Source organism: Enterobacteriaceae endosymbiont of Donacia vulgaris (assembly GCF_012568445.1).
GTDB lineage: Bacteria > Pseudomonadota > Gammaproteobacteria > Enterobacterales > Enterobacteriaceae.
In genome coordinates, this window is record NZ_CP046190.1 from 232,979 (window position 1) to 290,649 (window position 57,671).

The 57,671-nt window shown below is 20.1% G+C and carries 69 protein-coding genes and 5 tRNA genes (2 of these 74 running past the window's edge); 14 read left to right on the forward strand and 60 right to left on the reverse strand.

Annotated elements, in window-relative coordinates; all coding sequences use genetic code 11:
* The 11 genes from tilS to rpsB form a co-directional block, all read right to left on the reverse strand.
* A protein-coding gene (tilS, locus tag GJU01_RS01080; protein WP_168868012.1) for a tRNA lysidine(34) synthetase TilS crosses the window boundary here: on the reverse strand, positions 1-889 show its 5' portion. The gene continues 443 nt to the left of window position 1, outside the view; the window shows 889 of its 1,332 coding nt (coding positions 1-889); the start codon lies at positions 887-889; its stop codon lies beyond the left edge, outside the window.
* 38 nt (positions 890-927) lie between these two features.
* Entirely contained in the window at positions 928-4,461 is a 3,534-nt protein-coding gene (gene dnaE / locus GJU01_RS01085; protein WP_168868013.1) for a DNA polymerase III subunit alpha, read from the reverse strand.
* 5 nt (positions 4,462-4,466) lie between these two features.
* Positions 4,467-4,907: a 3-hydroxyacyl-ACP dehydratase FabZ gene (gene fabZ / locus GJU01_RS01090; protein WP_168868014.1), complete on the reverse strand. Its 441-nt coding sequence runs from the start codon at positions 4,905-4,907 to the stop codon at positions 4,467-4,469.
* A 72-nt stretch (positions 4,908-4,979) separates the two neighbouring features.
* The gene (locus tag GJU01_RS01095) at positions 4,980-5,498 is read right to left on the reverse strand and encodes an OmpH family outer membrane protein (RefSeq protein WP_168868015.1); all 519 of its coding nucleotides are present in this window, start codon (positions 5,496-5,498) and stop codon (positions 4,980-4,982) included.
* A 39-nt stretch (positions 5,499-5,537) separates the two neighbouring features.
* On the reverse strand, positions 5,538-8,027 hold the full coding sequence (gene bamA, locus GJU01_RS01100; protein WP_168868016.1) for an outer membrane protein assembly factor BamA: 2,490 nt from the start codon (positions 8,025-8,027) through the stop codon (positions 5,538-5,540).
* The gene (gene rseP, locus GJU01_RS01105) at positions 8,008-9,369 is read right to left on the reverse strand and encodes an RIP metalloprotease RseP (RefSeq protein WP_168868017.1); all 1,362 of its coding nucleotides are present in this window, start codon (positions 9,367-9,369) and stop codon (positions 8,008-8,010) included. Before rseP ends, bamA begins: the two co-directional genes overlap by 20 nt.
* A 135-nt stretch (positions 9,370-9,504) precedes the next feature.
* Positions 9,505-10,242, reverse strand: coding sequence for a polyprenyl diphosphate synthase (gene uppS / locus GJU01_RS01110; RefSeq protein WP_168868018.1), 738 nt, complete (start codon positions 10,240-10,242; stop codon positions 9,505-9,507).
* Between the two features lie 79 nt (positions 10,243-10,321).
* Positions 10,322-10,876, reverse strand: coding sequence for a ribosome-recycling factor (locus GJU01_RS01115; protein WP_168868019.1), 555 nt, complete (start codon positions 10,874-10,876; stop codon positions 10,322-10,324).
* A 29-nt stretch (positions 10,877-10,905) separates the two neighbouring features.
* Positions 10,906-11,634 (reverse strand): UMP kinase, encoded by a 729-nt coding sequence (gene pyrH, locus GJU01_RS01120; RefSeq protein ID WP_168868020.1) that lies wholly within the window; start codon positions 11,632-11,634, stop codon positions 10,906-10,908.
* Between the two features lie 60 nt (positions 11,635-11,694).
* Positions 11,695-12,501 (reverse strand): translation elongation factor Ts, encoded by an 807-nt coding sequence (gene tsf / locus GJU01_RS01125; RefSeq protein WP_168868021.1) that lies wholly within the window; start codon positions 12,499-12,501, stop codon positions 11,695-11,697.
* Between the two features lie 13 nt (positions 12,502-12,514).
* Positions 12,515-13,222, reverse strand: a complete 708-nt coding sequence (gene rpsB / locus GJU01_RS01130; protein ID WP_425482416.1) for a 30S ribosomal protein S2 — start codon at positions 13,220-13,222, stop codon at positions 12,515-12,517.
* A gap of 166 nt (positions 13,223-13,388) precedes the next feature.
* Here rpsB and map point away from each other — a divergent pair, with 166 nt between their 5' ends.
* Entirely contained in the window at positions 13,389-14,168 is a 780-nt protein-coding gene (gene map, locus GJU01_RS01135; protein ID WP_168868022.1) for a type I methionyl aminopeptidase, read from the forward strand.
* A 71-nt stretch (positions 14,169-14,239) separates the two neighbouring features.
* On the opposite strand, the gene rpoD is transcribed toward map, so the two are convergent.
* The 3 genes from rpoD to rpsU all read right to left on the reverse strand — a co-directional run bounded on the left by rpoD (position 14,240) and on the right by rpsU (position 18,181).
* A complete protein-coding gene (gene rpoD / locus GJU01_RS01140) occupies positions 14,240-16,042 on the reverse strand; it encodes an RNA polymerase sigma factor RpoD (protein WP_168868023.1) in 1,803 nt (600 codons plus the stop codon).
* A 142-nt stretch (positions 16,043-16,184) separates the two neighbouring features.
* Positions 16,185-17,915: a DNA primase gene (dnaG, locus tag GJU01_RS01145; protein WP_168868024.1), complete on the reverse strand. Its 1,731-nt coding sequence runs from the start codon at positions 17,913-17,915 to the stop codon at positions 16,185-16,187.
* A 50-nt stretch (positions 17,916-17,965) separates the two neighbouring features.
* Entirely contained in the window at positions 17,966-18,181 is a 216-nt protein-coding gene (gene rpsU, locus GJU01_RS01150; protein WP_168868025.1) for a 30S ribosomal protein S21, read from the reverse strand.
* Between the two features lie 134 nt (positions 18,182-18,315).
* Here rpsU and tsaD point away from each other — a divergent pair, with 134 nt between their 5' ends.
* Both tsaD and GJU01_RS01160 read left to right on the forward strand, forming a co-directional pair.
* The gene (tsaD, locus tag GJU01_RS01155; RefSeq protein ID WP_168868026.1) at positions 18,316-19,332 is read left to right on the forward strand and encodes a tRNA (adenosine(37)-N6)-threonylcarbamoyltransferase complex transferase subunit TsaD; all 1,017 of its coding nucleotides are present in this window, start codon (positions 18,316-18,318) and stop codon (positions 19,330-19,332) included.
* Between the two features lie 61 nt (positions 19,333-19,393).
* Positions 19,394-20,197: an undecaprenyl-diphosphate phosphatase gene (locus GJU01_RS01160; RefSeq protein ID WP_168868027.1), complete on the forward strand. Its 804-nt coding sequence runs from the start codon at positions 19,394-19,396 to the stop codon at positions 20,195-20,197.
* 23 nt (positions 20,198-20,220) lie between these two features.
* Here the strand turns inward: GJU01_RS01160 and GJU01_RS01165 are convergent, their stop codons facing one another.
* Complete coding sequence (locus tag GJU01_RS01165) at positions 20,221-21,450, reverse strand: multifunctional CCA addition/repair protein (RefSeq protein WP_168868028.1); 1,230 nt, start codon at positions 21,448-21,450, stop codon at positions 20,221-20,223.
* A 193-nt stretch (positions 21,451-21,643) separates the two neighbouring features.
* Here GJU01_RS01165 and ribB point away from each other — a divergent pair, with 193 nt between their 5' ends.
* On the forward strand, positions 21,644-22,291 hold the full coding sequence (gene ribB, locus GJU01_RS01170) for a 3,4-dihydroxy-2-butanone-4-phosphate synthase (protein WP_168868029.1): 648 nt from the start codon (positions 21,644-21,646) through the stop codon (positions 22,289-22,291).
* A gap of 24 nt (positions 22,292-22,315) precedes the next feature.
* On the opposite strand, the gene GJU01_RS01175 is transcribed toward ribB, so the two are convergent.
* The 5 genes from GJU01_RS01175 to trxA all read right to left on the reverse strand — a co-directional run bounded on the left by GJU01_RS01175 (position 22,316) and on the right by trxA (position 24,459).
* A tRNA-Pro gene (locus GJU01_RS01175) sits at positions 22,316-22,389 on the reverse strand.
* 13 nt (positions 22,390-22,402) lie between these two features.
* Positions 22,403-22,475 (reverse strand) — tRNA-His (locus GJU01_RS01180).
* A 57-nt stretch (positions 22,476-22,532) separates the two neighbouring features.
* Positions 22,533-22,606, reverse strand: a tRNA-Arg gene (locus GJU01_RS01185).
* 144 nt (positions 22,607-22,750) lie between these two features.
* Positions 22,751-24,010 (reverse strand): transcription termination factor Rho, encoded by a 1,260-nt coding sequence (gene rho, locus GJU01_RS01190; RefSeq protein WP_168868030.1) that lies wholly within the window; start codon positions 24,008-24,010, stop codon positions 22,751-22,753.
* Positions 24,011-24,126: 116 nt separating this feature from the next.
* Positions 24,127-24,459, reverse strand: coding sequence for a thioredoxin (trxA, locus tag GJU01_RS01195; RefSeq protein WP_168868031.1), 333 nt, complete (start codon positions 24,457-24,459; stop codon positions 24,127-24,129).
* Positions 24,460-24,770: 311 nt separating this feature from the next.
* On the opposite strand from trxA, the gene dksA reads away from it, so the two are divergent.
* Positions 24,771-25,226: an RNA polymerase-binding protein DksA gene (gene dksA / locus GJU01_RS01200; protein WP_425482426.1), complete on the forward strand. Its 456-nt coding sequence runs from the start codon at positions 24,771-24,773 to the stop codon at positions 25,224-25,226.
* A gap of 73 nt (positions 25,227-25,299) precedes the next feature.
* On the opposite strand, the gene GJU01_RS01205 is transcribed toward dksA, so the two are convergent.
* The 5 genes from GJU01_RS01205 to tsaC form a co-directional block, all read right to left on the reverse strand.
* Positions 25,300-26,073, reverse strand: a complete 774-nt coding sequence (locus tag GJU01_RS01205; protein WP_246208927.1) for an ABC transporter permease — start codon at positions 26,071-26,073, stop codon at positions 25,300-25,302.
* Positions 26,074-26,099: 26 nt separating this feature from the next.
* Complete coding sequence (locus GJU01_RS01210; RefSeq protein ID WP_168868033.1) at positions 26,100-27,014, reverse strand: ABC transporter ATP-binding protein; 915 nt, start codon at positions 27,012-27,014, stop codon at positions 26,100-26,102.
* Between the two features lie 148 nt (positions 27,015-27,162).
* Positions 27,163-27,774: a superoxide dismutase gene (locus tag GJU01_RS01215; RefSeq protein ID WP_168868034.1), complete on the reverse strand. Its 612-nt coding sequence runs from the start codon at positions 27,772-27,774 to the stop codon at positions 27,163-27,165.
* A gap of 32 nt (positions 27,775-27,806) precedes the next feature.
* Entirely contained in the window at positions 27,807-28,634 is an 828-nt protein-coding gene (gene aroE / locus GJU01_RS01220; RefSeq protein ID WP_168868035.1) for a shikimate dehydrogenase, read from the reverse strand.
* A 2-nt stretch (positions 28,635-28,636) separates the two neighbouring features.
* Positions 28,637-29,197 (reverse strand): L-threonylcarbamoyladenylate synthase type 1 TsaC, encoded by a 561-nt coding sequence (tsaC, locus tag GJU01_RS01225; RefSeq protein WP_168868036.1) that lies wholly within the window; start codon positions 29,195-29,197, stop codon positions 28,637-28,639.
* 124 nt (positions 29,198-29,321) lie between these two features.
* Between tsaC and def the strand changes: the two genes are divergently transcribed.
* Positions 29,322-29,858: a peptide deformylase gene (gene def / locus GJU01_RS01230; protein WP_168868037.1), complete on the forward strand. Its 537-nt coding sequence runs from the start codon at positions 29,322-29,324 to the stop codon at positions 29,856-29,858.
* Positions 29,855-30,832: a methionyl-tRNA formyltransferase gene (gene fmt / locus GJU01_RS01235; protein ID WP_168868038.1), complete on the forward strand. Its 978-nt coding sequence runs from the start codon at positions 29,855-29,857 to the stop codon at positions 30,830-30,832. The genes def and fmt overlap by 4 nt, the downstream gene beginning before the upstream one ends.
* Here the strand turns inward: fmt and rplQ are convergent.
* From rplQ to rpsJ, 28 genes are all read right to left on the reverse strand, one after another.
* Positions 30,825-31,211, reverse strand: coding sequence for a 50S ribosomal protein L17 (gene rplQ, locus GJU01_RS01240; protein ID WP_168868039.1), 387 nt, complete (start codon positions 31,209-31,211; stop codon positions 30,825-30,827). The two genes, fmt and rplQ, sit on opposite strands and share 8 nt — an antisense overlap.
* A 29-nt stretch (positions 31,212-31,240) precedes the next feature.
* Complete coding sequence (locus GJU01_RS01245; RefSeq protein WP_168868040.1) at positions 31,241-32,254, reverse strand: DNA-directed RNA polymerase subunit alpha; 1,014 nt, start codon at positions 32,252-32,254, stop codon at positions 31,241-31,243.
* A 22-nt stretch (positions 32,255-32,276) separates the two neighbouring features.
* Positions 32,277-32,897, reverse strand: a complete 621-nt coding sequence (gene rpsD / locus GJU01_RS01250) for a 30S ribosomal protein S4 (protein ID WP_168868041.1) — start codon at positions 32,895-32,897, stop codon at positions 32,277-32,279.
* A 40-nt stretch (positions 32,898-32,937) separates the two neighbouring features.
* Positions 32,938-33,327 carry a 30S ribosomal protein S11 gene (gene rpsK, locus GJU01_RS01255; protein WP_168868042.1) on the reverse strand — a complete coding sequence of 130 codons (390 nt, stop codon included), beginning with the start codon at positions 33,325-33,327 and terminating at the stop codon, positions 32,938-32,940.
* A gap of 29 nt (positions 33,328-33,356) precedes the next feature.
* Positions 33,357-33,713 (reverse strand): 30S ribosomal protein S13, encoded by a 357-nt coding sequence (rpsM, locus tag GJU01_RS01260; RefSeq protein ID WP_168868043.1) that lies wholly within the window; start codon positions 33,711-33,713, stop codon positions 33,357-33,359.
* A gap of 51 nt (positions 33,714-33,764) precedes the next feature.
* Complete coding sequence (rpmJ, locus tag GJU01_RS01265) at positions 33,765-33,881, reverse strand: 50S ribosomal protein L36 (RefSeq protein ID WP_168868044.1); 117 nt, start codon at positions 33,879-33,881, stop codon at positions 33,765-33,767.
* Between the two features lie 33 nt (positions 33,882-33,914).
* Positions 33,915-35,243: a preprotein translocase subunit SecY gene (secY, locus tag GJU01_RS01270; RefSeq protein ID WP_168868045.1), complete on the reverse strand. Its 1,329-nt coding sequence runs from the start codon at positions 35,241-35,243 to the stop codon at positions 33,915-33,917.
* Positions 35,244-35,250: 7 nt separating this feature from the next.
* Entirely contained in the window at positions 35,251-35,679 is a 429-nt protein-coding gene (gene rplO / locus GJU01_RS01275) for a 50S ribosomal protein L15 (protein ID WP_168868046.1), read from the reverse strand.
* Position 35,680: 1 nt separating this feature from the next.
* On the reverse strand, positions 35,681-35,860 hold the full coding sequence (gene rpmD / locus GJU01_RS01280; RefSeq protein WP_168868047.1) for a 50S ribosomal protein L30: 180 nt from the start codon (positions 35,858-35,860) through the stop codon (positions 35,681-35,683).
* Positions 35,844-36,374 (reverse strand): 30S ribosomal protein S5, encoded by a 531-nt coding sequence (rpsE, locus tag GJU01_RS01285; protein WP_168868048.1) that lies wholly within the window; start codon positions 36,372-36,374, stop codon positions 35,844-35,846. The genes rpmD and rpsE overlap by 17 nt, the downstream gene beginning before the upstream one ends.
* Before the next feature lie 19 nt (positions 36,375-36,393).
* Positions 36,394-36,747 (reverse strand): 50S ribosomal protein L18, encoded by a 354-nt coding sequence (gene rplR / locus GJU01_RS01290; RefSeq protein WP_168868049.1) that lies wholly within the window; start codon positions 36,745-36,747, stop codon positions 36,394-36,396.
* Between the two features lie 29 nt (positions 36,748-36,776).
* Positions 36,777-37,310, reverse strand: coding sequence for a 50S ribosomal protein L6 (rplF, locus tag GJU01_RS01295; protein WP_168868050.1), 534 nt, complete (start codon positions 37,308-37,310; stop codon positions 36,777-36,779).
* 17 nt (positions 37,311-37,327) lie between these two features.
* Complete coding sequence (gene rpsH, locus GJU01_RS01300) at positions 37,328-37,720, reverse strand: 30S ribosomal protein S8 (RefSeq protein ID WP_168868051.1); 393 nt, start codon at positions 37,718-37,720, stop codon at positions 37,328-37,330.
* A gap of 32 nt (positions 37,721-37,752) precedes the next feature.
* Positions 37,753-38,058 (reverse strand): 30S ribosomal protein S14, encoded by a 306-nt coding sequence (rpsN, locus tag GJU01_RS01305; protein ID WP_168868052.1) that lies wholly within the window; start codon positions 38,056-38,058, stop codon positions 37,753-37,755.
* Between the two features lie 14 nt (positions 38,059-38,072).
* A complete protein-coding gene (gene rplE / locus GJU01_RS01310; RefSeq protein ID WP_168868053.1) occupies positions 38,073-38,612 on the reverse strand; it encodes a 50S ribosomal protein L5 in 540 nt (179 codons plus the stop codon).
* A 20-nt stretch (positions 38,613-38,632) separates the two neighbouring features.
* Positions 38,633-38,950, reverse strand: coding sequence for a 50S ribosomal protein L24 (gene rplX / locus GJU01_RS01315; RefSeq protein WP_168868054.1), 318 nt, complete (start codon positions 38,948-38,950; stop codon positions 38,633-38,635).
* A gap of 17 nt (positions 38,951-38,967) precedes the next feature.
* Positions 38,968-39,339 (reverse strand): 50S ribosomal protein L14, encoded by a 372-nt coding sequence (rplN, locus tag GJU01_RS01320; protein WP_168868055.1) that lies wholly within the window; start codon positions 39,337-39,339, stop codon positions 38,968-38,970.
* 83 nt (positions 39,340-39,422) lie between these two features.
* The gene (gene rpsQ, locus GJU01_RS01325) at positions 39,423-39,677 is read right to left on the reverse strand and encodes a 30S ribosomal protein S17 (protein WP_168868056.1); all 255 of its coding nucleotides are present in this window, start codon (positions 39,675-39,677) and stop codon (positions 39,423-39,425) included.
* Between the two features lie 4 nt (positions 39,678-39,681).
* Positions 39,682-39,876 (reverse strand): 50S ribosomal protein L29, encoded by a 195-nt coding sequence (gene rpmC, locus GJU01_RS01330; protein ID WP_168868057.1) that lies wholly within the window; start codon positions 39,874-39,876, stop codon positions 39,682-39,684.
* A 12-nt stretch (positions 39,877-39,888) separates the two neighbouring features.
* Positions 39,889-40,290: a 50S ribosomal protein L16 gene (gene rplP, locus GJU01_RS01335; protein ID WP_168868058.1), complete on the reverse strand. Its 402-nt coding sequence runs from the start codon at positions 40,288-40,290 to the stop codon at positions 39,889-39,891.
* A gap of 19 nt (positions 40,291-40,309) precedes the next feature.
* Positions 40,310-41,020, reverse strand: coding sequence for a 30S ribosomal protein S3 (rpsC, locus tag GJU01_RS01340; RefSeq protein WP_168868059.1), 711 nt, complete (start codon positions 41,018-41,020; stop codon positions 40,310-40,312).
* Complete coding sequence (gene rplV, locus GJU01_RS01345) at positions 41,020-41,370, reverse strand: 50S ribosomal protein L22 (protein ID WP_168868060.1); 351 nt, start codon at positions 41,368-41,370, stop codon at positions 41,020-41,022. Before rplV ends, rpsC begins: the two co-directional genes overlap by 1 nt.
* 41 nt (positions 41,371-41,411) lie before the next feature.
* The gene (gene rpsS, locus GJU01_RS01350; RefSeq protein WP_168868061.1) at positions 41,412-41,699 is read right to left on the reverse strand and encodes a 30S ribosomal protein S19; all 288 of its coding nucleotides are present in this window, start codon (positions 41,697-41,699) and stop codon (positions 41,412-41,414) included.
* A 27-nt stretch (positions 41,700-41,726) separates the two neighbouring features.
* Positions 41,727-42,548 carry a 50S ribosomal protein L2 gene (gene rplB, locus GJU01_RS01355; RefSeq protein WP_168868062.1) on the reverse strand — a complete coding sequence of 274 codons (822 nt, stop codon included), beginning with the start codon at positions 42,546-42,548 and terminating at the stop codon, positions 41,727-41,729.
* A gap of 18 nt (positions 42,549-42,566) precedes the next feature.
* Positions 42,567-42,872, reverse strand: a complete 306-nt coding sequence (gene rplW / locus GJU01_RS01360; RefSeq protein WP_168868063.1) for a 50S ribosomal protein L23 — start codon at positions 42,870-42,872, stop codon at positions 42,567-42,569.
* Positions 42,869-43,474 (reverse strand): 50S ribosomal protein L4, encoded by a 606-nt coding sequence (rplD, locus tag GJU01_RS01365; protein WP_168868064.1) that lies wholly within the window; start codon positions 43,472-43,474, stop codon positions 42,869-42,871. The genes rplW and rplD overlap by 4 nt, the downstream gene beginning before the upstream one ends.
* A 40-nt stretch (positions 43,475-43,514) precedes the next feature.
* On the reverse strand, positions 43,515-44,150 hold the full coding sequence (gene rplC / locus GJU01_RS01370; RefSeq protein WP_168868065.1) for a 50S ribosomal protein L3: 636 nt from the start codon (positions 44,148-44,150) through the stop codon (positions 43,515-43,517).
* Positions 44,151-44,199: 49 nt separating this feature from the next.
* Positions 44,200-44,511 (reverse strand): 30S ribosomal protein S10, encoded by a 312-nt coding sequence (rpsJ, locus tag GJU01_RS01375; protein WP_168821827.1) that lies wholly within the window; start codon positions 44,509-44,511, stop codon positions 44,200-44,202.
* Positions 44,512-44,747: 236 nt separating this feature from the next.
* Here rpsJ and ruvX point away from each other — a divergent pair, with 236 nt between their 5' ends.
* The 3 genes from ruvX to hemW are packed head-to-tail and all read left to right on the forward strand — an operon-like array spanning position 44,748 to position 46,978.
* A complete protein-coding gene (gene ruvX / locus GJU01_RS01380; protein ID WP_246208928.1) occupies positions 44,748-45,197 on the forward strand; it encodes a Holliday junction resolvase RuvX in 450 nt (149 codons plus the stop codon).
* Between the two features lie 59 nt (positions 45,198-45,256).
* Positions 45,257-45,817 (forward strand): hypothetical protein, encoded by a 561-nt coding sequence (locus tag GJU01_RS01385; RefSeq protein ID WP_168868066.1) that lies wholly within the window; start codon positions 45,257-45,259, stop codon positions 45,815-45,817.
* A 12-nt stretch (positions 45,818-45,829) separates the two neighbouring features.
* Positions 45,830-46,978, forward strand: a complete 1,149-nt coding sequence (gene hemW, locus GJU01_RS01390) for a radical SAM family heme chaperone HemW (RefSeq protein WP_168868067.1) — start codon at positions 45,830-45,832, stop codon at positions 46,976-46,978.
* Here the strand turns inward: hemW and trmB are convergent.
* Entirely contained in the window at positions 46,971-47,672 is a 702-nt protein-coding gene (gene trmB, locus GJU01_RS01395) for a tRNA (guanosine(46)-N7)-methyltransferase TrmB (RefSeq protein ID WP_168868068.1), read from the reverse strand. The genes hemW and trmB overlap by 8 nt on opposite strands.
* A gap of 80 nt (positions 47,673-47,752) precedes the next feature.
* Here trmB and GJU01_RS01400 point away from each other — a divergent pair, with 80 nt between their 5' ends.
* Positions 47,753-48,010 (forward strand): oxidative damage protection protein, encoded by a 258-nt coding sequence (locus GJU01_RS01400; protein WP_168868069.1) that lies wholly within the window; start codon positions 47,753-47,755, stop codon positions 48,008-48,010.
* 4 nt (positions 48,011-48,014) lie between these two features.
* Here the strand turns inward: GJU01_RS01400 and GJU01_RS01405 are convergent.
* Both GJU01_RS01405 and GJU01_RS01410 read right to left on the reverse strand, forming a co-directional pair.
* Positions 48,015-48,087, reverse strand: a tRNA-Ala gene (locus GJU01_RS01405).
* Positions 48,088-48,098: 11 nt separating this feature from the next.
* Positions 48,099-48,172, reverse strand: a tRNA-Ile gene (locus GJU01_RS01410).
* 130 nt (positions 48,173-48,302) lie between these two features.
* Between GJU01_RS01410 and rmuC the strand changes: the two genes are divergently transcribed.
* The 3 genes from rmuC to GJU01_RS01425 all read left to right on the forward strand — a co-directional run bounded on the left by rmuC (position 48,303) and on the right by GJU01_RS01425 (position 53,195).
* Entirely contained in the window at positions 48,303-49,640 is a 1,338-nt protein-coding gene (gene rmuC, locus GJU01_RS01415; protein WP_168868070.1) for a DNA recombination protein RmuC, read from the forward strand.
* An 843-nt stretch (positions 49,641-50,483) separates the two neighbouring features.
* A complete protein-coding gene (asnS, locus tag GJU01_RS01420; protein ID WP_168868071.1) occupies positions 50,484-51,884 on the forward strand; it encodes an asparagine--tRNA ligase in 1,401 nt (466 codons plus the stop codon).
* Positions 51,885-51,980: 96 nt separating this feature from the next.
* Positions 51,981-53,195: a porin gene (locus GJU01_RS01425; RefSeq protein WP_168868072.1), complete on the forward strand. Its 1,215-nt coding sequence runs from the start codon at positions 51,981-51,983 to the stop codon at positions 53,193-53,195.
* A gap of 71 nt (positions 53,196-53,266) precedes the next feature.
* Here GJU01_RS01425 and GJU01_RS01430 read toward each other — a convergent pair whose 3' ends face one another.
* The 4 genes from GJU01_RS01430 to serC all read right to left on the reverse strand — a co-directional run.
* Positions 53,267-53,902: an MBL fold metallo-hydrolase gene (locus GJU01_RS01430; RefSeq protein WP_168868073.1), complete on the reverse strand. Its 636-nt coding sequence runs from the start codon at positions 53,900-53,902 to the stop codon at positions 53,267-53,269.
* 89 nt (positions 53,903-53,991) lie between these two features.
* Entirely contained in the window at positions 53,992-55,647 is a 1,656-nt protein-coding gene (rpsA, locus tag GJU01_RS01435) for a 30S ribosomal protein S1 (RefSeq protein WP_168868074.1), read from the reverse strand.
* Between the two features lie 275 nt (positions 55,648-55,922).
* Positions 55,923-57,215, reverse strand: a complete 1,293-nt coding sequence (gene aroA, locus GJU01_RS01440; protein WP_168868075.1) for a 3-phosphoshikimate 1-carboxyvinyltransferase — start codon at positions 57,213-57,215, stop codon at positions 55,923-55,925.
* A gap of 46 nt (positions 57,216-57,261) precedes the next feature.
* Positions 57,262-57,671 carry the 3' end of a 3-phosphoserine/phosphohydroxythreonine transaminase gene (gene serC / locus GJU01_RS01445; protein WP_168868076.1) on the reverse strand. 685 nt of this gene lie beyond the right edge of the window, so 410 of the gene's 1,095 nt are visible here — the last part of the coding sequence; its start codon lies beyond the right edge, outside the window; the stop codon is at positions 57,262-57,264.

Genomic DNA, 57,671 nt, shown 5'->3' on the forward strand with positions numbered 1-57,671 from the left:
CTATTTTAACTTGAGGATTATTATTATTTTTACAACAAATAATTTCATTCCATATAATAAGTAATGTTTTTCTAGAAGGCATATAATAATATTTATTATATTCTATCCATTTTCTAATAATAAAATTTCTTTTTGCAAAACTATAGTTATGTAAAGGTTTAATAAATAAACTATTATCTTTCTGTATTAATTTTATTAATATCGGATTTATTAAATCCGTTAATAATTCTTCTTGTTCTTTATAATTTGTTATAGCTTTAATAATTGAATTTTTAAAAAAAGGCCATCTTTTAGTTATTTGTGGTAAAATAATATTACGTAAAAAATTACGATCATATTTTATATTTTTATTACTAGAATCTTCTATCCATTTTAATTTTTCTTGTATAGCATAATCAATTATTTTTTTTTTACTTATATTAAGTAATGGTCGAAATAATATGATTTTATTAAAAATCTTAATTTTAGCTATGCCTGATAAACCTTTTGGACCACTACCTCTTTTTAAAAATAAAAAAAAATTTTCACATTGATCATCCAAATGATGAGCAGTTACTAATATTTCATTTTTTTGAATAATATTTTGAAAAATCTGATATCTTTTTTTACGAGCATATTTTTCTATATTACTTTTTATTTTAATATTTATTTTTTTATAAATAAATGGTATGTTCCATTTTTTACAATGGAAAAAACAATTTTTCATCCAATTATGTGATTCATAATTCAAATTATGATTAATATAAATAGCTCTTAATAAAAGAGGATATTTTTTTCTTAATTTAAATAAATTATACAATAAGACTGTAGAATCTATTCCTCCACTATATGCTATTAATATTTTTTTAAATTTTTTAAATATTAATTGTATTTTTTTTTCTATTAACATATTTAAATAGTTATTATATTAAAATTAAGATAATAAGATTATTCATTAAATTCTAATTTAATAAAATTATTATCTAATAAATCAATAAATTTATCAAAATTACTTGTATGAATAGAAATAAAATAAGATTTAGTAAAATAAATTTTATTTTTAAAATCTGAATTTTTATAAAAAAAATATATTTGTATATTTTTTTCATCTTTTTTCTTTTTAAAAAATAAAAAAGTTTTTAAAAATTTAAAAAAAAATTTATTTTTTAAAATTTTCTTATTTATAAAAATAATATTTATACTATTTAAATATTTTTCTCTATAAGTTATAATATCCATTATACGATTAACATCACATACAAATAATTTTAATCGGTTATTAAAATATAATACTCCATTTATTATAACAATATTATTTATTATAATAATATCTTTTTTGTTATTTAAAAGCTCTAAAGCTAAATGTATTTCAATAATATTTGAACTATCATCTAAATTAAAACATAAAAATTTTTGTTTTTTATAGGTATAAAAAGTCCGTATATTGCTAATAATACCACCTATAGTTATATTAATAGGTAATTTATAATTTTTTTTATATTTTATGAGTATATTATGTATATTCTTCATTTTTGTATAGAATAAAATTTCTTTTAAATATACACTTATTGGATGTCCTGTTAAATAACAACCTAAGATATTTTTTTCTTTTATCAAAATATCTTTTTTAGTCCACATTAAATTTATATCATTACGAATATATTTTTTATCTTGTAGTAATATTTTATTATCTTTATTAAAAAAATCTATTTGACCTGTTTTCTGTTCTTCTAAATATGTATTAATAATTTTTATAATTTTTTCTAAATTATTTATTAATAATCCTCTATTAAAATTAAAATAATCTAATGATCCAGATAAGATTAATATTTCTATAATTTTTTTATTTATTTTTTTAAAATTAATTTCAGTAAAAAAAGTAAATATAGATTTAAAAAATCCTATTTTCTCCCTAGTTTTCAATATATTATTAGCTTGTTGTTCACCAATACCTTTAATAGCTCCTAATCCATATACAATATTATTATCTTTATTAACATGAAATTTATATAAACTATGATTAATACTAGGTGGTAAAATATTAATTTTCATATTTTTACATTCATTTATTAAATGAATAATTTTATTTGTATTATCCATTTCTGATGTTAAAACAGCAGCCATAAATTCTGCAGGATAATATTTTTTTAACCATAAAGTTTGATAAGTTATTAAAGCATATCCAGCTGAATGAGATTTATTAAATCCATAAGAAGCAAATTTTTCAAGATAATCAAAAATTTTCATAGATAAAGTATTATTAATTTTTAATTTTTTTGCACCATGTAAAAAACGTTTTCTTTGTTCTGCCATTTCCTTATGTTGTTTTTTACTTATTACTCTTCTTAAAATATCTGCTTCTCCTAAACTATAGCCTGCTAAGACTTGAGCTATTTTCATAACTTGTTCTTGATATAGAATAATTCCATATGTAGGTTGTAAAATTGATTTTAATTTTTTATGTTGCCAATTTTTATCAGGATATGAAATATTTTCTCTACCATGTTTTCGATTAATAAAATTTTCAACCATACCTGATTGCAAAGGTCCTGGTCTAAATAAGGCTAGTAATGCTATTAAGTCTTCAAAATTATCTGGTTTTAATTGTTTAATTAATTCTTTAATACCTTTAGATTCTAATTGGAAAATACCTGTAGTTTTTGCTGTTTTTAAAAAATTAAAAATTAGTTTATCATTTAAATTAATATTATTAATATTAATTAATTTTTTATTATTTTTAATAGATTTTTTATTAATCATATTTAAAGCATGATGTATAACAGTTAAAGTTCTCAAACCTAAAAAATCAAATTTAACTAAACCAATATCTTCAATATCATTTTTATCAAATTGAGTAACTATGTTTTCTCCATTATTATCACAATATATCGTTGTATATTTAATAATATTGTTAGGTGCTATAACAACTCCTCCTGCATGTTTCCCAATATTTTTTATTGTTCCTTCTAATTTTAAAGAAGTAAGTACTAATTCTTTAATATTAATATCTGATTTATATAAATCAGATAATTTTTTATTATTCATAAATGCTTTTTTTAAATTAATACCTAAATCAAAAGGAATTAATTTTGAAATACGATTAATAAAATCATATGGATAACCTAAAACTCTTCCTACATCTCTTATTACAGATTTTGCGGTCATAGTTCCAAATGTTATAATTTGAAATACTGATTCTTGTCCATATATTTTTTTTATATGATTAATTACTAAATCACGTTTTTCCATACAAAAATCAATATCAAAATCTGGCAATGATATTCTTTCTATATTTAGAAATCTTTCAAAAATTAAATCAAATTTAATAGGATCTAGATTAGTAATATCTAAAACATAAGCTACTAAAGAACCAGCCCCTGAACCTCTTCCTGGACCTACAGGAATATTATTATTCTTTGCCCATTTAACAAATTCCATAACTATAAGGAAATAACTAGGAAAACCCATTTTATTAATAATATATAATTCTTGATCTAATCTTTTTTTGTATATTTTTTTTTTTATTTTAAATAAATTTGATTTTGGATATAAATTTTTTAATTTTTTTTCTAAATTTATATAAGATTTTTTAATAATATATTGTTCTGGCGTGATATTTTTTTTTATATAAAATTTAGGTAAAAAATGTTTATTAAATAATAAAAAAATATTACATCTTTTTGCAATTTCTACACTATTAGATAGTGCTTCAGGTATATCTTTAAATAAAAAACACATTTCTTTTGTATTTTTTAAAAATTGTTCTTTACTATAATTAGATTTTTTATAACTTTTATTTAAATGATATCCTTTATTAATTGCTACTCGAATCTCATGTGTATAAAAATCATTTTTATTTAAAAAACGTACATTATTTGTAGCTACAACAGGAAGAGCAAAATAATTAGATAGATTTAATATTGAATTTATATAAGTTTCTTCATAAATAGAGTTAGTTCTAGTAATTTCGAAATAAAAACAATTATGAAAATATTTTTTAAAAAAAAAAATTATTTCTTTAACTGAAAAAAGGTTTTTTTGTAAGATATTCTTACCAATTTCACCTTGTAATCCACCAGATAATATAATTAATCCTTTATTATATTTTTTTAATAAATTATAAGTAATAACAGGACCTATATTATCATCATATCCATTTTTATACGCATAAAAAATTAATAATTTAATATTTTTTAAACCAGTATTATTCATAGCTAATATCGTTAAAATAGAATATTTATTAGAATTAATATTATTTAAATTTTCTATTTGTACATCTACACCAATTATAGGTTTTAAGCCAAATTTATAAGATATTTTATAAAATTTCACTAAACTAAATATATTATTAAGATCAGTAATAGCTATTGCTGGCATATTCAATAATACACTTTTTTTTACAAGTTGTGTGATTTTCGCAAGACCATCTTTAATAGAATAATCACTATGGACATGTAAATGAATAAATTTTGGATCATTCATATTTTTTATATTAAAACTTTCATACACATAATTTTTGATTTACAAATAATTTTATTATTAATAATGGCTATACTATTAAAACAAAGTAAAGAATTTTTTTGTTTTTTTAAAATACTTTTTATTATTATTTGATCTCCTGGAAAAGCTGGTTTCTTAAAACGAGTTTTATCAATACCAACAAGATAATAAAATATTTTTTTTTCTAATTTTTTATTATTTATACTTTTATATATTAAAATACCTGTAGTTTGTATCATAGATTCTAATAATAATACTCCAGGATAAATTGGATTTTTAGGGAAATGACCTTGAAAATAAGGTTCATTCATAGAAATATTTTTTATAGCATTTAAAAACTTAAACTTTTTAAATGCTATAACTTTATCTACTAAAATAAATGGATATCTATGAGGTAAAATAGATAAAATTTTATTTATATTTAACATATAATTTTATATTCTAAAAAATAAATTTATTATACGATTTTAAAAACCATTAATTAATCTAAAATTTATTTATTATATAAATAAAATATTATCTTGTTGTATTGCTAAATCAATAACATCATTTGTTATATCTTTAACATTTTTTATATAAGCTATAGTAGAAACATCTAAAACAAGATTATAATGTCCTTTTTCTGCAATAATATTAATTAATTTACTTATGAAAAATAATATTTTATTACGTGCTTGTTCTTGTCTTTGATTATTTTTTTGTGTAAAATACTCTATTTTTTGTAATAATATTTTTTTTTCATATATAATTTCTTTTTGTATTTCTTCTTTAGCTTTTTTTGATAATTTTTTATTTTTTAATTTTTTTATTTTAGATAAAAATGATTTTTTCATTTTTTCTATTACTAAAAAATCAGCATGTAATTCTTGTTCTAATTTTTTAGCTATTTTTTCTTTTTGAGGTATTGCATTAAAAATTTTTGCAATATTCATTACTACTATTTTGGGACAACAATAAGCATTATTAAATGGTACGATAAATACCATTATTAATAATGTTATTTTAAAAATATGTTTCATATTAAATATATTCCTCATGTTTATTTAAATTTTATAAAATTACCATTCTTTTAAAAAACTAAATTGTAAAAATTGAATTTTATCTGTTTTATATGTTTTAAACGGGTATGCAAAAGATATAATAATATTTCCAAATGGAGTATGAAATTGAAAAGATAAACCTATAGAAGACCTTATTTGTGAAAAAATATTAAAATTAGGAATTTTATATAATTTAAATAAATAATTATTTTTCCATGAAGTATCTATCAAATTTCCAATATCTAAAAAAATCGAAGAGCTTATTTGTTTGATATAATTATTATCTAAAAATGGGAGAGGAAAAATTAATTCATTATTTATATTAAATAAAATATTACCTCCAATTGGATTATCAGATAAACAAATAGTTTTTCCATTATTACAATGATAATTTTTTGAATTATAATAAATTCCTTTAGGACCAATACTATTATTTTTAAAACCTCTAATTGTATTAGAACCTCCTAAATAAAAATTTTTATAAAAAGGATATTTACCACCTAAAAAACCATTACCATAACCAAAATGACTTTTAAATAAAAATATTGGAGAATTTTGTAAAAAATTTTTAAATATTTGCAAATTTATAGGGAAATATCTTGAATAATGAAAATTAATCTTATAATTACGATTTTTACTATACCAGGGAATAGAAAAATATGTATTTAAAGAACTAAAAATACCATTTGATGGAATATTTAAATCATTTAAATTATTAAATATAAAAGTATAATTAATTATAAATTCATCTAATAAATAACTATTATATGATTTACTATACATTTTATATCCTATGTATCGAAGATAATTCCATAAAGACAATTGTGGTTCAATATTACTAATTTGGTTTTGTATAAATCCAATACTATTAGTAATAATAAAATTATTATTAATAGGTAATTTTAAAATTCCAAAAATACCTTTATTTTTATTTATATAATTATAAAAAAAATTATTCTCTTCGTCATTTATTGTATTTAAAAATATTTTTATACCAGCATTAATTTTTTTAAAAAAAACATGATTTTTCATTATAAAAAATTCTAAATAAGAATGATAAAAATTTTTACTAAAATTTAAATCTATATCATAACCAGTACCTATAAAATTATTTTGTTGTAGAACAGTATTAAATCCTAATAAACCTCCTTGAATCATTCCTAATCCTGATTTTAAAGATCCTTCATTTTTTTCATCAACTTCATAGGTAATATCTAATGTATGATTTAAATCATTATTTTTATGTAAAAATATTTCTACTTTATTAAAGTATCCTAAAGAATATAATCTTTCTTTAGTTTTTTTAATTGATTCAATATTAAGAGGTGCCCCTTCTATTTGTAGTAATTCATTTCTTAAAATATAATCTTGAGTTAAATTATTTCCTAAAAAATTTATTTTTCTTACATAATATTGTTCATTAGTTTTGATATTGAAAATTATATTTATTTTATTATTTTTTTCATCCAAAATTGTTTTTATTTTAATGATAGGATTTAAAAATCCATTTTTTCCTAAATCTTTTTTAATTTTTTTTCTTAAGTTAATAATTTTATCGTTTTGGTAAATTGAACCAGGAATAATATTAATTATATTTTTAATATATTGAAAATATTTTTTTTTATCAATATTTATTATTATTTTATTATAAAAAAATTTTTTATTTTCTTCAATTTTTATTATTAAATAGATATTTTTTTTATTAAATGACAAAGTTTGTGTAACGTTTTTAATTTTAAAATTTATATATCCTTTATTTATATAAAAATTTTTTAAATTATTTAAAATTTTATGAATGAAATTAATTTCATATTTATTTTTTTTTGAAAAAATAAATAAAAAATTATTGTTTATTTTTAAATAGTTCAATAAAAAATTTGTTGTATAAACGTTATTTCCTATAATATTAATTTGTTTAATATTGGTAAAACCATCTTCTTTAAAAAATATTAAAATATTTACTTTATTATTTACATCTTTTACTATTTTGATTTTAATAAATGAAGAAAACATTGCATATTTTAAAAAAACAAATTCTATATTTTTTCTTAAAAAAAATAATGAATAACTATTTAATATTTCACCTTTTTTAATATTTAATTTATTTAATAAAAAATCAAGAACATCATTATTAATAAATTTATTTCCTTTAATTACTATATTATTAATAATTGGTTTTTCGATAACCTCTACAAAAAAATAATCTTTCTTTTGATAAACATTAATAACATTAACTATATCAGTATTATATAATAAATGTATAATATTAGATATTTCTTTTAGAGAAAAACAATTTTTTTTATTTGTATATAAAAATTCATTCAAATATTGTAAGTTAATTTTATTAAGTCCAAAAAATATTATATTTTTAATACAATAATTTTTTTTTTTTAAAAGATTGGCATGACAAATAATATTTATATGAAAAATTAATAAAAAAATAAATATATATTTAAGATATTTAATACTTTTTATAAAATATTTTTTTTTAAAACTGTTTGAAATCATTTATTAATGTAAACCCCATAATTGTAATTAAAATAATGATACTAATAATATATATTAGTTGTTGAATTTTATATGATAATTTTCTACCAATAATTTTTTCAAAAATTAAAAATAATAATTGCCCACCGTCTAAAATTGGAATTGGAAATAAATTAATTATACTTAAATTAATATTGATTAAAGCTAAAAACATCAAATAATAAATGAAATTATTACGAACTAATATACTTGCAATATGACCTATTGAAAGAGGACCATTTAATTTATAAATGTTTTTTTTATTATTTAATAAATAAATAAATGATTTTAAAATTAATTTAATTGATTTTAAAGTTTCACTTATTGATTTTTTAAATGATTTTATAAAACTTAATCGATATATAATTTTTGAAGTATCTTTAGTATTTATTATTTGTGGTAAAAAACCTAAAAACCCTATTTTTTTTGATTTTCTAAAAGAACTTAAAATTTGAATATTTATTTTTTTTTGATTCCTTTGTATATTTATATGAATATTTTTATTTGGATTACTATAGATAAATTTTTGAAAATGATACCAATTAATAAATTTTTTCCCTTCTACATTTAGAATTTTATCGCCAATATGTAATTTTGCTTTTTCTGCAGGTGATCCAGGAATTATATATGAAATAATAGGATAAATTTTTAATCCTTTAGGTAAAATACCTAACATTAATATTAAATTTTTTTCTTTTGAAAATTTTAAAAAATTATAATGAATATTGAATCTTTTATTTTTAATAAAATTAGAATTTATTTTATTTATTTCTAAATTAATTTTATGATGTATATTAATATTTTTAATTAATGCTATATTTAAAAAATTCCAATTATTAATATTTATATCATTAATTTTTTTAATTTCAAAATTAGGTTTTAATCCAATTAAATTAGCAACTGAGATATAATTAATTTCATTAATAATATTTTTTTTTATAGGTAAACCTATAAAAAAAATAATCCAATAAATTAATATTGCAAAAATAATATTTGCAATTGGGCCACCTAAAATAATTAATATTTGTTTTAATAAATTTATTTGATTAAAAAATAACAATTTAAATTTTTTTATATATTGAATATTATTATTTTGAACACGTTCAGGAAATTTAACGTAACCTCCAAATGGTATTAATCTTAATATATAATTAGTTCCATATTTATCACGATATTGAAAAATTTTTTTACCAAAACCTAAAGAAAAACATTCTATATAAATATTAAATAATCTTGCTATATAAAAATGTCCATATTCATGTACTATAACTAAACTACTTATAGTTATAAAAAATATTATTATATCATATAAAATATTCAACAAAATTTTAACTCCTAAAATTATTATTAATTAATATAAATAATATTTAATTAAAATTTATCTATAAAATATATTATTTTTTATTTAAAAACTTTTTTTTAAATAAAAAAAATTAAATAAATTTTTATTAAAATTTATTTAATCTCCACCAAAACGACGATTTCTTTTTGTAAAAGAATATAATGCTTTTTGAAAATCTTTTTTATTAAAATCAGGCCATAATTTTTTAGTAAAATATAATTCTGAATATGCAATTTGCCAAATTAAAAAATTACTTATACGATATTCTCCCCCTGTTCTTATTACTAAATCTACAGGAAAAACATCATTTAAGCAAATATGATTATTTACAATATTTTCATTAATATCTTTAGGATTTAATAATCCTTTATAAACTTTTAAAGCAATTTTTTTTATACTATTTACAATATCCCAACGACCACCATAATTAGCTGCTATATTTAATAATAATTTATTATTATTTTTTGTTAAATTTTCTGCTTTAATAATAGCTTTTTGTAAAGAAAAATTAAATTTATTTTTATTACCAATAATTTTTAAACGTATTTTTTTTTTTTTTAAATTTATTATTTCAATATCTAAAATTTTTTTAAATAATTCCATTAAAAATTTTATTTCATCACTAGATCTTTTCCAATTTTCACTACTAAAAGTATATAAAGTTAATACTTTAATATTATATTTTAATGATAAGTCAATTATTTTTTTTACAGTTTTTACACCTTCTTTATGACCTAAAAATTTTAATTTTTTATTTTTTTTTGCCCATCTTCTATTACCATCCATAATTATGGCAATATGATTAGGTTTTATAGTAATATTATTTTTTTTTTTACTAATTTTATTTAAGTTCATTTTTTAAAATTTAAATTTTATATTTTAACTAAAAAATTAATAATATAAAAAAATTTTATATTTATTTAAAACTAATTATTTAATTAAATAATTCTTTTTCTTTTTTTTTTAAAAAATCTTTTATATAATTAATATATAATATTGTTTGTTTTTGAATAAGATTATACAATTTTTTTTCTTGATCTTCATTTATTTGTTTTTTTTTTAAAAAAAATTTAATTTTGTTATTTGTTTTTCTACGTATATTTCGAATATTAATTTTATTTAATTCTGCTTCTATTTTTAGATTTTTTAAAATTTTTATTTTCCTAAATTCTGTCATAGGTGGGATATTTACATAAATACTATGACCTATTATTTTGGTGGTTACATCTAAATTTGAACATACAATACTTTTTTCTATATTTTTTAATATTGTAGAATCAAATGGAGTAACTTTTAGAGTAGAAAAATTTTCTAAAATTATAGAAGATATATGATGAACTAATACTGATTTATTATTTAATTTTAAAAAAATATTATTTAACAAATAGGGGGACAATCTATTATTTGATAAAATATTAATTTTTTCAGTAAAAACATCTAAACATTTTTGCATACTTTTTTTATTACTATCTATAATACTATTATACATATAAATATCCTTAAATTATATTATTATATTTAATTATTTTTAATTATTGTTCCTTCAATTTTACCTGTTAAAATTCTATAAAGTGATCCTGGTTTTTGAATATTAAAAATATGTATAGGTATATTATAATCACGTGCTAAAATAAAAGCTGTATTATCCATAATTCTAATTTTTTTTTTTATTACATAATCATAATTTATTTTATTAAAAAATTCAGCATCAGAATAATTTACAGGATCTTTTGAATATACTCCATTCACTTTTGTAGCTTTCAATATAGCATTAGCTTCTAATTCAATTCCTCTTAAACATGCTGTAGTATCTGTAGTAAATAAAGGATTACCTATCCCTCCCGTTAGGATAATTATATTATTTTTAATTAAATCAATTGCTTTAAAAGCATTATATTCTTGACAGATTCCCTGAATTGGAATAGATGACATTAAATAAACATTAATTAATTTATTTTTAACTGATTGATATAATAATAAACCATTAATTATAGTTGATAACATACCAATTTGATCACCTAATACTCTTTTTAAATTATTATTATCCTTACAATATTTACCTCTAAATAAATTACCTCCTCCTATTACTATAGCTAATTCAATACCTAAGGGTAAAATACTTTTTATTTCTTGTATAAGATAATCTAATAATTTATTATCTACACCAGAGAAATTTTTACCTTGTAAAAATTCTCCACTAATTTTTAATATAATACGATTATAAATTATTTTGGATTTAATATTCATATAACACTTATCATATTTTTTCTGTAAAATATATTTTATTAAAAAATATAAATAAAACAATTAATTTTTAATAATATTTGTACCTAATTCTAAACATATAAATTTAAAAATTTGCATATTGTTTTCATTTAGAAACTGTAATACCGTTTTATTATTATCTAATAAAAATTTTTGATTATGTAAAGTAATATTATTTATAAATTTTTGTAAACGTCCTTCTATTATTTTTTTTATAATTACTTTAGATTTATTATTTTGTAATGCAATATTTTTTTGTAATTGATATTCATGATTTATAATATTTTTTGGAATATCTTTTTCATTTATATAATCAGGTTTTAACATTGCTATATGCATCGCAATTTGTTTCATTAATAAATTATTATCGAGATTAGATTGAATCATTACACCAATACGATTATTATGATGTATATATTTTCCTATAAATTTTCCTTTAATATAACTTAAACGGTTAATAGATATATTTTCTTTTAATATTCCAATTAATTTAATCCTATCTTTATTAAAAAGTTTTCTTATTATAGATATATCTGTTTGATTATTTTTAAATATATATTTTAAAATTTTGTTTCCAAAATTTATAATTTGTATTGATTTAGCTACAAAATCAGTTTGACAATTTATTTCGAGTAATATTCCAAAATCTTTAATAACATTATCTATAATAATCCCCTCTTTTGTTTGATTTTTAGATTTTTTAATAGATTCTATTTTTTCATATTTTCTAATATAATCTATAGCTTGGTTAATATCACCTTTTGTTTTTATTAATGCTTTTTTACATTCGATAATACTAATGTTTGTTATATTTCTTAGTTTTTTAATTTTATTAATATCAATTTTCAATATTATCTCCTAATTAATTTTTTAAATTGTTTTTATTATTGATATTTATATTTTTATTAAAAATAGCTTCAGTTACATAGTATAAATATAATTTTATTGCACGTATAGCATCATCATTAGCGGGAATAACAAAGTTGATTCCTTCAGGATTAGAATTAGTATCTACTATAGCAAAAATAGGAATATTTAATTTTTTAGCTTCTTTTATAGCAATTTTTTCATGATTTACATCAATAACAAATATTGCATCAGGTAATCCTCCCATATTTTTTATACCACCTAAACTTCTTTCTAAATTTAATAATTCTCTATTTCTGGTTAAAATTTCTTTTTTTATTAATTGTTTAAAAATCCCATTTTTTTTTTGTAATTCTAATTCTTTTAATTTTTTAATAGACTGTTTTACAGTTTTCCAATTAGTTAACATACCTCCTAACCAACGATGATTTACAAAAAATTGATTACAATTCATTGCTGTTTTTTTTATAAGTTCAGATGCTGCTTTTTTAGTTCCAATAAATAAAATTTTACCTTTACGGGAACTTATTTTTTTTAATTCTTGTAAAGCATTATTAAACATAATAATAGTTTTATCTAAATTAATAATATGTATGTTATTTTGATATTTAAAAATGAATTTTTTCATTTTTGGATTCCAATAACGAGTTTGATGACCAAAATGCGCACCTACTTCAAACATTTTATTAATAGAAATAGACATAATTTATTTATCCTTATTTTATATATTATAGAAATAATATTATATAATAAATATATATACAAAAAATTATTTGATTAGTTATCTTAAATATTATTTAAATTTTATTTAATTATTTATAATATAACATTTATTATTATATAATTAATAAATTTATAAAAAGAAAATAATGAAAATTATAATTAAAAATTCTGAAGAAATAAAAAAAATTTATAAATCTTGTCAATTAGCTGTAAATGTATTAGAAATGATTGAAAAATATGTAGTACCTGGAGTTAGTACTGAAGAAATAAATAATATATGTCATAATTATATTACAAAAATTCAAAAAGCTAAACCTGCTACTTTAGGATATAATGGTTTTCCAAAATCTGTATGTATTTCTAAAAATGATATTGTATGTCATGGAATTTCAAATAAAAATGATATATTGCAAAATGGGGATATTGTTAATATTGATGTAACAATTTTATATAATAATTATTATGGTGACACATCAAAAATGTTTTTTGTAGGCAATAAAATTTCTGAAAAATCTAAATTATTATGTTTAACGACTCAAAAAAGTTTATATAAAGCAATTAATATTTTAAAACCAGGTGTTAGATTATATAAAATTGGGCAAGTAATTCAAAATTATGTAGAATCAAAAAATTTTTCTGTTGTAAGAAATTACTGTGGACATGGTATAGGTAAAAATTTTCATGAAGATCCTCAAATTTTACATTATAAATCATATGATTATGGAATATTACTAAAACCTGGCATGATATTTACTATTGAACCTATGATAAATATAGGACATCATAGTGTATATTTAACAAAAGATAATTGGACAGTAAAAACTAAAGATAAAACAAATTCTGCTCAGTACGAGCATACAGTACTTATTACTAATTTTGGAAGTAAAATTTTAACTTTAAGAAAAGAAGAAAAAATATATTTATAAATATAGGTATTTGATATAGTTAAGTAATTAAAAATTTTTAATTACTTAACTATATCAAAACTTATGAATATTTAATTATCTAAAAAACTTTTTAATATTTCTGATCGGCTAGGATGTCTTAGTTTTCTTAACGCTTTGGCTTCTATTTGTCTAATTCGTTCCCTAGTTACATCAAATTGTTTACCTACTTCTTCTAAAGTATGATCAGAATTCATGTCAATACCAAATCTCATTCTTAATACTTTAGCTTCTCTTGGAGTTAAACTAGATAAAATATTATATGTTGCTGTTTTTAAACTTTCTGAAGTAGCTGAATCTAATGGTAATTCTAAAGTATTATCTTCTATAAAATCACTTAGATGTGATTCTTCATCATCACCTATAGGTGTTTCCATTGAAATAGGTTCTTTAGCTATTTTTAAAACTTTTCTAATTTTATCTTCAGGAAGAAGCATATATTCAGATAATTCTTCTGGTGTAGGTTCTCTACCTAATTCTTGTAAAATTTTTCTAGAAACTCTATTAAGTTTATTTATAGTTTCAATCATATGTACAGGTATTCTTATAGTTCTAGCTTGATCTGCAATAGATCTTGTAATTGCTTGTCTAATCCACCATGTGGCATATGTAGAAAATTTATAACCTCTCCTATATTCAAATTTATCAACTGCTTTCATTAAACCGATATTTCCTTCTTGTATCAAATCAAGAAACTGTAATCCTCTATTTGTATATTTTTTTGCAATAGAAATAACTAATCTTAAATTAGCTTCAATCATTTCTTTTTTTGCTTTTTGAGTTTTAATTTCACCAATAGAAATATTTTTATTAATATTTCTAATCTTTTTTATTGTTAATCCTGTTTTTTTTTCAATATCAATTAATTTTAGAATACTTTTATTTATTTTATTTAAAAAAATTTCATCATTATATAAATGATATTTATTTTTTAATTTAAAATGTTTTAATTTTTTTAAAAACAAATTTTTATTTGTTTCATTATTATAAAATATATATGTAAATTTTTTTTTTGATATATTGTATTTTTTAGTACATATTTTGAATATATTATATTCTTCTATACGTATACAAGACATAATAAAACGCATTTTAGATACTAAATAATTAAATTCTTTAGATACTAACCGAAATTGTTTAAAAATATCTGTAAGATTTTTGAAATTAATTAAAGATTGATGATGATTTCTACCTTTTTTTTTAATAAAAATTGATGTTATATAATACTGTTTTTTTAATTCTAAAAATTTTTCTTTTGCTAAATTATCATCTATAATATTTTCATTATGTTCTGTCTGAATATGATTAGATAATTCTTGCTGATTAGAAAATATAATTTCTTCTTTTATATTCGAATTAATAACCCCATGTATTAATTCTGATAAACGAATATGTCCAGATTGAACTTCATCATATTTTTTTAATAAATATTTAATAGAATTAGGATATTCTGCTATTGAAGATTGTACTTGATTAATACCTTCTTCTATACGTTTAGCTATATTAATTTCTCCTTCTCTTGTTAGAAGTTCAACAGTTCCCATTTCTCTCATATATATACGTACTGGATCTGTAGTTCTGCCCATTTCTGATTCTACATTAGATAATACTTGTACTTCATCTTCTGCTTCTGTTAAATTATTTGTGTTATTATTTAATATTAAATCATCATTATCAGGAGCTTCTTCCATTACTTGAATACCCATATCATTTATTATTTGAATAATATTTTTTATTTGATCTGAATTTATAATATTATCAGGTAAATGATCATTAATTTCTGAATAAGTTAAATAACCCTTTTCTTTTCCACGTTTTATAAGAAGTTTAATTTGTGATTTTGAGTTATGATCCATAAACAGTTCCATACTTTTATTTATTAATATTTAAATAAATTTTAACTAAATAACATTTAAAACAAATTATTTATTAAATAAATAAAATTTTACATATATATTAGTAATAATATTTTAAATATATTTTATCAAATTTTTCAAATTATTTTTTTTTATGTAATATTTTATTTAAAGACCATAATTCTTGTTTTTTTTTATAATTTAATCCTTCTTTTCTATCTAAAGATATTAAATATTCTATTCTATTTTCTAAAATATTTATTTTTAATTTTTTTATTAAATTTATAAAAAATTTTTCTATTTTATGATCAGGAATCATATGATTCCATGTTACTAAAATTTCAAGAATCTTTTTTATTTTTGTTCCTCTATATTGTTCTAATATTTTTACTGTCGTCATATTTTTATTTTTATAAAAACTTACAAATTTTATAAAAAAAAATAAACCATATATATTAGAACTTTTAAAAAATTTTAATTTTGGAACAAATTTTATTAATTTTGGATATTGTATTAATAAACTTAATAATATACGAATAGTAGTTTTTTTGAAATTATTTTTTATAATAGTTTTATTTTTATATTTTATTGGATTATATATATTAATAAAATTAATAATACCTATTTTTTCTCCTAATTGTTGAATTAAATTTATTTTAAAAAAATAATCAGGAATTAATTTAATATAAGATAAAGCCGTATAAATAAAATGAGTTTTTTCTTCACAAGAAGAAAATAAATTTTTTAAAAATAATTGTTTAAAAAAGAATTTTGAAAATGATAAAGAATTATTAATTCTTTTTTCGAAAAAAATTTTTCCTTCTTTTCTTATTAAACTATCTGGATCTTCTTTATCAGGTAAAATCATAAATTTTATTTCTTTTCCATTAACTAAATAAGGTAAACTCATTTTTAAAGACTTCCATTGGGCCTTTATACCTGCTTTATCCCCATCATAACAATAAATAATTTTATTTGTTATGTTAAACAATTTTTTTATCTGATTATTAGTAATAGTAGTACCTAATATAGCTACTGCATATTTTATATTAAACTGAAATAAACTAATTACATCAATATATCCTTCTACTATTAATATTTTTTTTATAATATTATTTTCTTTTTTTGTTTCATATAATCCATATAATTCATTTCCTTTATGAAAAATATTATTTTCTGAAGAATTTAAATATTTAGGATTTTTATTTTTTAATACTCTACCACCAAAACCAACTATTAAACCTTTTATATTTTTAATTGGAAATATAACTCTATTATAAAAAACATCATAAAAATTATTATTTTTTTTATCTACTTTTAAAATACCTAATTTTTCATGTAAAATTTTTATAGTTTTAATATTATTTAAAATATTATTTACCCAAAATAAAGGAGAAAAACCAATAGAAAAATATTTTATAATATATAAATTAAATCCTCTCTTTAATAAATATTTATAAGTTTTTTCACCTGAAATACTAAATAAAGAATTTTTATAAAAAAAACTTAAATTTAAAATTATTTTATAATAAATATTATTTTTTTTATATATTTTTTTAAAATTATTTGATTTATTATCTGGAATAGGTATACTAAATATGTTCGATAATGATTCTATACTTTCAAGAAAAGATAAATTTTCATAATACATAATAAAATCAATAATATTACCATGCACACCACATCCAAAACAATGATATAATTGTTTTTCAGAATTAACTACAAAAGAAGGATTTTTTTCTAAATGAAAAGGACAAATTCCAAAAAAATTTTTTCCTTTTTTTTTTAACTGAATTTTATTTTTAATTAAACATACAATATCTGTTTGATCTAATAAATTGTTAATAAATACACGAGAAACATATTTAATCATAAAAATAATTTTTCATAATTTATTATTTTTTATAATAAATAATAATTTTTTTAATATAAACGTATTCTTTTAGCATTTTCTCTAGATATTTTTTTAGCATGTCTCTTAATTGCAGAAGCTTTAGCTCTTTTCCTCTCTGTTGTTGGTTTTTCATAAAATTCTCTACGTCTTACTTCTGCTAAAATTCCTGCTTTTTCACATGCACGTTTAAAACGTCTTAAAGCTAAATCAAACGGTTCATTATCACGTACTTTTATAATAGGCATAATATATTTTTTCCTATTGTCATTTATTTATTTTTTAATACTAATTTTTATATTATAATATATAATGAAAAATATATAAATAAATTTTTTTATATCAATTTATATAAAAAATAATTAATTGTTTAAGGTTAAATATGTTGTTTATGGGAATAGAAACATCATGTGATGATACTTCAGTAGCAATTTATGATAATAATTTAGGAGTATTATGTAATAATATTTATACTCAAAAAATACATTCTAAATATGGAGGAGTAGTACCTGAATTAGCAGCTCGTAATCATTTAAAAAAAATTATTCCTTTAATTAAAAAGTCTTTATTTAAAATAAAAAAAAAATTAAATGATATTACTGCAATAGCTTATACTTCAGGACCAGGACAGATAAATTCTTTAATAATAGGTGCAATGATTGCACATACATTAGCTTTTTCTCTAAATATTCCTATTATTCCAGTAAATCATATGGAAGGACATTTATTATCAGTAATGTTACAAAAAAAACAACCTTCTTATCCTTTTATAGGTTTATTAATTTCTGGTGGACATACTCAGTTAGTTTATACTTCTAAATTTAGAAAATATAAAATATTAGGAACCAATATAGATGATGCCGTAGGTGAAATTTTAGATAAAATATCTAAATTATTAGGATTAAATTATCCTGGTGGTAAAAATTTATTTAAATTATCTAAATATGGTACTCCAAAAAAATTTATATTTCCTAGACCTATGATATTAAAAAAAAATAATTTAAATTTTAGTTTTTCTGGATTAAAAACTTTTGTAATAAATTTTATAAAAAAACAAGATTTAAAAAATTTTAACATTAAAGCAGATATTGCATGTGCATTAGAAGATGCAGTTATAGAAACATTATATATTAAAAGTTTAAGAGCTTTAAAAAAATATAATATTAATCAATTAGTAATTGCAGGAGGAGTGAGTGCTAATATAAAATTAAGGAGATTTTTATACAAAAAATTAAAAAAAAACAATATTCAATTATTTTATAGTAATAAAAAATTATGTACTGATAATGCAGCTATGATTGCTTATATTGGATCAAAACACTTTTCTTCAAAAAATAAAAAATATATATTAAAAAATATTTATATAAATTCTAAATTATCCTTAGAAGATAAAATTTAATTTTTTTAAATTTTTATAAAATTTTTTTTAAAATAATTTTAAATTATTGAGATATTAAATAATGTTATTAAATCATTTTTCTTATATATTATTAAGCGTAATCCAAGGTTTAACTGAATTTTTACCTATATCTTCAAGTGCTCATATTATTATTTTTTCTAAAATACTAAATATTATAAAAAATAATAATTTGCAATTTTTTAAAGTAATTATTCAATTAGGATCTACATTAGCAATAATAATATTTTTTAGGAAAAAAATTATAAAAATTATATTTAATACAATTAATTATAAGTTTTTTTATCAAAAAAAAATAAATATATTACATATAATAATATCAACATTACCAGTAATATTTGTTGGACTAATTTTTTATCATATAATTAACACAATAAATAATATTCAATTTATTATTTACGGACTATTTTTTGGAGGAATATTATTATATTTTTCCGAAATACTTCAACCTAAAAAATATGTTATTAATAATATTAATAATATATCATATATTAATATTTTCATTATCGGATGTTTTCAAAGTTTAGCATTATTACCTGGAATTTCAAGATTAGGTGCAACATTATCAATTAGTTTATTAATAGGTATTAAACGTGTTATTGCAACTGAATTATGTTTTATAATATCTATACCTGTTATTTTTGGAGCAAATATATTAGAAATATATAAAAATTATTCAATAATAACTTCTAATAATATAAAAATATTTTTTATAGGTTTTTTAGTTTCATTTATTATAAGTCTAACTATTATTAAAAAATTTATTTCTATTATTAATAATATTTCTTTAAAATGGTTTACTTTATACCGTTTATTAATAATAATATTGTTATTAATTTTTAATTAATAATTTATTATATAAATAAAGTTTTAATTTTTTAATTTTAAGAAATGTTTTATTAATTTCAATCTTTCATATTGAATTTTTTGAGATATATTATTTCCTTCTAAATTATTAATTTCTATAATATTTTTAATATTTAATTTAGAAATATATTTATACATTTCAATAAAATATTTTCCTTGTTTATATTCTATAGTTTCTAATGTTAATCTACCTCTTGCATCAGCTTCACTAATTAATGCTATTTGGCTTACTCTTTCTGGTTTTCTCCAAGCATCAATAATATTATATATATTTAATATATCTTGTGGTTTTTGATTATATATATCATGAATAATATCATGTATTTTTGCAGCTAAAATAGATAATTTTTTTATATTATTAGGAATTTTTAATTTTTTACATAAATTTTTAATTAAAGGTATACCTAATTCTCCATGTCCAGGATGTCTTGGCCATAATTTACGTGGTGTTAATCCTTTACCAATATCATGACATAATGCTGCAAATCTTGTTGATACATTTTTTGTAAGTTTAGATATTATTTTTAATGTAAGCATAGTATGTATTCCTGTATCTTTTTCTGGATGCCATTTTAAAGGAGCTGGTATACCATATAATTTATTTATTTCTGGGAAAATAACAGATAAAGCATTACATTTTTTTAAAATTTGAAAAAATACATGAGGATGTGCTGATTGAAGAGCAATATATGTTTCTTTCCAAATTCTTTCTGGTTTTAAATATAATAATTCTCCAGAATGACTCATAACTTTCATTAATTTTAATGTATTATCATGAATACGAAAATTTAAATACTTTAATTTAGCCGCAAATCTAGCTACACGTAAAACTCGTAAAGGATCATCTTTAAATGAAGATGATACATGTTTTAATAAACGGTTTTTAATATCTTTTAATCCATTATATGGATCATAAAAATTTCCTAATTCGTCTTGTGCAATAGCATTAATAGTAAGATCTCTACGTAATAAATCTTCTTTAAGAGAGATTTGAGGAGAAGCACAATATTTAAATCCTTTATATCCATGTCCAAACTTATATTCTGTTCTAGCTAATGCATATTCTTCATGTGTTTGAGGGTGTAAAAAAACAGGAAAATCTTTACCAACTAATTTAAAACCTAATTTTAACATCAAATTAATATTTGATCCTACAACAACCCAGTCTTTATCTGTTACTGTTATATTTAAAAGATAATCACGTATAGCTCCACCAACTAAATAAGTTTTCAAATTTATTACTCCATAAAATTAATAATATATTTATTTTATTTTAATGATAAGTTTTAATAATATTATATATTAATATTTTGATATTATTGATTTATAAAACAAATAAATAATTTAAGTATTTTAAAAATTTTACAAAAAATTTTTTTAAATATTAATATATAATATTATTAAATTATAATATAAATATTATTTTATGAATATACTTGATATAGAATTTGGTAATTATAAAGTACGTATGGAAAATGCTATTTTTTCTTTACAAAAGGGATATGGAATTTTAATTCTAGATGATAAAAATAGAGAAAATGAAAGTGATATAGTATTTTCAGCAGAAAAAATTTCTATACCTGATATAGCTTTTTTAATTAGATATGGTAGTGGTATTATATGTTTATGTATTACAGAAAATTTACGTAAAAAATTAAAATTACCTATGATGGTAAAAAAAAACACTAGTATTTATAAAACTGGATTTACAATTACAATTGAAGCAGCTAAGGGAATATCTACTGGAGTATCAGCACAAGATAGATTTACAACAATTAAAACAGCTATTTCAAATAATGTTGTTCCTGAAGATTTAAATAAACCAGGACATGTTTTCCCATTAAGAGCAGTTAATGGGGGTGTTTTTAAAAGATCAGGACATACTGAAGCTACAATAGATTTATTAAAAATTGCAAAAATGAAACCTACTGGAGTATTATGTGAATTAACTAATAAAGATGGATCTATGGCAAAAATATTTGATACGATATCTTTTGCAAAAAAAAATAAAATGATTGTAATTACTATTAATGATTTAAAAAAATACATTATCAAAAATAATATTAGTATCTAATTTTATATAAATTTAAAAATTTTATCGGCGAGAGAGGATTTGAACCTCCGACCCACTGGTCCCAAACCAGTTGCGCTACCAAACTGCGCTACTCGCCGAATAAAATTTATGGGTGGTTAATGGGAATTGAACCCATGACAACTAGAACCACAATCCAGTGCTCTACCAACTGAGCTATAACCACCATTAAAATTAATTATTTTAAAATTATAATAATTTAATAATTTTATAATTTTTTATCTACACCCGACAGGAATTGAACCTGAGACCTCTGTTTTCGGAAAACAGTACTCTATCCTACTGAGCTACGGGTGTAATTAATATATTACAAATTCATTTCTTTAATGTCTAGTTTTTTTATAAAAAAATTCTTAATATTTCTTATATTTATAAAAAATAACACATATTAAGTGATCTACTTCAATATAATTTTTGATAAAAAATATAAATATAATAATGTTAAGATCTTTTCATCATATCAAAAAAATCATTATTAGTCTTTGTCATTGATAATTTATTTATTAAAAATTCCATTGCATCTATTTCATTCATAGGTTGTATTATTTTTCTTAAAATCCACATTCTTTGAAGTTCTTCTTGTGAACTTAAAAGTTCTTCTTTTCGTGTCCCAGATCTATTATAATCTATAGCAGGAAAAACTCTTTTTTCAGCTATTTTACGGGATAAGTGTAATTCCATATTTCCAGTACCTTTAAATTCTTCATAAATAACATCATCCATTTTCGATCCTGTATCAATTAATGCTGTTGCTATAATAGTTAAACTTCCTCCTTCTTCAACATTTCTAGCTGCTCCAAAAAAACGTTTAGGGCGATGTAAGGCATTTGCATCAACACCTCCAGTTAAAACTTTTCCAGATGCAGGAGCAACAGTATTATAGGCTCTAGCTAAACGTGTCATAGAATCTAATAAAATTATAACATCTTTTTTATGTTCTACTAATCTTTTAGTTTTTTCAATAACCATTTCAGATACTTGTACATGTCTAGACGGAGGTTCATCAAAAGTAGATGCTATTACTTCTCCTTTTACTAATCTTTGCATTTCAGTAACTTCTTCTGGACGTTCATCAATAAGTAATACTATTAATACACAATCAGGATGATTATATGCTATACTTTGTGCTATATTTTGTAATAACATAGTTTTTCCTGCTTTTGGTGGAGCAACTATTAATCCTCTTTGTCCCCTACCTATTGGTGACGCTAAATCTAGAACACGAGCTGTTAAATCTTCTGTAGAACCATTTCCTCTTTCCATACTTAATCTAGAATTTGCATGTAATGGTGTTAAATTTTCAAAAAGAATTTTATTTCTTGCATTTTCTGGTTTATCAAAATTTACTTGATTAACTTTTAATAATGCAAAATATCTTTCTCCTTCTTTTGGAGGACGTATTTTTCCTGAAATAGTATCTCCTGTACGTAAATTAAAACGTTTAATTTGACTTGGTGATACATATATATCGTCAGGTCCTGCTAAATAAGAACTATCAGAAGAACGTAAAAATCCAAATCCATCTTGTAATATTTCTAATACTCCATCACCAAAAATATCTTCTCCACTTTTGGAATGTTGTTTTAATATAGTAAAAATAATATCTTGCTTACGCATTCTAGCCAAATTTTCGAGATAAATATTTTCACCTAAATCTATAAGTTCTGATATTGGTTTATTTTTTAATTCGGTAAGATTCATAATGGTGAGGTCTTAAACTTTGAATAATTCTTGAATATTTGTATAAAATTTTAAAAAATATAATAATAATCATATTTTTTTAAAAAAAATATGTAACATTAAAATATAAAAATAAATTATTTTAAATTTTTATTTAAAAAATTTTCTAATTGTATTTTATTTATAGAACCAACTATTTTGTCAATGATATTACCATTTTTAAATAATAAAATTGTTGGTATACTACGGATATTATATTTTTCTGCAATTACTTTATATTTTTCAATATTCAATTTAGTAAAAATTACATTTTTATATTTATAACATACTTCTTCTAATACTTGAGAAAATATTTTACATGGATTGCACCATTCAGCCCAAAAATCAACTAAAACTAAATTACTTTTTTTTATTGCAGATTGAAAATTTTTATCATTTAAATTTATTAGAACATTAGTTTTATGTTGCATGAATTTAACATTCCTATATGAATATTATTATCTAATTATTTTTTTATAAAAAATTTATAAATACCTAATTCTTGAATAAACTATTGTGAATATATTAATTTACAAAAATACTTAAATAAAATTTTAATTTTATTATATATTAATAATAATTATATTACAAGATAATATATTATGTTTTATTAAAATAAAAAATTTATATAAATAAAATATAATTATTATTAGTATGTTAGTATTAATTATTTATTAAGGAAAATAATTTTTATTATTTTATAGTATAATAAATATTTATTAATAACAAATAATTAGGAAAAATAATGAAAAAAAATAATGATTTTTTATCATCTTTAAATATTTTATCTATAGCAGGAGTATCTCCGTATAAAATAAAAATTAATGAAAAATATATGAATAAAAAACAATTATTACATTTTAAAAAAATTTTAGAATCATGGAGAAATAAAATAAATAGTAAAATCATTAATACATCATCTTATATAAAAGATGAAGCATCTAATTTTCCTGATCTAATTGATAGAGCTTCGCAAGAAGAAGAATTTAATTTAGAATTACGTAATCGAGATAGAGAAAGAAAATTAATAAAAAAAATAGAAATAACATTAAATAAAATTAATACAAAAAATTTTGGTTATTGTGACTGTTGTGAAATTAAAATTGGCCTAAAAAGATTAGAAGCACATCCAACAGCAAATTTATGTATTGATTGTAAAACTTTAGCAGAAATACGAGCAAAACAAATAGCTGAATAAAATATATTTTATAAATATACTATTAATTATTTTTATACACAATATTAATTTATGTTTAAAGTATTTTAGTTTTTTATTTACGTATCCCTATACCTTTTTTAATTAAAATGAAAGTAAATAAATATAAAATTAGAATAAAATAAAATAAAATATTTATAGTTAAAAATAATGAGACTGTTTTTATACCTAAATAACTATAACGAAATCCAGAAATAATATAATAAATAGGGTTTATTTTTAATATTTTTTGCCAGAATATAGGTAAAACTGATATTGAATAAAATACACCACCTAAATATGTTAAAGGTGTTAATATAAATGTAGGTATAAAATTAATATCATCAAAATTCTTAGCAAAAATAGCATTTAATAATCCAGCTAGAGAAAATAAAATAGATGTTAATATTACAATAATTATAAAAAATAACCAAGAATATATATGTAAAGAAATAAAAAACATAGAAATTATAGTTAAAATGATACAAATAATAAAACTTCTCATTATACCTCCACTAATAAAACCTAATATAATTAAATTAGTTGGTATGGGAGCTATTAATAATTCTTCTATATAATGTTGAAATTTTGCTCCAAAAAAAGATGAAGCTACATTAGAATATGAATTATTAATAATGCTCATCATAATTAATCCAGGTATAATAAATTGTATGTAACTAAATCCTAATATTTTATCAATATGTAAATTAAGTAATTTTCCAAATATCATAAAATATAAAGATATATTCATAATAGGAGGAAGAATCGTTTGTATCCAAATACGCATAAATCGATTTATTTCTTTTTTATAGATTGTAAAAAACATAATTAAATATGGATATAATTTCATTTGAATAATCCTTGTTATAAAATAATTTAATTTTTAGTAAAATCCATAAATAATTTTTCTAATCTATTGTATTTATTTTTTATGCTAATAATTTTAATATTTTGTTTTATTAATTGTTCGAAAATATTATTTAAATTTTGATTTTTCATTACTTTAATTTCTAATTGATAATTATTAAGAATTTTATATTTATAACCATTTATTATTGGAATAATATCTTTCATGTTTATATAATCTAAAATAAAAATTTCAAATTTTAATTTACTGAGTAGTTTATTTATAGGATAATTTGCAATTAATATTCCATTATTTATAATTCCAATATGTTGACATAAAAATTCAGCTTCTTCTAGATAATGAGTTGTTAAAATAATTGTAATTTTTTTTTTAATATTTATTTTTTGGAAAAAAGACCATATGTAATAACGTAATTTAAGATCAACACCAGAAGTAGGTTCATCTAAAATTAATAATTTAGGACTATGAATTAGTGCTCTAATTATCATTAAACAACGTTTCATACCTACTGATAAATTTTTTGCTTTTTGATGTCTTACTTTCCATAATTTTAAGATTTTTAAGTATTTTATAATTTTTGTAATAACTTCTTTTTTTTTTATACCATAATATCCAGCTTGATTAATTAATATTTGTAGTACAGTTTCAAATGGATTAAAATTAAATTCCTGGGGCACTAATCCTATTTTTTTTTTAGTTTTAAATATATTTTTTTGAACATTTAATCCAAAAATTTTAATTTTTCCTGAAGATTTATTAATTAAAGAAGTAATTATACCAATAATAGTTGTTTTACCAGCACCATTAGGTCCTAATAAAGCATAAAAATCTCCTTTTATAATTTTTAAATTAAAATTTTTTAAAACTTGAAAATTATTAGGATAAATTTTAGATAAATTTATAATTTCTAATGCATAAGACATAATAATATTTTTTTTTTAAAAATTAAAATTATTAAGTATTTTTTAATTTTGTAATATTTAATATTTTATTATATAAATTTTTTAAAAAAAAACAAAATATTTTTAAAGATGATGTATTTCATTATAAAATAAAATACATCATAAATAATTATTTATTTAACAATAATTGTGTTACTTTATCCCAATTGATAACATTCCAAAAAGCTTGAATATATAAATTTTTTTGATTTTGATATTTTAAATAATATGAATGTTCCCATAAATCTAATCCTATTATAGGATAACTAAGTTCTTTATTATTCATTAATGGATTGTCTTGATTTATAGTAGTAATTATTTTTAATGTATTTTGTTGTTTAACAACCCAAATCCATCCAGATCCAAAAAAATTTAAAGCTATATTTTCAAACATTATTTTAAAATTTTCTAAATTATCGAATTCTTTTTCAAAAATATTTAAAATAATATTATTAGGTTGAGTATTTTTTTTCAAAATTTTCCAAAAAAAACTATGATTAGCATGTCCACCTGCGTTATTACGTAAAATAATCTTTTGTGATTTAGAAAGAGATAAATTATTTAAATTAGATATTAATTTATTAATTTTAATATCTTTGATATTATTTTTTTGAAGTAACAAATTTGTATTATTAATATAATTTTGATGATGTTTTTGATGATGTATTTTCATTGTTTTTGTATCAAAAAAAGGTTCTAAATCAGAATATTTATATAATAAATCCGGTAATGTATAAGTCATCTAAAATCCTTTAAAAAAAATGATATTAAATATTAATTATATTTTTTATATTTTTTAATTATTTTTTTTGTATGAGGCATGATACCATGCCATAAATAAAAAGAATATGCTGCTTGTTCAATTAACATACCAATACCATCTGATATTTTTTTAGCTCCATGAATAGTACACCATTTTAAAAATGGAGTAATGGTAAAATTATAATAAAGGTCATAACAAAAAACATCAGGTTGTATAATTGATACAGGAAGATTAAATGTATTATCTCCCATCAAACTACTAGATGTAGCATTAATAATTAAATGATACTTAATTTGATCATATTTTTGAAATAAATCCTCTTTTCTAAGACAATTAAGATTTTTTATATTATTAAAATATTTAATAAGATTTTTACCACGTTTATAAGTACGATTAATGATTGTAATATTACAACCAAATTTAATTAATGGCATTATAATTCCTTGAGCTGCTCCTCCAGCACCTATTAATAAAATATTACTTGAAGAATTGATAAATTTTAAATTTTTTAAATCTTTTAATAGACCAATGCCATCTGTATTATCACCTAAAATTTTTTTAGAATTAATAATTTTTATTGTATTTACTACACCAGCTTGTTGTGCCCTTTTTGTTAAAATATTACATAATTCATATGCTTCATGTTTAAAAGGAATTGTAATGTTTGCTCCTACACCTCCATTTTTAATAAAATTAAAAAATTTTTTATTAAAATTATTTTTTTCAACATAAATTTTTGTGTAATTTTGTAATATTCCTGTTTGTTTTGCAAATAATTTATGTATAATTGGAGATTTACTATGTTTTATAGGATTACCAAATACTGCAAATATTTTCATATTTATCCTTTACGAATAACTAAATTAGTAAAACTATCTCTAATTTCTGATGGTTTTAAATATCCTCCTGTTTCCCCATTTAAAATTAAAATATGTTTTTTTATATGATGAAAATGATATAGTACTTCTTGATAAGTTAAACACGGTTTCATGCCTGAAATATTCGCACTAGTAGAAACAATAGGTTTTCCAAAATAATTACATAATTTACTTATTAAGTAATGGTTAGTTACACGAACAGCTATAGAATTAAAATTTCCAGTTAACCAATAAGGAGTATTTTTTGAAACAGGCATAGTCCATGTTATCATGCCAGGCCAAGTAGATAAAATTTTTTTTTTTTGTTTTTTAAGAATTTTTTTTTCATTTATATATTTCAATAATTGACTATATTGAGAAGCAATTATAATTAATCCTTTTTTTATACTACGTTTTTTTATTGTTAATAATTTATTGACTGCTTTTTTATTATCTGGATCACATCCTAAGCCAAATACAGATTCAGTAGGATAAGCTATAATTTTACCCATTTTTAGTGCATTAATAAAAATTTGTATATCCATAATTTTTTTATAAATAGTTTGATATAATTATAAATGAATTATATATTAATATATATGAATAATTTAAAGATTAAAAAAAATTCTATTTTATTACAAAAATTGTTTTAAAAAGAAGATATCCATTATGTCTATAATAAAATTATTATATTTTCCTAATAAAAAATTAAGAAATATTGCTAAATCTATTAAAAATATTAATAATGATATTAAATTATTAGGAAATAATATGCTTGAAATGATGTATTCTTATAATGGTATTGGTTTAGCAGCAACGCAAATAGGAGTAAATAAAAGAATTATTGTTATTGATATAACTGAAAAAAAAAATAATCCTCTTATTCTTATTAATCCTAAAATAATAAAATTTGATAAATTAAAAATTAATAGTACTGAAGGTTGTCTTTCTATCCCTATTAAACAAAAATATATCGTTTTAAGATCTAAAAAAATAAAAATTAAAGCTCAAAATTTAATGAATGAATTTATTGAATTAGAAGCAAAAAATTTATTATCTTTTTGTATACAACATGAAATTGATCATTTAAACGGGATTTTATTTATTGATTATTTATCAAATTTAAAATATCGAAGAATTTGTGATAAAATAAATAAACTCAATCATAAAATAATATTTTTTAAAAAACAGAATTATCTAAAATGAAAAAAAAAATAAAAATTGTTTTTATGGGTACTTCAAAATTTGCCTCTTATCATTTAAAAGGTTTAATAAATAATGTTTATAGTACAGTATCTTGTGTTATCACTAAACCAGATACTTATGCTAATAGAGGTTATAAATTAACTTTTAACTCTGTAAAAAAAATAGCAATAAAATATAAAATAAATGTATTACAACCAGAATCTCTAAATTCTTTAAAATTAATTAAAGATATTATTAACTATCAATGCGATATTATTGTAGTTGTTGATTATGGTTTATTGATACCTAACGAAATATTAAATATACCTAAATTATTTTGTATGAATATACATGCTTCATTATTACCTAGATGGAGAGGATCAGCTCCTATACAAAGAGCTTTATTAGCAAATGATTTAAAAACAGGTATTAGTATTATTAAAATGAATAATTTTTTAGATCAAGGTGATATTATTTATCAAATAGAATATAATATTTTATTATATGATACATACGGATCATTATATAAAAAATTAGCTACATTAGGATTAGAAGGTTTATTATTTATAATAAAAAAAATTTCAAAAGGAGAACAAATAAAATTTCAATCTCAAAATATTAAAATGATAAAACCTACATATGCAAAAAAAATATCTAAAACAGAATGTAAATTAAATTGGAATTTACCAGCTAAAAAATTAGAATGTATGGTTCGTGCTTTTAATCCTCGCCCGGGGACTTTCTTTATTATCAAAAATAAAAGATTTAAAGTTTGGCAAGCAGAAGTCATTAATAATTTTAATAATGACTATGTAACGAAAATACCAGGAACTATTTTATCAATTAATAAATATGGTATACAAATAAATACTATAAATGGAATTTTAAATATTCAAATTATTCAACCTAGTGGTAAAAAACAAATGAATATTCAAAATTTTTTAAATTTTAACCAATATAAAAATTTTTTTAAAAAAAATAATATAATTATTTAACTTTCTTCTTTTTTAAAACTATTTTTCGTCCTATTAATTCTATATATGCCATAGGTGCCTTATCTCCATTACGGAAACCACATTTTATTATACGTGTATATCCACCTAATCTATTTTGAAATTGAGGGGCAATAACATTAAAAAGTTTTATAATATTATATTTATTATTTAATTTAGATCTTATTAATCTTTTGTTAGAAATAGTATTTTTTTTAGCAATAGTAATTATTGGTTCTATTATTTTTCTAAGTTCTTTAGCTTTCATTAAAGTAGTTTTAATAATTTCATTATTAATTAATGAATTCATCATATTAAGTAACATTGCGTTACGATGAGTACTATTTTTATTAAAATAACGACCTGTTTTACGATGGCGCATTTTTTTACCTAATTTTTAAAATTAATTTTTTATGATTTTTTTTTATTATTATTTATAAGTGGAGGCCAATTATCTAATCTCATACCTAATGATAACCCTCTTGAAGCTAATATATCTTTTATCTCTGTTAATGATTTTTTTCCTAAATTTGGGGTTTTTAACAATTCTACTTCAGTTCGTTGTACTAAATCACCTATTAAATGAATTAATTCAGTTTTTAAACAATTTGCAGAACGTACAGTTAATTCTAAATCATCTACTGAATGTAGTAAAATAGGATCAAATTCTGGTTTTTCCTCTTTAATTTCTTCTTCTTGTTTAATATCTTGTAAATTGACAAATGATGCTAATTGTTCAGATAAAATAGTAGCTGCTTTTCTAATAGCTTGCTCTGGATCAATTGTACCATTTGTTTCCATTTCTATTATTAATTTATCTAAATCGGTTCTTTGTGCAACCCTGGCTGCTTCTACATTATATATAATTCTTTTTATAGGACTGTAAGATGCATCTAATAATAATCTACCTATTTTATGATCATTTTTAAAATTATTATTATTTATTTTTGTATGTGCAGCTACATATCCTCGACCTAATTCTATTTTAATTTTCATATTAATTGATGTGTTTATATTTGTAATATGACAAATAATATGTTCTTGATTTATAATTTCTACATCATTACCATGATCAATATCAGAAGCTTTTACAATTCCAATACCAGTTTTGTTTAAAGTTAAAATTACCTCTTTTTTATTATTTTCTATTTTTATAGCTAATTTTTTTAAATTCAATAATATTTCAATAATATCTTCTTTAATACCTTCTTTAATACTATATTCATGTAATATCCCTTCTATTTCCACTTCCGTCACTGCATAACCAGGTATTGAAGATAATAAAATACGTCTTAATGCATTTCCTAAAGTATGACCAAAACCACGTTCTAAAGGTTCTAAAGTTACCTTTATAGTATGAGTAGTAATATGTTCTATATTTACTAATCGAGGTTTTAAAAATTCTGTAATAGAATTTTGATCCATTTATATACTCTCTTATAAAAAATTATTTTGAATATAACTCAATAATTAAATGTTCATTAATATCTGCAGGTAAATCAGAACGTTCAGGAAGTTTTTTAAAAATACCTTCCATTTTTTTACTATTTACTTCTAACCAATTTGATTTTTCTCTTTGTGTATATAAATCAATTGAAGCATTAATTCTTAATTGTTTTTTAGATTTTTCACATACAGAAATTTTATCATTTAAAGATACTTGATAAGAGGCTATATTTACAATTAAATTATTAATTTTAATTGATTTATGAGAAATTAATTGTCTAGCTTCTGCTCTTGTAACTCCAAAACCCATTCTATAAACAACATTATCTAATCTTTTTTCTAATAAACATAATAAATTAAAACCAGTATTACCTTTTATACGTGATGCTTTTTTATAATAATTATGAAATTGACGTTCTAATATACCATATAATCTACGTATTTTTTGTTTTTCTCTTAACTGAATTCCATAATCTGATAACCTAGATTTTTTTATACCATGTTGTCCTGGTGCTTGTTCTAACTTACATTTTGTATCAATAGAACGTACGTTAGATTTTAAAAATAAATCAGTTCCCTCTCTTCGAGATAACTTTAATTTTGGTCCTAAATATTTTGCCATTTATTTAATCCTGAGATATTTAAATTAATAAAAAAATTATTTATACTCTTCTTTTTTTAGGAGGTCTACATCCATTATGAGGAATAGGAGTAATATCAGTAATATTAGTTATTTTAAAACCGGCATTATTTAATGCTCTAATAGTAGATTCTCTCCCAGGACCTGGACCTTTTACCATAACTTCTAAATTTTTAATACCATAATTTTTAACAATTTCAGCACATTTTTCTGCAGCTATTTGTGCTGCAAATGGAGTGGATTTTCTTGATCCTCTAAAACCAGAACCTCCTGCTGTTGCACATCCTAAAGAATTACCTTGTCTATCAGTAATAGTAACTATTGTATTATTAAAAGAAGCATGTATATGAGCAATACCATCTATAATTTGTTTTTTAGGATTTTTTTTAGAATGTAAAGATTTTTTTTTCATTATATATACCATTTGCTATAATTAAAATATTATTTTTTAAAATATTTATAGAATTTTTTTCTAGTATGTGCATTAGTTTTGGTTCGTTGTCCTCTAACAGGTAATCCTTTTTTATGACGTAATCCTCTATAACAACCAAGATCAATTAATCTTTTAATATTTAAATTAATATCTCTTCTTAAATCTCCTTCTACTTTAAATTTTGATATAATATTTCTTAATAAATCTATTTTTTTTTCTGTAAGTTTATTTATTTTAATATCTTGAGAAATATTAGTTATTTTACATATACGAATTGCATGAGATTTACCTATTCCATAAATATATTTTAATGCTATTATTATACGTTTATTATCAGGAATATTAACTCCAGCTATACGAACCATTTTAAATCCTTTCTTAAATTTTAGAATATGTTTTTGTAATAAATAAAATAATTATCCTTGACGCTGTTTATGTTTAGGATCTGTCTTACAAAATACATATATTACTCTATTTCTACGAATAATTTTACAATTACGACATAATTTTTTTATTGAAGTACGAACTTTCATTCTATTATATCTCCTAAACATATTTAATAAATATTATCCTTTAAAATTAACTTTTTTAAGTATAGACTCATACTGAGTAGACATAATTAATGTTTGAATTTGTGTAATAAAATCCATAATTACTACTATTACTATAAGTAATGATGTACCACTTAAATAAAATGGAACATTAATAATATTACGTAAAAATTCTGGTATAAGACAAATAAAAGTAATATATAAACTACCAGTAAATGTTAATCTCATAATTATTTTTTTTATATATTTAGCTGTTTGTTCTCCAGGTCTAATACCTGAAATATATGCACCAGATTTTTTTAAATTATCTGCAGTTTCTTGAGGATTAAAAACTAAAATAGTATAAAAAAAACAAAAAAATATGATTGCTAAAATATATAATCCAATATATATTGGTTGTCTAGGTTGTAATGATATAGCAACATTTTTAACCCAATTCCAACTAATAATAGTACTTAACCATGAAAATACAGTAGAAATAAATAAAATAATACTAGAAGAAAATATTGCAGGAATAACTCCAGCCATATTAACTTTTAATGGTAAATGAGTATTTTGTTGTGTATTATATATTTGTTTTCCATAGTATCTTCTAGCGTATTGAACATTAATTTTTCTCTGACCTTTTTCAATAAATACAATAAATAAAATTATTAAAAATATAAAAAATAATAAAAGAAAAAAAATAAAGAAATTTAAATCTTCTTGTTTTATTTTTTCAATAATTTGAACTATATTAAAAGGTAAAGTAGTAATTATACCAATTACTATAATAATAGAAACACCATTACCAATACCTCTTTTTGTAATTTGTCTACCTAACCACATTAAAAATGTAGTACCTGTGATTAAACTTAAATTAGAAATTATAAAAAAACTAACACCAGGATTCATTACTAAATTAGTCATACCTGGAAAATTAGGTAATCCAGTAGTTATACCTATAGATTGAATACAGGCCAAAATTAGTGTACTATACTTAGTATATTTATTAAGTTTTTTTTTACCTTCTTCCCCTTCTTTTTTTAAAGAAATAAAAAATGGATGCACTACGGTTAAAAGCTGCATAATAATAGATGAAGATATATACGGCATAACACCTAATGCAAAAATTGACGCTCTACTTAGAGCTCCCCCAGAAAACATATTAAACATATCAATAATAGTACCATGCTGTTTAATAATTAAAGAATGTAAAACACTAATATTAATACCTGGAATAGGTATAAATGAACCTATACGAAAAATCAAAATAGAAGTTATTAAAAATATAAATCTTTCTTTTAATTCAATAAACCCTTTTTTAGTACTTTGAAAATTTAATTGTTTAAGTGATTTAATCATGTATTATTTATTCCTCAATGATACCACCTAATTTTTTTATAATTACTTTAACACTTTTTGTACAGTTTAATTTAATAATTTTTTTTGATGAAATAATATTCCCCTGGTTGATAATTTTAACATATTTAATTTTTTTACCAATTATTTTAGCAGATTTTAAAACATTTATATTAATATGATGACTATCTGTTTTTTCTAAATCTCTTAACCTAATTTCTTTAAAAAATTTTTTTTTTTTTGATTTAAATCCAAATTTAGGTAATCTTCTATGTAAAGGGCTTTGACCACCTTCAAAAGATTTATTTAAATTATAACCAGATCGAGATTTTTGTCCTTTATGACCTCTACCACTTGTTTTTCCTTTTCCAGAACCAATTCCTCTACCTAATCTTTTTTTATTTTTTTTAATTTTAGAACACAAATTATTTAAATTCATATTAGTATATAACCTTTATCATATAAGATATTTTTTTGATCATTCCTAAAATACTAGGTGTATTTTTTTTAATAACAGTATGTCCAATATGTTTTAGTCCTAAACTAATTAAAATTGCTTTATGTTTAGGTAATCTACCTATAGAACTTTTAATTTGTGTAATTTTAATATTTTTTAACACTATTCATATTCCTTTTTATTTCTTCTATAGTTTTACTTCTTTTAGCTGCAATCATTTTTAATGAATGAAGATTTAATAATCCTTTTATAGTAGCTTTAACCACATTAATAGGATTAGTAGAACCATAAGCTTTGGCTAAAACATTATATATACCTATAACTTCTAATACTGCTCTCATAGCTCCGCCTGCAATAATACCTGTCCCTTCATAAGCTGGTTGTATAAATACAAAAGAACCAGTATGATATCCCTTAACAGGGTATGGGATTGTATTATTATTAATAATAATGTTTATCATATTTTTTTTAGCTTTTTCCATTGCTTTTTGTATTGCATTTGGAACTTCTTTTGCTTTACCATATCCAAAACCAATTCTTCCTTTACCATTACCCACTACAGTTAAAGCTGTAAAAGAAAAAATACGTCCTCCTTTAACAGTTTTAGATACTCTATTAACAGCAATTAATTTTTCTTTTAGTTCATTATTTTGATGTTTATTATTATAAAAATTCATAATTTTCTTTTAAAAAATGTTAAAAGTTTAAGCCTGTTTGACGTGCAGCATTTGCTAATGCTTGAATGCGTCCATGATATTTAAAACCTGAACGATCAAATGATATATTTGAAATACCTTTTTTAATAGATCTATTAGCTATTTTAGTCCCTATAAAAATTGCAGCTTGTATATTTCCAGTATATTTTAATTTTTTTTGTATTTTTTTTTCTAAAGTAGAAGCTGTTGTTAAAATTTTATTATTTGCAGAAATTATTTGTGCATATATATGCCGAGAAGTACGATGTACAGATAAACGTACTATTTTAAATTTTTGTAAATTTTTTCGAAATTTAGTTGCTCTACGTATACGAGCAATTTTTTTTATATTCATAATTTCTTTTTTAAACCTTTTATTCTATTTTATTTTTTTTTTGTCTCTTTAATTTTAATTATTTCATTACTATAACGAATACCTTTACCTTTATATGGTTCAGGAGGACGATAAGATCTTATATTAGCAGCTACTTGCCCTAAAAGTTGTTTATTAGCACTTGTTAAGATTATTTCATTTTGATTTAAACATTTTCCTATAATATTTTTAGGTAATATAAAATTTATTGGATGAGAAAAACCTAATATTAAATTAAGTATATTATTTTTAATTGAAGATTTATATCCTACTCCAAATAATATTAATTTTTTTGTGTAACCTATTGTTACTCCAATAATCATAGATTTTATAATAGAGCTAGTAGTACCAGCTTGAATCCAACCTTCTTTACTTTTTTTTTTTGGTTCAAATAATAATTTATCTTTTTTTAAAATTATTTTAACTTGTTTATTAACAGTATTCTTTAAGATTCCATTATTACCTTCAATATTTATTTTTTGTTCCTTAATAGTAATTTTAATGTTATTGGGAATAACAATAAATTTTTTAGCTATTCTAGACATAATTTATATACCTTTGTTTAGGATACATAACATATAATTTCTCCACCTATACCATAATAACGTGCTGTATAATCTGTTATTATTCCTTTAGATGTAGAAATAATAGCAATACCTAAACCAGCCATAACTTTTGGTAAAAACTTTTTTTTTTTATAAATTCTTAAGCTAGGTCGACTAACACAATATATTTTTTCGATAACTCCTTTACCTTTAAAATATTTTAACGTAATTTCTAATAAAATTTTTTTTTCTTTAATAAGATTAAAATTATTAATATATCCTTCATTTTTTAAAATGTGAGCAATAGATTTTTTAATTTTTGAATATTGCATTACAACTGTAGATTTATGTGATGATTGTCCATTACGTATACGCGTTAACATATCTGCAATTGGATTTTGTATACTCATATTAAAATTTTCCTATATAAATGAATAATAAATTACCAACTAGATTTTTTTAATCCTGGAATATCTCCTTTCATTGCAGCTTCTCTTAATTTAATACGACTTAATCCAAATTTTCTTAAAAATGCATGTGGTCTTCCAGTTAATTTACATCTATTTCTTTGTCTTGATAAACTAGAATCTCTTGGTAAAGATTGTAATTTAAAAACAGCATCCCATTTTAATTTATCGGAAGTATTTCTATCAGAAATAATTTTTTTTAATTTTTGTCTTTTCAAAAAAAATTTTTTTCCTAATTTTATTCTTTTTAATTCACGTGCCTTAATAGATTCTTTCGCCATTGGTACAACCTTTTTTATGATTTAAATGGAAATTTAAAAGCTTTAAATAAAGTATAACTTTCTTTATTTGATATTCTATTAGTTGTTATTGTAATATCTAATCCTCGAATATGATCTATTTTATCAAAATCAATTTCAGGGAAAATAATTTGTTCTTTTATTCCTATACTATAATTTCCATTTTTATCAAAAGATTTTTTAGATAAACCTCTAAAATCTCTAATTCTAGGTATTACTATCCATAATAAACGTTCAAAAAAATTCCACATTTTTTGTTTTCTTAACGTAACTTTACAACCTATTGGATAACCCTTTCTTATTTTAAAAGCAGCTATTGATTTATGTGATTTAGTTATTATTGGTTTTTGACCACTAATAAGAGTTAAATCATTTATAGCATTATCTAAATATTTTTTATCAGAAATTACCTTACCTACTCCCATATTTAAAGTAATTTTTTTAATACAAGGAACTTGCATTATAGAAGTATATTTAAATTTTAACATTAATTTTTTTATTATTTTATTTTTATAAAAATTATATAATTTTGACATGTAATACTATCTCTATTAATTTATTCTATATTTTTACCATTAGATTTAAAAAATCTTTTTTTAATTCCTTTATCATCATATCGTATACCAATACGATCAGATTTCCCTGTTTTTTTATTAAAAATAGCAATATTAGAAATATGAATATTTGCTTCTTGTTCTATAATGCCACCTGTATGTGATATTGTGGGATTAGGTTTACTATGTTTTTTAACAATATTTATTCCTTTAATGATTACGAAATTTTTTTTTATAAAAGATTTAATTTTTCCTTTTTTACCTTTATCTTTTCCTGTTAAAACTATTATTTCATCATTACGATGTAATTTATTTATCATATATTTATATCTCTTTATTAAATAACTTCTGAAGCTAATGAAATAATTTTCATAAATTTTTCATTTCTTAATTCTCTTGTGATAGGACCGAAAATTCTTGTCCCAATTAGCTGTTCATTAGTATCATTTAATAAAACACATGCATTATGATCAAATCTTATTATAGAACCATCAGAACGGCTTATACCTTTTTTAGTTCTAACGATAACAGCTTTTAATACATCACCTTTTTTTACTTTTCCTCGGGGAATAGCATCTTTTACCGTTATTTTAATAACATCACCAATATTAGCATAACGACGTCTTGAACCACCTAAAACTTTAATACACATAACACTTTTTGCACCAGAATTATCTGCTATATTTAATTTTGTATGTTCTTGTATCATAATAATATCTCTATTTATAACAAATATTAATATTTAAATTTTATTTGATAACAGTAAAATTTATTAAATATATAATTTTATAATTAAATTATTATTTTTTTGATAATATTAACTAGAGTCCAAGATTTCGTTTTTGATAATGGACGACATTCTTTAATTTCAACAATATCTCCTATTCTACATGTATTTTTTTCATCATGAACATGTAGTTTCGTTGTACGATTAATATATTTACCATACATGGGATGTTTTATTAACCTATTAATACTGACAATAATTGATTTTTGCATTTTATTACTTATTACTTTACCTTTCAAGAGCTTTGTTTTTTTTTGCATAATTTTATGATCTTTTTTTTCTTTGTGATAAAATTGTTTTTATTCTTGCAATATTTTTTCTAGATTTTTTCAGTAAATGAGTTTGTTTTAAATTTCCTGATTTTAACTGTATTTTTAAATTTAATTGTTCTCGAGATAAACTCAATAACTCATTTTTTAAATCTGTATTATTTTTTTTTATAATTTCATTTATTTTCATATAATATTTATTTTATTTTTTTAAAAAAATAGTTTTAATAGGTAATTTAGCTGCACCTAATTTAAATGCTTTACGAGCTATTAATTCAGAAACTCCATCAATTTCATATAAAATTCTTCCTGGTTGTACTAGAGCAACCCAATATTCCACATTACCTTTACCCTTGCCCATTCTAACTTCTAAAGGTTTTTCAGTTATAGGTTTATCTGGAAAAATTCTAATCCATATTTTTCCTTGTCTTTTAATAAAATGACTAATAGCTCTTCTTGCTGATTCTATTTGTTTTGAAGTAATCCTTCCTCTATCTATTGCTTTTATTCCATAAGTACCAAAATTAATTTTCATCCCAATAATAACACCACGATTCCTTCCTTTATGCATTTTTTTAAATTTTGTACGTTTTGGTTGTAACATTATATAAACGCCTCTTTTTTTATTTACGTCCTTTATTACGTTGTAATCTATAAGAATAATGTGTAATAGGTTTAGTAAAAATTAATTTTTTTTTAAAGTTATGTTTTAATATTTCTCCTTTAAAAATCCATACTTTTACTCCTATTACCCCATATGTAGTATTTGCTTCTGATAAACTAAAATCAATATCTGCCCTTAAAGTATGTAATGGAACTCTGCCTTCTCTATACCATTCTGTACGTGCAATTTCTGTACCACCTAAACGACCACTTACTTCTACTTTTACTCCTTTAGCACCTAATCTCATTGCATTTTGTACTGCTCTTTTCATTGCTCTTCTAAACATTATTCTTTTTTCTAATTGTACAGAAATTATATCAGCTACTAATTTTGCTTCTAATTCTGGTCTTCTAACTTCAGTTATATTAACTTGAGCCGGGACTCCTGTCATTTTAGATATTTTTTTTCTAAGTTTTTCGACATCTTCTCCTTTCTTACCTATAACTATACCAGGACGTGATGTGTGAATATTAACTCTAATACTTTTTGATGGTCTTTCTATTGTTATTTTAGAAACAGAAGCTTTTTTTAATTTTTGATTTAAAAATTTTCTTACTTGAAAATCACTATGTAAATAATTTGCATAATTTTTTGTATTTGCAAACCAAATAGAATTCCATATTTTTGTAATTCCTAATCTTAATCCATTGGGATTTGTTTTTTGACCCATTAATTTTTCTCCAATTTAATATTATCTGATAATATTATAGTAATATGACTTGTATATTTTAAAATTCGATCAGATCGTCCTTTAGCTCTAGGCATAATACGTTTCATATTTGTTCCTAAATCTATAAAAATTTTAAATATAAATAAATTATCTATATCTAATCCATAATTATGTTCAGCATTAGCTATTGCAGCATTTAATACTTTTTTAATTAAAAAAGCTGATTTTTTATTAGAAAAATTTAAAACATCTAACGCTTTAGATATATTATAACCTCTAATAATATTAGCTATTAATCTTAACTTTTGTGCAGAAGAAGGAGCATATTTATGTTTTGCTATAATTTCCATTTTTTCTCTTAAGTAAATTTATTATATAAATAAATATATGTTTATTTTTTTAAAGTTTTTTTAATTTTTTTATCAGCTGTATGTCCTCTATACGTACGTGTTGGAGAAAATTCACCTAATTTATGACCTACCATTTCATCTAAAATATATATTGGAATATGTTGTCTCCCATTATGTACAGAAATAGTTAATCCAATCATATTAGGGAAAATAGTTGAACGTCTAGACCAAGTACGTAATGGTTTTTTATTTTTATTTTTTATTGATTTTTCAATTTTTTTTAATAAATGTTGATCAATAAAAGGACCTTTTTTTAAAGAACGTGGCATATTTTGTTACCTTTTATTAATTAAAAATTACTTATTACGGTGTTTAATAATATATTTCTCTGTTCTTTTATTTTTTCTTGTTTTTTTACCTTTAGTTTGTACTCCCCATGGAGTTACAGGATGTTTCCCAAAGTTTTTTCCTTCTCCTCCACCATGAGGATGATCTATAGGATTCATTGCTGTTCCTCTAACTGTTGGTCTAATTCCTTTCCATCTTTTTGCACCAGCTTTACCAAAAGATTTTAACATATGTTCATTATTTCCTATTTCTCCTAATGTAGCTCTACAATTAGATCGAATTTTACGGATTTCTCCTGACTTTAATCTTAAAGTTATGTATGATTTTTCTTTGGAAATTAATTGAACATATGTACCAGCGGCTCTAGCTATTTGGCCTCCTTTCCCTGGTTTCATTTCTATATTATGTAAGACAGTACCAATAGGAATATTATTTAATGGTAATGTATTACCAATTTTTATTGGAACATTAGTTCCTGATTCTACAGTATCACCTATCTTTAAATCTTTAGGAGATAAGATATATTTTTTAACTCCATCTTTATATTTTATTAATGCAATATTAGCAGAACGGTTTGGATCATATTCTATTCTTTCTACTATAGCAGGGATATTATCTTTATTTCTTTTAAAATCTATAATACGATACAATCTTTTATGGCCTCCACCAATATGACGAGTTGTAATACGTCCATAATTATTTCTACCTCCTGATTTTTTTTTTTTTTCTATTTTAGAAGACAGAGGTCTACCTTTATATAAAGAATGATTAATAATTTTAATCATATGCCGTCTTCCTGGAGAAGTTGGATTATACTTTTTAATTATCATGTTTTATCAATTTAATCCTTATAAGTTCTTATTTATATTAAAATCAATTTTTTGATTTTTTTCTAAAATTATATATGCTTTTTTCCAATCACTACGTTGAAAATTATATTTCTTATTTTTTTTTTTTTTTCCTTTTATAATTAAAGTATTAACATTTTTAACTTTTACATTAAAAATTTTTTTTATTGCTTTTTTTATATCTATTTTAGTTGCTTTTTTTAAAACTTTAATAATTAAAGTATTTGTTTTTTCTGCAACAAAAGAAGATTTTTCAGAAATATGCGGCCCTTTTATAATTTTAAAATTATACTCTTTTTGAATCATATTAAAATCTCTTCTATATGTTTAATAGCATTAACAGTTATAATAACTTTATTAGCATTAATTAAATAAATAGGATTTATATTAATTGAATTTTTAATTTTTACGTTATATAAATTTCTAGATGCTAAAAATAAATTTTTATCAATAAATGTTGTAATAATCATTATTTTTTTTGATAAATATTTTTTTAATTTTTCAATTAAAATTTTAGTTTTTGGTTTACTAATATTAAATTTTTTAACTAAAATTAATCTTTTTTCTTTAATTAGTTGTGAAAAAATACTTTTTAATGCATTACGAAACATTTTTTTATTAATTTTTTTATTATATATTTTATTTTTTGCAGCAAAAGTAACTCCCCCAGAACGCCAAATTGGACTTTTAAAAGACCCTGCTCTAGCTTTTCCTGTTCCTTTTTGTTTCCATGGTTTTTTACCTGTTCCTTTTACTTCTCCTCTAGTTTTTTGTGCTTTAGTCCCTTGCCTACCTATTGTTCTATAAGATTCTATTAATTGATGTATTAATGATTTGTTATAATTCCTATTAAAAATAATATCTGAAACTATAACTATATCTTTAGTATCTTCTGTTATAATTTCCATTTTGATGCCTAATTAATATATTTATTTTTGTTGTATTAGATTAAATTTTTACTGCCGGTTTAACAATTACATTACTTCCAGTATATCCAGGAACAGCTCCTTTTATTAATAATAAATTTTTTATAAAATCTAATTTTATTATATGTAAATTTTGAATAGTAATTTTATGATTACCTAATTGCCCAGCCATCTTTTTGCCTTTAAATACTTTTCCTGGAGTTTGGTTTTGTCCAATAGATCCTGGTGCTCTGTGTGAAAGTGAATTTCCATGGCTAGCATCTTGAGTTTTAAAATTCCATTTTTTTACAGTTCCTGAGAATCCTTTTCCTTTTGATATTCCTGTTACATCTACCTTAACTATTTGTTTAAAAATATCAATATTTATTTTTTGACCTACATGAAAATTTTCAGGATTATAATTTTTAAGACGATATTCCCATAAAATATATCCTCCTTCTGTTTTTGCTTTTTTAAAATGTCCTATTTCGGCTTTATTCATACGACTTGTTTTTTTAAATCCAGTAGTCATTTGAATAGCATTATATCCATCATTTAAAATAGTTTTAATTTGAGTAATACGAATAGTATTAAAATGTATAACAGTTATTGGCATGGATATTCCATCTTTAGTAAATATACGGCTCATACCCATTTTTGTTCCTACTAATCCAATCATATATTTATATATACTCTATTTAATTATGTTAAAATTATAGTTAATTTTATTAACCTAAACTAATTTGCACATCGACTCCTGCTGCTAAATCTAATCTCATTAATGCATCTACAGTTTTTTCTGTTGGTTCTATAATATCAACTAAACGTTTATGAGTACGAATTTCATATTGGTCTCTAGCATCTTTATCAACATGAGGTGAAATTAATATTGTAAACTTTTCTTTGCGAGTAGGCAAAGGTATTGGCCCACGAACTTGAGCACCGGTACGTTTAGCTGTTTCAACAATTTCTGCTGTTGATTGATCAATTAATCGATGATCAAAAGCTTTTAGACGGATACGTATTCTTTGGTTCTGCATTAGATCAGAGCCTCTTATTTGAAAATTGAAATAACTCTCTATAAAATATATATTGAGAGAACCTTTTTAATTTTAAGAAAAATAAAAATCATATTATTATGACTTATAAAGTATAAATAAAGCAATATATTTAACATATAAAACTTTAAAAACTATATAATATTAATTATTATAATGAAGTTCAAAATTTTAATTCTTTAAATAAAAATTTACTTTTAAATAATTTTATATATTGCATGATAAAAAAAATTAATAATATAACTTTATTAGCTTTTGATTATGGAACTAAAAATATAGGAGTAGCTATTGGTCAAAGTTTAATAGGTATAGCACATACATTAAGAGTTATTAAAAATAAAAAATCTGGTAATATTAATTGGTTAAAATTTACTAAATTAATTAATAAATGGGAACCTAAAAAAATTATAATTGGATTACCACTAAAAATGGATGGTAGTCAACAATACACAACTATTTTAGCTAAAAATTTTGCTTTTCATATAAAAAAGAAATTTAATATAGAAACAATTTTTCATGATGAAAGATTAAGTACAGTTGAAGCTAAATATATTTTATTTTCACAAGGAGGATGGAGAAAATTAAAAAAAGGTGATATTAATTCTTTATCTGCATGTATTATTTTACAAAGTTGGTTTGAAAATAATAAATATAATAATTGTAATTAATTAAACATTTTTTAATCTAATTAAAAAATGTTTTTTATATAATTTGAGGCTTGTTTTTTATGATAACAATCATATGTTTTTTAAAACATTTAATAGATATTGTTATTTTATTTTTTTTATTAAGGTTATGGATATATTTTACTATTAATAATTATTATAATTTTTTCGTAAAATATATTATTTTATTAACAAATGTTTTTTTAAAAAACATTCAAAAATTTATTTTTAAAAGTAATAAAAGTGAAATTTTATCATTTATTTTAATATTATTATTAATATTTTTAAAATATCCAATATTAATTTTAATACAAAGTAAAAATTTATTTTTTCATAGTTTATTATTTTTTATATTTATTAGTATAATAACATTATTAAAATTTCTTGGATATTTATTTTTTTGGTTAATTACAATATATTTAATATTTAATATTTTTCATATAAAAAATAATGATTTAAATGATATTTTAGATATATTTATTCATCAAATTTTAAAAATTATAAGATTTTTTTTACAAAATTTTTATAATATAAACATCCTTTTGTTTATTATTAACATAATTTTATATTTTTTAAATAATTTATTTATGGATTTATTTCCTCAATTTTGGTTTTTAATATAAAAAATACATTATATGATTAATTTTACTAAATATTATAGTTTATATATTCATATTCCTTGGTGTTTAAAAAAATGTCCTTACTGTGATTTTTATTCAACTATTTTTATAAAAAATAATAAACAAATACAGGAAAAATATATACAAAGTTTATTATTAGATTTAGATAAAACTTTATTGATTATTCAAAAAAAAATTTATATTAAAAGTATTTTTCTAGGAGGAGGAACTCCAAGTTTAATAGATGAAAAATTAATATCTTTTCTTTTAAATAAAATAAAAAAAAAAATTAATGTTTTAAAATCTGCTGAAATTACTATTGAAATTAATCCATCTTCTATTACTGAACAAAAAATTAAAAGTTATATAAATAGTGGTATTAATCGTTTTTCAATTGGGATTCAAAGTTTTGATGATAAAAATTTAAAAATTTTAGGTAGAGTACATAATTCTGAAGAAGCTGTTAATGCTATTAATATTTTAATTAAACAAAAAATATCGAATTTTAATTTAGATATAATCTATGGTATACCAGGCCAAACTTTACAAAATTCTTGTAATGATTTATATAAAGCAATTTCATTTAAACCTAATCATATTTCATGGTATCAATTAACTATTGAAAAAAATACAATATTTGAAAAATTTAAACCAAAAAATTGGTTAAATGATGATTTATTATGGAAAATATTTTTACAAGGTAAAAAAATATTTTTAAAAAATAAGTATTTACAATATGAAATTTCTTCTTTTGCCCAAAATAAAAAATTTATTTGTAATCATAATTTAAATTATTGGTATTTTGGTAATTATTTAGGTATTGGTTGTAATTCTCATAGTAAAATTACTTTATTAAATAATAAAATTATGAGAATTATTAAAAATAATAATATTCAACAGTATATAAATGGTAATTTTTTTCTTTCTATGAAAATAATTTTATCTAAAGATATAATATTTGAATTTTTTTTAAATCGTTTTAGATTATATAAAAAAATACATAAAAAAGAATTCCAAAAAGTAACGGGTATAAATAAAATAAAAATTATACCTTTAATTAATAAAGCATTAAAAATGGGTTATTTAAAAGAAAATAATGATTATTGGATCATAACTAATCAAGGACATTTATATTTAAATAATTTATTAGAAATTTTTATTTAGAAATTATAACTTTTTTATATTCTATATAATATATATTTTTTTTTTTCAATTTTGCTTTATTAAAAAATTTACTTTTTAATAAATATAAATGTAAATTTTTATAAATATTATTATATTGATTAGATTTTAAAATTATGAATTTATTATTCTTATGATTAATATTTTTTATATTTAAAATAATATTATTTCTATAATCTTGACAATCAGTTACTATATATAATAGTCCATTATTAATTAATTTAAAAAAAATAATTTTTAAAAAATCTTGTTGAAATAATCTCCTTTTCTTATGTTTTCTTTTAGGCCAAGGATCAGGAAAATAAAATTGAATTAATTTAATTGAACAATTAGGTATCATATTCTTAAAAACAAAAAAAGCATCATAATAAATTAATTTTAAATTTTTAATTTTATTTTCTATTATTTTACGAAGACAATTAATAATTCCTGGTAAATATACTTCTATCCCAATAAAATTATATTTTATATTTTGCAGAGCAAAATGAGTAATATTATTATCTATACCAAAACCAATATCAATAATTATTGATAGATTATTATTAAAAACATTTAAAAAATTTAAATTTTTCTTTTTATAATTAATATTAAACAAATTAAAATATTTATTAAAAATTATTTGTTTAGATATTTTTAATTTTCTATAACGACAAATAAAACTTTTTATATGTTTCATATTTTATAACTATATAGTAAATAATTTTTAAAATAATATCTGTATATTATATAATTAAAATCAAAATATAGAAGAAATTTATGTCAAAAAAAATTTTTTGTATTTATTTTCAATGCAAAATGAATAAATTAAATTATAAAGTATATCCAGGTAATATAGGAGACATTATTTATAATCACATTTCTCAAAATGCATGGCTAAAATGGTTAATTTATCAAACTAAATTAATTAATGAAAAACAATTGAATATGACAAAAGAAAAACATATACGTTTTTTAGAAAAAGAAATGATTAATTTTTTATTCAAAAATGATAAAACTTTGTTTTTAAAAAAATAAATTATGGAGCTAAGCGGAATTGAACCGCTGACCCTCTGCGTGCAAAGCAGATGCTCTACCAACTGAGCTATAGCCCCTTAAAATTTTATAGGCTTGAGTGGATTTGAACCACCGACCTCACCCTTATCAGGGGTGTGCTCTAACCATCTGAGCTACAAGCCTTCTATATAATAAAAAGTATATTTCAATTAATTCATATTTTAGAATAAATGTCAACTATAATATATTATATATTAAAAATATAATTTTTTTTTAAATCATAATTTTAATTTTTTAAAAGGTTATAAATATAATGTTTTTTTACAAAAAATTTTTTTATTTTTTTATACAATTTTTATTAATTATTATTATATTTTTTTATTACAAAAAAAAAAAAATTAAAAAATGTTTAATAAAAAAAATAAAAAAAAATAAACAATTAGAAATTGAATTAATAAAAAAAATAGAACAAATAGAATTTTTACACAATTTAAAAATAAAGAATAAAAATTTAAATAAAATAATATCTAATCAAATGGAAACAATTATAAATTTAAAAATAAAAAATAAAGAAATACAAACAAAACTAAATGATAATATTATTTTTTTTAATGAAAAAAAAAAATTAATTATAAACAATAATCATTATTTAAATACAGAATTTCAAAATTTAGCTAATAAAGTATTAGAAAAAAGTGAACAAAGAATAAATCAATATAATAATCAAAACATAAAAAATATTATTTCTCCTTTAAATTTTAAATTGGAATCATTAAAAGAACAATTACAAAGAAATTTAAATCAAGAGTCATTAGAACGTAATATATTAACTAATGAAATTAAAAATTTAAAAAAATTAAATATACATATTTCTCAAGATGCTATAAATCTTACTAATGCTTTAAAAGGAAATAATAAAATTCAAGGTATTTGGGGAGAATTAGTATTAAATAAAATTTTAGAATCTTCTGGATTAAGAAATGGGTATGAATATGAAACACAAAAAAAAATTGAATTAAAAAATGAAAAAAAAATACAACCAGATGTTATTATTAATTTACCTTATAATAAAAAAATAATTATAGATTCAAAAATGACTTTAATAGCATATGAACGTTATTTCAATACTAATAATAAAAATACACAAAAAAAAGCATTAAATGATCATATATTAGCTATTCGTAATCATTTACGAATATTAAGTAATAAAAAATATCAATGTGCATTTAAATTAAAATTATTAGATTATATTATAATGTTTATCCCAATTGAATCGGCTTTTTCATTAGCAATAAATTTTAAGCCTTCTTTATTATATGAAGCTTTAAAACTAAATATTATGTTAGTTAGCCCTACAACTTTAATGATTTCTTTAAGAACTATAGAAAATTTATGGCGTTTTGATAAACAAAATAAAAATTCTTTAGTTATTGCTAATAAAGCAACAGCATTATATAATAAAATTCGATTATTTGTAGAAGATATATATATTTTAGAAAAAAATCTTAATAAACTTCAAAGTAGTTATGATTCAGCTATTAAAAAATTATTTAAAGGGAAGGGTAATATAATTTCCCAAGCTGAAAATTTTCGTAATTTAGGTATAGACGTAGTAAATAAAATTAATAAAGATATTATAAAAAAAAATTAAAGTTAATTTTTATACAAAAGATATAAAGAATTCATTCTTTATATTTAATAAAAGTATTAATTTAACAAATAAAAAATTAAAAAAAAATATACTAATATTATTAGTAGTAAAAGTTATTTATAAAATATAATATTTAAAATATTTTAATATTTATAAAGTAACTAAAATATAAAAATTATTACTGATTTAATATAAGTTGTAGTGTACATTATATTATACTAATTTATATAATAACCATATTTATTATAAATTAAAATATTATTAAAAAAATTATTATAGTAATAAGAGAATATAAATTAAACTTTTATATTAGTTATTTATATAAAAAATAATTAATTACTTTAAATTTATAACTTTAACTACTATGTTATAATAATGTTTTTAAAAATATTAAAAATTTAAAACTCTAAGATTTTTAAAACTAAAATACATAATTTTGCTAAATAATCAGTATGATTGAAAGAAATATTAAGATAAAAATATATTAATAAGTTTAACAAATATTTTTTAATAAAAAACATAGAACAAATTCTATAAAAAATATGATTAATTAAAATTGATTTTTTATTTTCACTTTTTTAAGTAATGCATAAAATATGCGAAGAATTAAAAAACAAAAATTATTTTTCATTATTACCTAATTTTTTTAAAAATTATATTTTTAAGAAAAAATATTTTTTTAAATATTCAAGTAGAAAAAATTTGTTTAATATTTTGAATTTAAATAAAATAATTGAAATTATTATTTTTATAAATTAAAATAAACTTTATTTATTATTAAATAAATATTAATTCTAAAATTTAAAATAATATTTTTGTAATTTTAATGAAGAGAAAATAATAATGTATTTAGTTTCGAGTATATCTCAATTAATGAAAGGAAAAATAAAAATTAATAGTAAAATATCTATTGGAGGATGGGTACGTAACAGAAGACATTCTAAGTTAGGTATTTCTTTTATTAATTTATATGATGGTTCATGTATACATGATATACAAATTATTGCAAATAATAAATTAAATAATTATAAAAAAGAAATTTTATCAATTACTAGTGGATGTTCCTTAAAAGTAAAAGGAATATTTAAATATTCACCTAAAAATTTACAAATTTATGAAATTTATGCATTAAAAATAAAAATTTTAGGTTGGGTAAATAATCCAGGGAAATATCCTATTTCTCCTAAAAAACATAGTTTAAAATATTTAAGAGAAGTTTCTCATTTAAGATCTAGAACAAAAATAATTAGTTGTATTACAAGAATTAAGCATAATGTAGCTTTATATATACATAATTTTTTAAATAAAAAAAATTTTTTTTGGATAAATACACCTTTAATTACAACATTAGATACTGAAGGATCAGGAAAAATGTTTAGAGTATCTACTCTAGATTTATCAAAATTTAAGTATCAAAAAGATAAAAATATTTTTAAAAAAGATTTTTTTGGTAAAGAAGCATTTTTAACTGTTTCTGGACAACTAAATTTAGAAACATATGCTTGTTCTATGTCTAGAGTTTATACATTTGGTCCTACTTTTAGAGCTGAAAATTCAAATACTAATCGTCATTTAGCAGAATTTTGGATGTTAGAAATAGAAATAGCTTTTTCTAATTTAGAATATATTATTATTTTTATAGAAAAAATGTTAAAAAAAATTTTTCAATATGTTTTAAATTTTCATGAAAATGAAATTTCTTTTTTGTCTGAAAGAACAGATAATAATTTATATAATAAAATATATAAAATTGTATCAAAAAAATTTAATTTAATTGAATATACTGAAGCTATAAATATTTTAAAAAACTGTAAAGAAAAATTTTCTCATTTAATTATATGGGGGGAAGATCTCTCAATAGAACATGAAAAATATTTAACAAATAAATATTTTAATAATATAGTAATAATATATAATTATCCTAAAAATATAAAAGCATTCTATATGTATTTAAATGATGATAAAAATACTGTTGCATCTATAGATGTTTTATTACCTGATATTGGTGAAATTATAGGAGGGTCACAAAGAGAAAATAGAATAAATATATTAGATGAAAGATTAAAAGAATTTAAACTTAATAAAAATGATTATTGGTGGTATCGTGATTTAAGAAAATATGGTACTATTCCTCATTCTGGATTTGGTTTGGGTTTTGAAAGATTAATATCTTATATTACTGGGATATATAATATTAAGGATATAATTCCATTTCCGAGAACACCTTATAATGCAAAGTTTTAAAAATTTTTTATAAATGAAAAAAAATAATTTTTTGATAAACTTTATTATATATTTTATATCAATAAATAATAATCATTATAGTCAGGATAAAAAATTATGAAATATAATATATTAAAATTTTTAATACCTTTTTTACTAATAATTAATAGTATTAATATTGTTTGTGCTAGTGAAATTTATAACAAAGATCAACAAAAGATAGATTTATATGGATTTTTAGATATTAAAAAAGCATATTCTAAAGATAGAGAAGAAATGCCAAGAAAATATGAAAATATTATATCTAATATGGTTATTGGACTTAAAGGCCAAACTAATATTTTTAATGATATCTATGGTTATACTCAATTTGAATTTAGCTTACCAATAAATCAAAATACTGAAATAGAAAAAAATGTTTTTCCATCTATACGTTTAGGTTTAATAGGATTAAATTTTAATCATGGTAATAGTTCTTTAGATTTTGGAAGAAATTATGGAATATTATATGATACTACTTCTTATATTAAAACAGATTCTTTTTTTACAGATGATTTAATGTATAGTTATAATGATAAATTTATGTTTGGAAGAACAAATAATCTTTTAACATATAGAAATAGAAATTTTTTTGGTTTAATTAAAGGATTAGAAATAGCATTACAATATAAAAGTCCTCATTTTTATATTGAAGATAATGTATTTTATGATGAAAATAATAATAATGAACATCGTGACATTTTTGTAGAAAAAGAAAAAAATAAAAAAGGATGGGGTGCTTCCATTGGATATAAAATAGGAAATTCAGGAGTAAGTATTATAGGATCATATTTTAATACCTCTAAAATAATCGATAAAAATGATGAATTAAAAAAAGTTTTTTCTATAAAAAATCAAAATTTAAAAAATGATGATAATATAAATGCTTTTTCAATTGGTGCTAAATATAACAAGAATAATATTTATTTAGCAACAGTATTTAGTCGAGCAAAAAATTCATTAACATATTTAGATAGAAATAGTTATTCTTTTGCTTATAAAATTAAAAAATTAGAAATTATTGGACAATATAAATTTGATAAAAATTTAAAAGCTAGTATTTCTTATGTTCAAACAGAAGGGAATAATATTCCTGCAGGATATTATTATCCTGGTGGAAATATAAATTTTGGGAAATATATATCAATTAATACAATTTATAAATTTAGTAAAAATTTATCTGCATATTTTGATTATCGTATTAATTTATTAAATAAAAAAGATAAATATATAAAAACAAATCATCTGTTTACAGATAATCTTTTTGGTATAGGTATAATTTATAAGTTTTAAATCTTAAATCATTATTTACTAGCTATTTCTTAAATTTAATAATTTTATAAAAAAATAAATCCTAGAAATAGTTAGTTTCTTTTTTGTAACCAAGGATTATTTATTATTTCATAATTAATACTAGTTTTTTCTCCATGACCTGGTAAAATAATAGTTCTTTTATCTAAAGAAAAAATTTTTTTTTTTATAGAATGAATTAAAAGGTTAAAATTACTTTTTGGTAAATCTGTTCGACCAATACTATTTTTAAAAATAGTATCCCCTGATATTAAATAATTATTTAATTTATTAAAAAAAATTATATGACCTGGAGTATGACCAGGACAATGATATGTTTGTAATATAATTTTCCCTATACAAATATTTTGATTATTTTTTAACCATATATTATTTTTAAAAACACAATATGGTAATTGAAATATTTTATTTTGTAATTTTATATTTTTAATCCAAAAAATATCTTTTTTATGTGGACCTAATATAGGAATATTTAAAATTTTAGATAAAGTATAAGCCCCACCAATATGATCTAAATGTCCATGAGTTATTAATATTTTTGTTATATTAAATTTATATTTATTTAAAATTTTAAAAATTTTTAAATCTTCTCCTCCAGGATCAATAATAGCTGCATCTAATGTTTTTTGACACCATATAATATAACAATTTTGATTAAAATTTGTTACAGGAATAGTTATGTAATTCATAATTATGATATTAACTTAATTTATATATTTATCAATTATTTTTAAAAGTTTATTAATTAATAATATTTATGATTTAAAGAAAATATATGTTATTCACATTTTGCTGCTTTAAAAGCTTCTGTCATTATATTGGAAAAATTATTTTTTTTATTTTTTTTAATAATTTTATCTTCTATAATATTTAAATTAATAATTATATATACTATTCTAGTTTTACGATCAATATTATTAATTTTACCTTCTATATTTTGTCCTTTTTTAAAATATTTTAAAATATTGTCAATTTTATGATTTTTATATTCAGATAATTTTACATTTCCTAATATACCATCTTTAAATTTTAATTTAATATTTTTATTATCTATGTCAGTAATAGTACCTATTACTATATTATTTTTTTTCTGTTCTATAAAATATTGATTTAATGGGTCTTCTGTTAATTGTTTAATACCTAAAGAAATTCTTTCTCTCTCAGGATCTACTTGTAAAACAATAGTTGTAATATCATTACCCTTTTTATATTTATTAACTTCATCTTCCCCTTTATTTATCCAGGATAAATCAGATAAATGAACTAATCCATCTATTCCTCCAGTTAAACCAATAAAAATACCAAAATCTGTTATGGATTTTATTTTACCTTGTACATGATCACCCTTATTATAATTTTTAGAAAATTCTAACCAAGGATTATTTGTACATTGTTTAATACCTAAAGAAATTCTTCTTCTTTCTTCATCAATATCTAAAACCATAACTTCCACTTTATCATTAACATTTACTATTTTAGTAGGATGTATATTTTTATTGGTCCAATCCATTTCTGATACATGGACTAAACCTTCAACTCCTTCTTCAATTTCAACAAAACATCCATAATCTGTTAAATTTGTTACTCTTCCTAATAATTTGCTATTTTCAGGATAACGTGTTGATATAGATTTCCACGGATCTTCACCTAATTGTTTTAATCCTAATGAAACACGAGTTTTATCTTTATCAAATTTTAATATTTTAATTTTAATTTCTTCACCAATATTAACAATTTCACTTGGATGTTTAACTCTTTTCCAAGCCATATCGGTTATATGTAATAATCCATCAACACCACCTAAATCAACAAATGCCCCATAATCAGTTAAATTTTTTACTAATCCTTTAATCTCCATACCTTCATATATAGTATTAAGTAAATGATTTCTTTCAGCACTATTTTCTAATTCTATGACTGCTTTTCTTGATACAACAACATTATTTCGTTTTTTATCTAACTTTATAACTTTAAAATCTAATTCTTTTCCTTCTAAATGAGCAGTATCTCTAATTGGACGAATATCTACCAAAGATCCTGGTAAAAAAGCTCTAATACTATTAAGTTCAACAGTAAATCCTCCTTTTACTTTACCAGTAATAATTCCTTTAATATTATTATTATTTAAATTAGCTTTTTCTAAAATTAACCAAGATTCATGTCTTTTAGCTTTTTCTCTAGATAAAATAGTTTCTCCAAATCCATCTTCTATTGAATCTAATGATACATCTACAATATCTCCTACCTTAATTTCAAGATTTCCTTGAGAATTTTTAAATTGTGAAATAGGAATACAAGATTCTGATTTTAATCCAGCATCTACTAGCACAATATCTTTTTTGATAGAAATAATAGTTCCAGATATTATAGAACCTAAATTAACAATTTTATTTTTTAATGATTTTTCAAATAATTCTGCAAAACATTCACTCATATTAGTAACTTTAAAATATTTTATAATAAATATCCACTTAAATCATATTAAGTATTATTTTTTTAAAAAACTCATATATTCCTTTTTATGAGAGAAATTTAAATATAATTTATAATTATGTATTATATAATCTATATATATCTATCGATATGCATATAAAGTTAACATTAATAAGTTTTTTCTGCAACTATATATATTATAAGTATTAATTTATTTAATTTTATTATTTTAATAATAAAATACTTTCATTATATAATTAAATAATTATAATTAATTTAATTATAAAAACTAATTTTTTTAAAATCTTTAAAAAAATTTGGATATGTTTTACTAGTACAATTAGGATTAATAATACTTACTGAATTATTAGATAATGCTAATAATGAAAAACACATAGCTATACGATGATCATTATATGTTTCAATTATAACTTTTTTTATATGTTTAGGAGGAGAAATAATGATATAATCATAACCAGTAATAATTTTTGCACCAGTTTTTTTTAATTCATTAGACATTGCTGTTAATCTATCAGTTTCTTTAACCCTCCAATTATATATATTTTTTATAGTTGTAATTCCTTTTGAAAATAAACTAGTAACAGCTATAGTCATAGCCACATCTGGAATATCATTAAAATCCATATTTATTGAGTTTAAACTATTTTTTGTACAACTAATATAATTTTTACCATAATTTATTCTTGCACCCATCTTTTGTAAAATATTAACATATTTAATATCACCTTGAATACTATTTTTATTTATATTATTTATTTTAACTGTACCTCCTTTAATCGCTGCTGCAGATAAAAAATATGATGCAGAAGAAGCATCTCCTTCTATAATATATTCTCCAGGAGAAATATAATTTTGTTGTCCAGAAATTTTAAATTGCTGATAATTATAATTATCTACATGAATACCAAATATTTTCATTAATTTAATAGTTATATCAATATATGGTTTTGATACTAAATTATTCGTAATATTAATTAAAGTATCTTGTTTTATTAAAGGACTTATAATTAATAATGACGTTAAAAACTGGCTAGAAATAGAACCTTTTATTTCAAGAATATTAGTACCTTGAAATCCTCCTTTTATCTGTATAGGAGGAAAATTTTGTTTTTCTAAATAATTTATAATAGCACCACCAGCTCTTAATGAATCTACAAGATGTTTTATAGGCCTTTCTTTCATCCTTGGTTCACCAGTTAAAATAATATCACATTTATTATTTAATGATAGTACTGCTGTTAATGGTCTAATTACAGTTCCTGCGTTACCAAGAAATAATTTTATTTTTTTTTTAGATTTTAAAATTCCATTATTTCCTATAATTAAACATTCTGTTTTATTTTTTGATAAAATAAATTTAATATTTAATTTTTTTAATGCGTTTAACATATGATAAATATCATCACTATTAAGTAAATTACTTAATTTAGTATTGCCTTTAGCTAATGCTGATAACAAAAGTACTCTATTAGAAATACTTTTAGATCCAGGTAAAGATATAGAACCTTTAATTTTATGAATAGGTTTTAGAGTTAAAATATTTTTCATATATATTATTGATATTTGAAATTAAATCTTAAAATGATCATATCATTTATGAATAGTTTTTTTCAAAATCATTCATAAAATTTATTAATTTTTTAATACCTTCTAGAGGCATAGCGTTATATATAGATGCCCTTATACCCCCTATTATTTTATGTCCTTTTAGATAAAATAATCCATTTTCTTGAGATTTTTGTAAAAACAAATTTTCTTTTTCTGGTTTTTTTAAATGAAAAACAACATTTGTTATAGATCGATTACAATGTTTAATTGTATTTATATAAAATTCACTTTTATCTATAGTAGAATAGAGTAATTTTGCTTTTTGTTTATTTATTTTACTAATATATTTTATCCCCCCCTTTTTTTTTAACCATTTTAAAACTAATCCTGATAAATATAAAGAAAAGGTAGGAGGTGTGTTAAACATTGAATTATGTTTCCATATTATTTCATAAT

Excerpts from the sequence above, each read along its gene's own strand:
- rpsN (WP_168868052.1), bottom strand. The coding sequence starts at position 38,058 with ATGGCGAAAGAATCTATTAAGGCACGTGAATTAAAAAGAATAAAATTA.
- rpsB (WP_425482416.1), bottom strand. The coding sequence starts at position 13,222 with ATGTCTATTTCTATTAATAAAATGTTTGAAGTAGGTGCGCATTTTGGT.
- GJU01_RS01430 (WP_168868073.1), bottom strand. The coding sequence starts at position 53,902 with ATGAATTACATAACTATTCCTGTAACAAATTTTAATCAAAATTGTTAT.
- rpsM (WP_168868043.1), bottom strand. The coding sequence starts at position 33,713 with ATGGTTCGTATAGCTGGAGTTAATATTCCTGATAATAAACGTATAATA.
- rpsJ (WP_168821827.1), bottom strand. The coding sequence starts at position 44,511 with ATGCAGAACCAAAGAATACGTATCCGTCTAAAAGCTTTTGATCATCGA.
- rpoD (WP_168868023.1), bottom strand. The coding sequence starts at position 16,042 with ATGGATCATAACTCAAAATCACAAATTAAACTTCTTATAAAACGTGGA.
- trxA (WP_168868031.1), bottom strand. The coding sequence starts at position 24,459 with ATGCAACATAAAACTAATGTTCTAATAAATTTAAATGATAAAAATTTT.
- rplR (WP_168868049.1), bottom strand. The coding sequence starts at position 36,747 with ATGAATATAAAAAAAATTGCTCGTATACGTAGAGCAACTAAATTTCGA.
- rpsE (WP_168868048.1), bottom strand. The coding sequence starts at position 36,374 with ATGAATTTTTATAATAATAAACATCAAAATAATGAACTAAAAGAAAAA.
- bamA (WP_168868016.1), bottom strand. The coding sequence starts at position 8,027 with ATGATTTCAAACAGTTTTAAAAAAAAATATTTTATAAAAAGTATTAAA.
- map (WP_168868022.1), top strand. The coding sequence starts at position 13,389 with ATGAAAATTATAATTAAAAATTCTGAAGAAATAAAAAAAATTTATAAA.
- rpsS (WP_168868061.1), bottom strand. The coding sequence starts at position 41,699 with ATGCCACGTTCTTTAAAAAAAGGTCCTTTTATTGATCAACATTTATTA.
- rplO (WP_168868046.1), bottom strand. The coding sequence starts at position 35,679 with ATGAATTTAAATAATTTGTGTTCTAAAATTAAAAAAAATAAAAAAAGA.
- GJU01_RS01385 (WP_168868066.1), top strand. The coding sequence starts at position 45,257 with ATGATAACAATCATATGTTTTTTAAAACATTTAATAGATATTGTTATT.
- rplP (WP_168868058.1), bottom strand. The coding sequence starts at position 40,290 with ATGTTACAACCAAAACGTACAAAATTTAAAAAAATGCATAAAGGAAGG.
- pyrH (WP_168868020.1), bottom strand. The coding sequence starts at position 11,634 with ATGAATATTAAATCCAAAATAATTTATAATCGTATTATATTAAAAATT.
- aroA (WP_168868075.1), bottom strand. The coding sequence starts at position 57,215 with ATGAAAAATATTTTAACTCTAAAACCTATTCATAAAATTAAAGGTTCT.
- rpsD (WP_168868041.1), bottom strand. The coding sequence starts at position 32,897 with ATGGCAAAATATTTAGGACCAAAATTAAAGTTATCTCGAAGAGAGGGA.
- rho (WP_168868030.1), bottom strand. The coding sequence starts at position 24,010 with ATGAATCTTACCGAATTAAAAAATAAACCAATATCAGAACTTATAGAT.
- rplF (WP_168868050.1), bottom strand. The coding sequence starts at position 37,310 with ATGTCTAGAATAGCTAAAAAATTTATTGTTATTCCCAATAACATTAAA.
- uppS (WP_168868018.1), bottom strand. The coding sequence starts at position 10,242 with ATGAACTTAAATAAAATTAGTAAAAAAAAAAATAATATTACTATAAAA.
- GJU01_RS01115 (WP_168868019.1), bottom strand. The coding sequence starts at position 10,876 with ATGTATAATAGTATTATAGATAGTAATAAAAAAAGTATGCAAAAATGT.
- rpsU (WP_168868025.1), bottom strand. The coding sequence starts at position 18,181 with ATGCCTATTATAAAAGTACGTGATAATGAACCGTTTGATTTAGCTTTA.
- def (WP_168868037.1), top strand. The coding sequence starts at position 29,322 with ATGTCTATAATAAAATTATTATATTTTCCTAATAAAAAATTAAGAAAT.
- rpmJ (WP_168868044.1), bottom strand. The coding sequence starts at position 33,881 with ATGAAAGTTCGTACTTCAATAAAAAAATTATGTCGTAATTGTAAAATT.
- rpsA (WP_168868074.1), bottom strand. The coding sequence starts at position 55,647 with ATGAGTGAATGTTTTGCAGAATTATTTGAAAAATCATTAAAAAATAAA.
- GJU01_RS01205 (WP_246208927.1), bottom strand. The coding sequence starts at position 26,073 with ATGAAATTATATCCATATTTAATTATGTTTTTTACAATCTATAAAAAA.
- rplX (WP_168868054.1), bottom strand. The coding sequence starts at position 38,950 with ATGATAAATAAATTACATCGTAATGATGAAATAATAGTTTTAACAGGA.
- rplE (WP_168868053.1), bottom strand. The coding sequence starts at position 38,612 with ATGTCAAAATTATATAATTTTTATAAAAATAAAATAATAAAAAAATTA.
- secY (WP_168868045.1), bottom strand. The coding sequence starts at position 35,243 with ATGATTAAATCACTTAAACAATTAAATTTTCAAAGTACTAAAAAAGGG.
- GJU01_RS01215 (WP_168868034.1), bottom strand. The coding sequence starts at position 27,774 with ATGACTTATACATTACCGGATTTATTATATAAATATTCTGATTTAGAA.
- dnaE (WP_168868013.1), bottom strand. The coding sequence starts at position 4,461 with ATGAATGATCCAAAATTTATTCATTTACATGTCCATAGTGATTATTCT.
- rpsQ (WP_168868056.1), bottom strand. The coding sequence starts at position 39,677 with ATGCAAAAAAAAACAAAGCTCTTGAAAGGTAAAGTAATAAGTAATAAA.
- GJU01_RS01425 (WP_168868072.1), top strand. The coding sequence starts at position 51,981 with ATGAAATATAATATATTAAAATTTTTAATACCTTTTTTACTAATAATT.
- rpsK (WP_168868042.1), bottom strand. The coding sequence starts at position 33,327 with ATGAAAAAAAAATCTTTACATTCTAAAAAAAATCCTAAAAAACAAATT.
- rpsH (WP_168868051.1), bottom strand. The coding sequence starts at position 37,720 with ATGAGTATACAAAATCCAATTGCAGATATGTTAACGCGTATACGTAAT.
- rplD (WP_168868064.1), bottom strand. The coding sequence starts at position 43,474 with ATGGAAATTATAACAGAAGATACTAAAGATATAGTTATAGTTTCAGAT.
- fmt (WP_168868038.1), top strand. The coding sequence starts at position 29,855 with ATGAAAAAAAAAATAAAAATTGTTTTTATGGGTACTTCAAAATTTGCC.
- ruvX (WP_246208928.1), top strand. The coding sequence starts at position 44,748 with ATGATAAAAAAAATTAATAATATAACTTTATTAGCTTTTGATTATGGA.
- ribB (WP_168868029.1), top strand. The coding sequence starts at position 21,644 with ATGAATATACTTGATATAGAATTTGGTAATTATAAAGTACGTATGGAA.
- rplB (WP_168868062.1), bottom strand. The coding sequence starts at position 42,548 with ATGATAATTAAAAAGTATAATCCAACTTCTCCAGGAAGACGGCATATG.
- hemW (WP_168868067.1), top strand. The coding sequence starts at position 45,830 with ATGATTAATTTTACTAAATATTATAGTTTATATATTCATATTCCTTGG.
- rplC (WP_168868065.1), bottom strand. The coding sequence starts at position 44,150 with ATGATTGGATTAGTAGGAACAAAAATGGGTATGAGCCGTATATTTACT.
- rplV (WP_168868060.1), bottom strand. The coding sequence starts at position 41,370 with ATGGAAATTATAGCAAAACATAAATATGCTCCTTCTTCTGCACAAAAG.
- aroE (WP_168868035.1), bottom strand. The coding sequence starts at position 28,634 with ATGAAAATATTTGCAGTATTTGGTAATCCTATAAAACATAGTAAATCT.
- tsaD (WP_168868026.1), top strand. The coding sequence starts at position 18,316 with ATGTTGTTTATGGGAATAGAAACATCATGTGATGATACTTCAGTAGCA.
- rpsC (WP_168868059.1), bottom strand. The coding sequence starts at position 41,020 with ATGGGTCAAAAAACAAATCCCAATGGATTAAGATTAGGAATTACAAAA.
- asnS (WP_168868071.1), top strand. The coding sequence starts at position 50,484 with ATGTATTTAGTTTCGAGTATATCTCAATTAATGAAAGGAAAAATAAAA.
- GJU01_RS01210 (WP_168868033.1), bottom strand. The coding sequence starts at position 27,014 with ATGTCTTATGCATTAGAAATTATAAATTTATCTAAAATTTATCCTAAT.
- dnaG (WP_168868024.1), bottom strand. The coding sequence starts at position 17,915 with ATGATTAAATATGTTTCTCGTGTATTTATTAACAATTTATTAGATCAA.
- rplW (WP_168868063.1), bottom strand. The coding sequence starts at position 42,872 with ATGATTCAAAAAGAGTATAATTTTAAAATTATAAAAGGGCCGCATATT.
- rmuC (WP_168868070.1), top strand. The coding sequence starts at position 48,303 with ATGTTTTTTTACAAAAAATTTTTTTATTTTTTTATACAATTTTTATTA.
- rplN (WP_168868055.1), bottom strand. The coding sequence starts at position 39,339 with ATGATACAAGAACATACAAAATTAAATATAGCAGATAATTCTGGTGCA.
- GJU01_RS01245 (WP_168868040.1), bottom strand. The coding sequence starts at position 32,254 with ATGGATCAAAATTCTATTACAGAATTTTTAAAACCTCGATTAGTAAAT.
- tsaC (WP_168868036.1), bottom strand. The coding sequence starts at position 29,197 with ATGGATATACAAATTTTTATTAATGCACTAAAAATGGGTAAAATTATA.
- fabZ (WP_168868014.1), bottom strand. The coding sequence starts at position 4,907 with ATGTTAAATATAAATAAAATTTTATCTATTTTACCTCATAGATATCCA.
- rplQ (WP_168868039.1), bottom strand. The coding sequence starts at position 31,211 with ATGCGCCATCGTAAAACAGGTCGTTATTTTAATAAAAATAGTACTCAT.
- rpmC (WP_168868057.1), bottom strand. The coding sequence starts at position 39,876 with ATGAAAATAAATGAAATTATAAAAAAAAATAATACAGATTTAAAAAAT.
- GJU01_RS01400 (WP_168868069.1), top strand. The coding sequence starts at position 47,753 with ATGTCAAAAAAAATTTTTTGTATTTATTTTCAATGCAAAATGAATAAA.
- GJU01_RS01160 (WP_168868027.1), top strand. The coding sequence starts at position 19,394 with ATGTTATTAAATCATTTTTCTTATATATTATTAAGCGTAATCCAAGGT.
- GJU01_RS01095 (WP_168868015.1), bottom strand. The coding sequence starts at position 5,498 with ATGAAACATATTTTTAAAATAACATTATTAATAATGGTATTTATCGTA.
- trmB (WP_168868068.1), bottom strand. The coding sequence starts at position 47,672 with ATGAAACATATAAAAAGTTTTATTTGTCGTTATAGAAAATTAAAAATA.